This is a genomic window from Domibacillus sp. F004 (genome assembly GCF_057814295.1).
The window spans coordinates 115343-172589 of the sequence record NZ_JBVATB010000006.1; the positions used below are offsets into that span (position 1 = coordinate 115343).

A 57247-nucleotide genomic window follows, 5' to 3' on the forward strand; every position below is an offset into this window, starting at 1 on the left:
AAAGTCTGCCGCCCGTTCATAATTCAATTCAGGATTACCGAATGCGATGTCTATCTGTAAACAAGCTATTTTCATTTCCCCAGCCTCCGCTTCTTTTTTGGAAATTGTATCATGGTTGACAGAGAAAATGAAACGTGCCATAATCCTTCTTATCATAAAATAAATAATTGAATACATCTTATCAAGAGCAGGTGGAGGGACAAGCCCGATGATACCCGGCAACCGACCTATTTTAGGCACGGTGCTAAATCTTGCAGTTGCGGCTGAGAGATAAGAGGATTAAATAGAAACATAACCCTCTTCCATATTCTCAGGAAGAGGGATTTTTATATTAAAAGGGAGGGCTGGCCATGGCAGTCGCAGAAAAAACAAAACAGAAAAAAGAGTTGAAAATTACAGCAGGAAATTTATATGAAACCATCCAACCGCAACAAGGAGAGCGAATTATGGTCGTCGGCGGCTCAGAAACATTAGCAGCGTGCTGTTCGGATGCTGGCGCGATTGTACTGCCCGTGGTAGTTTTTTCACAAATAAAGAAAGATAAGTTTGATACAGTTGCAGCTCCGCTGTCGATTCATAAATATGCAGAAGGAGCCCGGTGGACAGCACAAGCATACGATGTGCTTAGGGAAGGCGGCCGTTTCGTCGTTGATTTCGCTGAAGCATCGTCACTTTCACATACTTCCGAGTTTCCTTATATGGAGACACTCTCAGGTTACTGGGAACGATTAAAAGAAGCTGGCTTCACAACGATTTTATTCCAGCAGCTGACGGCTCAGAATGCACGTGAAGCTATTTTAAAAGGCTGGACAGAACTCGTATCATCGGAATTCCCGGTTACCGTTAATCGTTTCATTGCTGTAAAATGATGATTTCCAAACAAGCGCTGCCTGTATTATGATGAAGATAGAACATTGTGAAAGGTGGCACCACGTGAATATTTTTTACCGTAAAACAAACTACAATAAAAATCAGTTTTTTACTCAATATACAGCATTAACGAAAAATGAAATGTATCATGCCTTGCTCGAAAGCGGGCGAGGGGGGCGCTATAGCTTTGCGGGAATGAAACCAACAGCTATTGCGACGTCAACAGCTGAAGGACTGCTTGTGCAGGAAAAAGGGCAAGAAAAGCTGTTGAAGGGGAACCCGCTTCATAGGTTGACCCAGCTTTTAAATGAGCGAAGCATATCGAAACGGGACGATCTACCAGACTTTCAAGGCGGTGCGATTGGCTGGATCAGTTACGATTATGTCCGGTTCATTGAGACACTTCCTCGAATAGCGAAGCAAGACATTGATCTTCCAGAGATCCAGTTTTTACTGTTTGATGAATGGGCGGCGTTTGATCATGAAACGAATGAATTATTCGTCATGAAAATGGGTCAAACGGAAGAGGGCCTGGATGAATTGTTCGCTAGTTGGCTAGACTTGGCTGAACCTGTCCATTGGCCGCCTGCCAAATCGCAAAGCCATACGGACGTATCGTTCCCAGAAGAGCTGTTTAAACAGGCTGTCGAGCAAGTGCGTGAATACATTGCAGCAGGAGATGTATTCCAAGTCAATTTATCGGTACGTCGGTCGAAAACACTCGATGTGCCTCCGCTTGCGGTTTATGCGAAATTGCGTGAATTGAATCCATCGCCGTATATGGCGTACGTTCAAACACCTGATTTTCAAATTGTATCCGGGTCCCCGGAACTGCTTGTGAAGAAAAATGGTACCAGCCTTTCGACACGTCCGATTGCCGGAACGCGTTCTCGCGGAAAAGACGATAGGGAAGACGAGCAGCTTGCAGCAGAATTAATCAACAATGAAAAAGAGCGGGCGGAACATGTGATGCTTGTCGATTTAGAACGCAATGATCTTGGCCGCGTGTCCCGATATGGAACGGTTGAAGTCAATGAATTCATGGTCATTGAAAAATATTCACATGTGATGCACATCGTGTCAAACGTACGCGGGGAACTCGTTGAAGGGAAAACGAATGCGGATGTTATCGATGCAGTATTTCCTGGAGGCACAATTACTGGTGCGCCTAAAGTAAGAACGATGGAAATTATTGAAGAGCTTGAACCCGTACAGCGAGGCATTTATACAGGATCGATTGGCTGGATTAGCTACAACGGCGACATGGAGCTGAATATTGTCATCCGGACGATGCTTGCAGCCAAAGGATATGGCTATGTGCAGGCTGGAGCCGGCATTGTCATTGATTCTAAACCAGAATATGAGTATAAAGAGTCGCTTAAAAAAGCAGCTGCAATGTTAAAAGCGATGGAAATGGCGGAGGATACGCAATGATTTTTATGATCGATAACTACGACTCATTTACATACAATCTTGTACAATATTTAGGTGAACTTGGCCATGAACTTGTTGTGCGCCGCAATGATCAAGTGACAACCGATCAAATTGCCGAGATGAGTCCCGATTTTGTGATGATATCCCCCGGCCCATGCACGCCAGACGAGGCGGGCATTAGCATGGAAGCGGTCGTGAAATTCGCCGGAAAGATTCCATTATTTGGCGTATGTCTTGGTCAGCAGTCGATTGCGCAGGCGCTCGGCGGTGATGTCATTCGTGCGGAACGGCTTATGCATGGGAAAACGTCTCTTGTTTTCCATGATGGAAAAACTATATTCGAAAATTTACCAAACCCCTTTAGGGCGACACGTTATCATTCGCTTATTGTCAAAAAAGAAACGCTGCCTGACTGCTTCGAGGTATCTGCTTGGACAGAAGAAGGAGAAATCATGGCGCTCCGTCATAAAGAATTTGCCATCGAATCGGTTCAATTTCATCCTGAATCAATCATGACCGAATACGGGAAAGAGATGCTGCAAAATTTTATAGCTACCTATGGAGGCATGCTATGTACACGTACGTAAATGGGGAAATCATCAAAAATGAAGAGGTCCGTATTTCCCCATTTGATCATGGATTTTTATACGGAATTGGCGTTTTTGAAACGTTTCGCATATATAATGGCAGGCCATTTTTATTAGATGAGCATCTTTTCCGTCTAAATGAAAGTTTGATAGAATTAAATATTGACCTGCAATTAAATCGAAGTGATATTGAAAAAATGTTAAGAAGACTTTTTGAAGCTAATGGATGGGAAAATGCCTATATTCGTTTAAACGTTTCGGCTGGGAATGGTGAAATTGGATTGCAAACAGCATTGTATCAAAATCCGAATGTGATCGTCTTTCAAAAACCACTCCATAATGTAGAAACACTCACGGAAAAAAAAGGGGAATGGTTAACGCTGCGTCGGAACAGCCCAGAAGGCCATTATCGGCTAAAATCGCACCATTATTTAAATAATGTCTTTGGCAAACGTGAAGTTGGAAATGATCCTAAAGTTGAAGGGATATTTTTGACAGGGAATGGTCATGTGGCAGAAGGCATTGTTTCTAATATTTTTTGGACACAACAAAATACGCTTTATACGCCCGCACTTGAAACCGGTATTTTAGCAGGAATAACGCGGCAGTTCATCATGAAAATCGCACAAGAAGCCGGAATGAATATAGAAGAAGGATTGTATCGTCCGGAAGAGGTGTATGCAGCAGATGAAGCATTTGTCACAAATTCTATTCAAGAAATTGTGCCGCTTTCTTCACTGGGAAACAGGGTGTTTCCAGGTGCAGAAGGAGCGGCAGCAAATGCCTTGTTTATACAGTACCGGGAGGCTGTTCGTCTGTGACGAGCAGCACTTTTTCTTTTGCAAGCCCTTCGTGATATTTCTCTGCGTCTTCTTCGGATAAACCAAATTCGATTAATGAATCTTTCACCGGTTTTTCTCGTGAAAACATCGATTTTATCTTCTCTGCCAATGAAGGGCCAGCTGTTTCAACGCTTGCTTCTGTCCAATTTTGGATCGTTAAATAAAAATCCGCATCTTTTGTAAGAGCGGTTATTTTCGCCGGATTGAAACCTTTCACTTTCAAATCTTCTATTTTTCGAATGACATCAATTTCGCTTTCGAATAACCCAATGACCCGTTTCATTTTGTTTCCTCCTGTAAAAAAGTCATGTTCTCTTCTTTTTCCACAACAGAGCCTCTAAATAAAAACCCTGTCTATAACAGACAGGGAGTCACATTACAATTTTTGTTCAGGTGATGATGAATGATGGCCGATCAAATAGCTATCATTATCATTGCCCGGAAACTTATCAATTCGGTTCGAGTCACTGGTATCAAATGAGCCACGGAGAAAATAAACGAAAAAGAAACCAACGACCATAATAATAAGAAAAAGGATAATGACTGTTAAGGGTCCCATTATAAATGCCTCCATCCTTTGCAATATATTAGCCTATACCACTATTCCCTACAGACTAAACATATACTTCCTTTTAAAACAGAATTTTCTGAAATTATGACCGATCTCTTTTTTCGTGTATAATGAGCTTTAATAGAAAACATACATATAAACGTATCCAGGTGAACCCGCAAATAGCGGTTTCTTAAAAGGGAAGCTGGTGAAATTCCAGCGCGGTCCCGCCACTGTAAATGGGAGCAAAAAACAAGATGCCACTGTGAAACACACGGGAAGGCGTTTTTTGCGATGAACATAAGCCAGGAGACCTGCCATGGAACGATGCACCGACAACCTGCGCGGATAGGTGGTGTGAAAGACAGGTCTACCTGTCTTTCACGCGCCTCTACCAAGTAGAGGCGTTTTTATTTTCCAAAAAGGAGGAAATTATGATGAATAAAACATGGATGACACTTGGATTGTCAGCGGCTTTACTAGCAGGATGCGGATCCGAGGAAGCAGAAACGCTAGAAACAACAAACGACCAGGAATCACAGGTAGAATCAGACGCTTTTCCGCTGACTGTAACAGGAGCGGACGATCAGGAGGTTGAAATTGAAGCAGCTCCAGAACGCATTGTCACATTAACACCAAGCAATACGGAGATCGTATATGAATTAGGTCTTGGTGAAGAAATCGTCGGTGTATCCGATAATGATACATATCCGGAAGATGTAAAAACGAAAGAAAAAGTCGGCGGTATGGAGTTTAACGTTGAAAAAATTATCAGTCTTGATCCCGATCTTGTTTTGGCACATGATTCTGCGGGTGCCGCTGCTGAAACAGGTATTCAGCAGCTTCGCGATGCAGGTATCGATGTCCTTGTCATTAATAACGCAGACACGATCGATGAAATGTACAATTCGTTTGAAATGATTGGAGAAGCAACTGGGACAACCGCAGAAGCAGAAACGGCAGTAAAAGAATTAAAAGCGAATTTTGCAGCACTTGAAGAAAAAGCAGCCGCTATTAAAGAAGAAGACGTGAAAAGTGTCTTTTTTGAAGTTGATCCATCACTTTACACAACAGGAAGTGGCACTTATTTAAATGAAATTTTTGAGCTGATCAACGTTGAAAATACGATGGCAGATCAAGAAGGATGGCCGCAAGTAACGGAAGAAGCGGTAATTGAAAAAAATCCGGATGTTATTTTACTGAATTACGGCTCTTATGTGGAAAAAGCGGTTGATGGCGTGTTGACTCGTGAAGGCTGGGATAACGTGAATGCAGTGAAAAATAAAGAAGTCATTGAAGTGAATGCGGATATTACGAGCCGGACAGGCCCTCGTCTTGCAGAAGGAGCTGAATCAATTGCGGAAGCGGTCTACCCGGACGTTTTTGCAGAGTAAAAAAACGGCGTACACTTTTTCATTGTTGTTTCTTATGGCGGCTATCTTTCTAGGAACGGCAGTTGGAACGATACATGTCCCCTTTCGGCATATTGCTGCGATTTTAGCGCATCATTTATTCGGAACGGGGCTGTCGATAGACGCCTCTATTGACAATATTGTCTGGAAAATCCGGTTTCCTCGTGTAGTGCTTGCTGGTTTAATTGGGGCTTCATTGGCGATTGCGGGAGCTGCTTTTCAAGGACTGCTCCGTAATCCGCTGGCTGATCCATATACACTTGGCATTTCTTCCGGGGCATCAGTCGGTGCAGTATTTGTGCTGTTTTTTCACGTCTCGATTCCGTTTCTCGGCGAATTTACGCTGCCGGTTGTCAGTGTGGCAGCAGCCATTTTAACGATCTTTTGTGTGCTTTTGTTTGCACAGACGATTGAACGGTCAATGAAGCTTGAAACGATTATTTTAACAGGCATTATTTTCAGCGCGTTTCTTGGTTCATTTATTTCATTGATGATTGCACTCACTGGAGAAGAACTGCGGCAGATTATTAACTGGCTGCTTGGCAGCGTTTCAATGCGCGGATGGCCATATGTGAAGCTTATGACACCATTTTTTATCGCCGGTGCACTGCTTTTGATATATATGGCACCAGAATTAAATGCAATGTCATTTGGCGAAGAAAAAGCGAAACATCTCGGTGTGAATGTTCAACGGAAAAAAATAATGGTTCTTATTGCGGGTTCGGTTTTAACCGGTGCGGCAGTTGCAGTATCAGGAACAATTGGTTTTGTCGGTCTTGTTATTCCACATCTTGTCCGTCTTCTTATTGGACCTGATCATCGGCATCTGCTGCCGCTTTCCATGATTATTGGTGCCGGATTTTTAATGATGGCTGATTTAACCGCTCGTACGATTATTTCACCGACTGAGCTGCCGATTGGTGTCATTACGTCGCTGATTGGGGCACCGGTATTTGCACTAATTTTATTAAACAAAAAACGAAAAGGGGGCGTCGCGTGATGCTGCAAGTAAACGAGCTTTCAGGAGGATACGGAAGCGGGCTAATTGTCCGCGGCGTATCCTTTTCTGTTAAACAGGGAGAACTATTCGGCATTCTCGGGCCAAACGGGAGTGGGAAAACGACTTTACTGAATATGATCAGCGGGTTAACAAAGCCGGCATCCGGCACGATTGTTGTGAAAGAAAAGCCGCTTTCAACTTATGCACCGAAAGAATTAGCACGCGTCGTTGCAGTGCTTCCACAAATGACATCGAGCCAGTTTGCCTATACAGTCAAAGAAACAGTATCGCTCGGCCGATATGCGCATCAAACCGGATTTTTTAAATCATGGACTGATAAAGATGAAACGGCTGTGCAGGAAGCGATGAATCAAACGGGAACCTCTTTATTTGCAGACAAACCATTGTCTGATCTGTCCGGGGGGGAGAGGCAGCGTGTATTCCTTGCCCAGGCATTGGCGCAGGAGCCAGAAATTTTATTATTGGATGAACCAACGAATCATTTGGATTTATCTTTTCAAAAAGAACTGCTTGATTTATTGAAAAGAATGACGGCAGACGGTTTAACAGTTATTTCGATTTTTCACGATTTAAATTTATCTTCTTTATATTGTGATCGGCTTTTGCTTATGAATGAAGGGTGTATTCATATCATTGGAAAGCCTACTGATATTATGATTGAGCAGCACATCCATGACGTATACGATACGGATGTGCAGCAACAGCCCCATCCAGAAGTGCCAAAGCCGCAAATGAGTTTGCTGCCTGAACAAGGAGACGTGCAGCCGATTGAAATTGGAGAAGAATTACTGGAATGGCACAGTGACTATATTTCGATTCGCCCCCCTGTTCCATTAAAAACATTATCATCTGGTGTCATTGGAGCTGGTTGGGGATGGCGCCGTGCGTTCGTCAACCGGCACGTCGATAAAAACTACAATCTGGATAACTTTGAAGAAGAAGCAGCGAATTACTTTCGGGAACGGGGGTTTGACTTGAATGAAACTGTTGGCATGATGACAGCGGTAAAAATGGACGATGCAGCGTACCGTCGTGAAATTCAGGATGGTGTATCCGTGTTCGTCGTCGCTACAGCAGGTGTTGGCAACGCCATCGATGTAGCGAGGCCGCGTGCTAGCTGGAAAGAATGGAATAAACCCGGCACAATCAACATTTGGGTATTTGCCAATGGCAAGTTATCCGAAGAAGCTTTTGTTCAAGGGCTCATGACCGCGACAGAAGCGAAAGCGAAAGCACTCGCTGATGCGTGCGTGCGTGATCCTGAAACTGGCACCATTGCGACCGGCACATCAACTGACAGCATACTGATTGCGGCTACACAGCGAGGTGCATACCAGCAATTTGCCGGCTCGATTACACCGCTAGGCATTGCTATTGGCCGAGCCGTGTACGAAAGTGTGAAAGAAGCACTTGAAAAAAGCAGCCGTAGAAAGGCAATGCAATGATTTCTCATGCTATCGCTATTATTGCGGCACTCATTCTTGATCGTTTAATTGGTGATCCCAAAAGTGCCCCCCACCCGGTTAAATGGTTTGGACATTTCATTGCAATGCTGGACATAAAATGGAACAAAGGCACCTATCGTTTTGAAAAAGGGATTGCGCTGCTCATCGCTATTCTCGCCGTCACAGCGGCCGTTTCAATTGTTGTTTTGTCTATCGCATCACGAATACATCCAAGCATCCAGATTCTGATCGAAGCGATCATGATCTGGGCCTCGATTGCACCGCGCAGTTTGGAAGAAGCGGGCATGGACGTTTATCAGCCGCTTATAGATGGGGATGTGAACGAAGCACGCCGCAAACTATCATGGATTGTTGGACGTGATACAGATACCCTTGATGAAGGTGAGATCACACGCGGTGCGGTGGAAACGATCGCTGAAAATACGTCAGATGGTGTCATCGCTCCATTATTTTGGGCAATGATTGGCGGGGGGCCGGCAGCGCTTTTATATAGAGCAGTCAACACGTGCGACTCCATGGTCGGCTACCGGAACGATACATATGAACAATTCGGTAAAGCATCAGCACGTTTTGATGATATCATTAATTATGTTCCAGCCCGGGTAACGGCTTTCCTACTTGTGGCCGCGGCAGACAAACAGGTAGCTATTCGCCGGCAGGCTTGGCACATAGTCATACGTGATGCGAAAAAACATCCATCACCAAACAGCGGCTGGTGTGAAGCGGCAGTGGCTGGCCTTTTACAAATTGAACTGGGTGGTTTAAATACGTATAAAGGCATTGTCTCAAATCGTCCCTGCATAGGTGACCCGATTAAGGAGCGCCGTGCTGAACACATTTTGGAAGCCGCCATATTAATGAAACGGGCCACGTACTTATTCGTGGTTATGTTTCTAGCAGGAGTGTGCGTTTATGAAATTGCCATCACATGGGGCGAACCCGTCCCATTTATATAAAGCATCGGGTGTTACCGAACCAAAGAATGTTCTTGACTTTAGTGTGAATACAAACCCATTCGGTCCGCCAAGCTGGCTAAAAGAAAAATGGCCGGTTCTTTTGCATACCATTGAAGACTATCCGGACCCGACCGGTCACAAAGCTGTCGCATCTATTGCCGAACAATTTACCGTCGCACATGACCAGGTTTTACTCGGAAATGGCGCGGCAGAAATTATTCACTTTATAGCCCGATATGCCGCAGGTCAAAAAGCGGTGATCTGTACACCGTCATTCTCTGAATATGAAGACGCGTGTAAGGCTTACAACTGCCTGATTGAATTTGTACCCGTATCGATTGACAGCTGGCAACTGCCAATCAATGAACTCGTTGAAAAAGCGGCCGAAGCTGCTGTGCTCTTTTTATGCACACCGAATAATCCGACAGGCCAGTCTTTTCAAGAAAAGGAGCTCCTTTTGCTGCTTGAAAAAACGAGACAATTAAATGCTTTAATCGTAATCGATGAAGCGTTTTATGATTTTGCAAGTGACGATTCGCTTGTGAAATACGTGAATGAATTTCCGCATCTTGCTGTTATGCATTCGCTGACAAAAATGTACGCAGTCGCGGGTCTGCGTATTGGCTATGTCATTGCTTCTGAAACGATTATCCGTCAATTGAAAAACTACCGCCCGCCCTGGAATATGAATGCGATCGCACTGCAAGTCGCAGAAGAAATTGCTTGTGATAATGAGCATGCGGCAAAAACGAGGCCCTGGATTGATAATGAACGAACGAGAATGAAAGCTCAATTGGAACGGCTAGGCTTTCATATACTGCCGTCATCCGTTAACTTTTATTTATTGAAAGACCCGGCACTGGATGATCAAAAACCGCTTCTTCACTTTTTAATGGAACGGGGGATCGTTCTTCGTCACACGGAAAACTTCCGCGGGCTGAATGGACGATGGCTTAGAACTGCTGTAAAAAAAGAGCAGGATAACAACCAGCTGATTGAAGCGCTCATAGAATGGAGAAATAAATGCTGATCTTTATTTCCGGAGGTGTCCGGAGCGGAAAAAGTGATATTTCTGAACAAATTGCGATGCAGCACGTTCATCCGGAAGGGCGTCTTATATACGTCGCCTGTGGATCGAGGTCCGATGCAGAAATGAATGAGCGTATTTTTTATCACCGCGAGCGCCGAGCAAATTCCGGTTACATGTGGTTAACAATTGAACAGTCTGTTGATATTGCGGACATTTCTATTGAACCAAATGATACGGTGCTTATTGACTGCGTAACGACGCTTCTTGCCGGTGAATATTTTCGTGAAGATAAATCAGTATTTGAAGCAGGTGCTAGGATTACGAATGGCATTCTTGACGTTCATAAAAGGGCAAAAACGGTTATCGTTGTTTCAAATGAGCTGTCGTTTGAGGTGCCGGTGACTGATTTAACGGCTGATTATATGAAAACACTCGGATGGATTCATCAGAAGATTGTAAAAGAAAGTGATTTAGCAGTGCTTGTGGAACATGGTATCAAGGTTGTGAAGAAAGGAGTGGGAACTTGCGTGGTGTGATGATTCAAGGGACATCGTCGGATGCAGGAAAAAGTTTTATCGCAACAGCGCTTTGCCGCCTTCTTAGAGAAAAAGGTTATCGGCCGGTGCCATTTAAACCACAAAATGTATCGAATAATTCATACGTAACGGTGGACGGAAAAGAAATAGGCAGAGCACAAGGACTTCAGGCAGAAGCAGCAGGTTTGGAAGCAAGGCCTTGCATGAATCCGCTTTTGCTAAAGCCGTCGGGAAATGGATCATCTGAAATTGTCTTGTTTGGGGAGCGGCTTGAAGTTATGTCGGGAATGGCGTATCGGACAGATTATTACGAACGGGCAATTGCGGCGATCAAGCAGGGGCTGCAAGAAGTAAGTAAACTTGGCGATGTAATAATTATTGAAGGAGCAGGCAGCCCGGTAGAAATGAATTTAAAAAAACGGGAAGTTGTAAATATGAAAACGGCGGAAATAGCTGATGTACCGGTCATACTGACCGCGGATATTGATCGGGGCGGACTGTTTGCGTCAATCGTCGGTACGCTTACGCTGTTAGAAGACCATGAGCGGGCACGTATAAAAGGGATTATCGTTAACCGGTTTCATGGGGAAGCAAGCTTCTTTGAAGAAGGGAAGGTGTGGCTGGAAAAGTATACCGGAATACCTGTGCTGGCGGTACTGCCGTTTTTACCAGACCATGCACTTGAAGGGGAAGATTCGTTATCAATTTGCGATCTTAGGCGGAATAACGCGGCAATTGATATCGCTGTCATCCGCCTCCCGTATATTTCAAATGGAAGCGACATTGAACCGTTTGCACGTGAAGAAGATGTGAATGTGCGCTGGGTACAGTCTGTTGCTTCATTCGGATCACCGGATGCCGTCATTATCCCTGGAACGAAAAGCACGCTCGCTGATCTTGTTTTTCTAAAAGATACCGGTCTTGATAAGCAAATTGTCTCCTTTGCAAAAGGGGGCGGTGTCGTTGCCGGGCTGTGCGGCGGATTTCAATTGATGGGCCAAACTCTTTCTGATCCAGAAGGCACTGATACAGGGAAAATGAATTCAGTAGCAATAGGCTTAGGAATTATTCCGGCTGATACGATTTTTAAAAGAGAAAAAACGGTTGTTCGCACAGAAGGTATCGCTCAGGGTATTTGGCTATCCGGCTATGAAATTCATTTTGGCGAAACGAAGGTATACGGCAAACCGTTTATGCGGGGTACAAATTATGAAGAAGGCTATAGATCAACGGACGGAAAAGTGATTGGCACGTATTTGCACCATTTATTTTATAATGATTTATTCCGGACAGAGTGGCTAAATCAGATCCGCAGGGCAAAAGGATTGACAGAACGTGCGCCGGTGATTTCGAATAGAGATCAAATGTATGATGCAATTGCAGAACATCTCGGTCGTCATCTTGACTGGCCGGTGTTTGAGGCCATTTTGGAAGGCCGTCCCGTATGAAAGCCTATTTATATGCAGCGGGTATTATTATTCAATTTTTTACAGTAGTGCCTCTTCATAAAACGCTGCCGATGGAGAAAGCGGAACTGCGAGCAGTGCTTCACTTGTTTCCGCTGTTAGGCCTTGCAAAGGGGGGGCTTTATGCCGGCGTCTTCTGGATTCTTCTAGAAGGGAATCTCCCGTTTTCAGCGCTGGCTGCCGCATTTATCGTCTGGCTTTTGCCAATTGCCTTTACAGGAGGCCTTCATCTTGATGGTTGGATGGACTGGGCGGATGCGCATTTTTCATTTCGTGATAAAGAGCGCCGACTTACTATTTTAAGCGATCCACGCGCTGGTGCCTTCGGTGTTCTTGCACTTGTTTTGCTATTATCAGCAAAGTTTTTATTCATTTATGAAACGGTTGCAGCAGGAAGCAGCAATACAATGTTCATACTGCTCATCCCGTTTTTGGCACAAATCTTAACAGGTTTGTTTTTGCAATACGTGCCACCGGCAAAAGAAGAGGGACTGGCGTATTTTTTTCAAAAAGGTCACTCAAAGTCGCTTCCATATATATATGCGGTTTTTATAATAACCGTGGGAAGCATGTATAGTATGTATCCCTTATTCTGGATGATGCTAGGCTGTTCGGGATTGTATTTTGTCTTGATTAAGAAAGGCATGCAAAAAGAATTTGGCGGTGTAACGGGTGATTTACTCGGCGCCGCGCAGGAAGGGGCAGAACTTTTTTTATGGATGATCGTGTGGTTGTTGGTCTCTTTCGTCACGGTGTAACATATGCAAATGTAAATAAACAATTTTGCGGATGGACCGATGTGGATGTGACAGAAGAAGGATTAATGGCATTGCGTGGAATGCAGGTACCTGACTATGAATGGATCGTATCCAGTGATTTGACCAGATGTGTGCAGACCGCCAATGCTTTTTGGAATCGAATGCCGCATCAAAAAAATGAATTTAGGGAGTTCCATTTCGGGGAATGGGAGAACAAGACACACGCGGAACTGAAACACCTTTCCATTTATCGGGACTGGCTCAATGATTATACGATTCAAGTACCAGGCGGAGATTCATATGCTGCATTTGCGGAGCGGATAGAAGAAGCATTTCATACGGTTCTTACGGAAATGGAAGAGCAGAACATTCAGCGGACGGCGATTGTAACGCATGGCGGTGTTATTCGTCATTTATTGTCGGTGTTTGCACCGGAAGAAAAGTCATTTTCAGATTGGACGTCGGATAACGGACAGGGCTATGAATTATCAGGTTCTCTTTCCGCAATGAGGAGGGGTGAGCGATGCATCTCGTTACAGGTGGTGCCTTCAATGGAAAAAAGCAATGGGTAAAAGAGTATTACAGACTAGATAAAGTAGATCATCAATGGCATTCATTTTATCAAGAAAAGCAAGTACCTCAATTTACAGAAGATATTATTGTGTTAGAAGGCCTTGAAAGACATGTCAGAATCCTTCTTGAAAAAGCAGAAAGTGCATTTGAAGCACGTGTTTTGTTTAAAAAGGACCTTGACCAATGGAAAAAAGAAGAACGAGATGTCGTGTTAATCGGGACGGATATGATGAAAGGCATTGTGCCGATGAATGCATTTGATCGACACTGGCGTGATGCGGCAGGATGGTGTTTTCAGGATGCAGCAGCGGCTTCAAGCCGGGTAGATACGATCTGGTACGGCATTGCCGAAATGATAAAGGGGGAAGAACGATGAGATTGTATACGAGAACAGGGGATAAAGGTGAAACGAGTATTATTGGCGGTCGCGTTGGAAAAGATCATTTGCGCGTGGAAGCATACGGGACTGTTGATGAACTGAATTCAGTTGTCGGCATGGTGGCAACTGAACTTGATCCGGCGAAATTTAAAGATATTCTAGCAGATTTGGAAACGATACAGCATGAGCTGTTTGACTGTGGCGGTGACCTTGCGACAGTAAATGGAAAGCGCGGATTTAAGCTGCAACAGGAATCGATTGATGAGATGGAAAAGAAAATTGATGTGTATATTACGGAGGCTCCGGAATTAGAACGGTTTATTTTACCAGGCGGTTCAAAAGGATCAGCAGTGACTCATCTGGCACGTACGGTTACACGTCGAGCAGAACGACTTGTTGTCGCGTTAATGCGTCAGGAAGACGATATTCATCCAGTGACGCTTAAATATTTGAATCGTTTGTCTGATTATTTCTTTGCGATTGCACGTGTCATTAACTTTCGTGAAGGTGTGAAAGATGTGGAGTATGTGCGAAGTGCAAAAGTGTTTCGCGGCGGCAAGAGGAAAGAAGAAAAAGAATGAGTGTGAAAAAAATAAGCTGGCTCGGTCTGTTTGTTGCTTTATCAGTTGTAGGGGGAATGATCAAAATACCAGCACCGATTTCAAGCGTGGCGCTTGATTCGTTTCCAGCATTAATTGCTGCGGTTTTACTTGGCCCGGCTGCTGGCGCTTTAGTCGGAGCATTTGGTCATCTTGTCTCGGCCCTCATTGGTGGACTTCCGATGGGTCCGCTGCATGTTTTAGTAGCACTTGAAATGGCAGCCGTTGTATGGATATTTGGTAAATTATACGTATCCAGGCATAAATGGATGGCATTGCCTGTGTTTATCCTCTTTAATGGATTTATTTCCCCGGCTCCGTTTATCTTACTTATGGGGATTCCATTTTATATCGGGGCAGTGCCAGGGATTACAGTGGCGGCGATTTTTAATGGTGTCATTGCTGTTATTTTAATACCGCGTCTCAAACAGGCTATTGAAAAACGGTATGGTCGTCTACATGCGTGACGTTATTCGAACGAATGGACTCATTATCGCCACAGACAATAGTGGGGCTGTTGGCAATAAGCAGGATGATATCATTCGTGTTCCATATGAGACTGTTGGTTATTTTTCTGCACGTGTTGCACTAATGGAGTGCGTTGCAGCAGGCGGTGAACCGTTTGCGGCGATCGTTCACAATTTTTCTGGAGACGCTGCATGGCTATTATTATGTGAAGGCATTAAAAAAGCGGCAGCAGAAATTGGCTGTACGCTTGAATTGACCGGCAGCACTGAGTCGAATTTTGTTATGAATCAGTCCGCCGCAGGCGTCGTTATCATAGGAAGGGCTGTACGTACTATTAATCAATTTGATCAGAATGCAGTACGGTACGGTGTTATTGGCAAGCCGCTTGTCGGTTTGGAAGTCTTAGAAAACCCGGAGGACGTGGCTTCTTTAGCTGTTTTTAAAAAAATTTATTCGATGCCAGGTGTTGAGTCGGTTGTACCAGTTGGATCAAAAGGAATTCGTTATGAGCTAGAACAGCTTACCGGGAAGTCTTTTGAATGTGAACTGAACATAGAAAAATCATCCGGGCCAGCGACGTGTTTTATTATCGCCGTACAGGAACCGGCAATGGAAGCGGTAGAACAGACAGCAGGTATTGTTCACTGGTGTAAGACGTAAAATGGAGCCTTCGACCGAATGCGGTCGAAGGCTTTTAATGTACGGTTATAAAGGGTAAGGAGAAGGGGAATGGATCAAAAAAGTGTTCCCCTTTTTGATATACGGTAGTACTATGATAATAGTACTATTTACTGAAAATGTCGCATATTGTCTAGCGGTGTAAAGACAGGTTTGTACTATTCAGCCTATCCTATATTACATTTATTTCTTGATTATGTAGGGAGCATTGCAGCTGTTAATAAAGCGTGGAAAGTCTTTGCAAAAGGAGTGAATGAGGTGGAACCATCCATTCAAACTAAAGGAGAAACAGTTGAGGACGCAGTGAATACGGCACTGACCCTTCTTGGTGCTACGATCAATGAGGTGAATGTAACAGTGTTGTCAAGGCCAGCTAAAGGCTTATTCGGGTTGAGAAAGCGTCCGGCAGAAGTGCTTGTAATCAAAAAGGCTGTCCCTGCAATGGAGCTAGAACAGAAGAAACCATTTAATATAAATGAATCAACTGATTTGTCTCCCGATGATAGGGAGGATGAACAAGTCCCTTCGAAAAAAGAAGAGCCTTGTGTATTTATACAAAATGGGTCTGTCTTTGTGCAGGCAGCGGGAGAGCATTATCCGTTTATTGAACCAGCAGATAACGTAAAGGTTATTGTGAATGGAAAACAAATTGAAAAGCGGACAGCTGTGACACCGCTTGATACTATTTTAGTGCATCTCACTGATGAAGTGTTTGCGTCAAAGATGGACATTCAACTTATTGAACAGAATATGCTGGCGGTTCTCTCATATGAGCCGGGCAAGCGGATTAATCGATATTTGAATGATCAGAAGCCAGCGTTGGCGCTGCGGATTGAAGCGGAAGAGGAAGTGCTGGAATCAAATGATCTAGCAGTGAAGAAAGTGATGGAGCGGCTACAGGAGTTGAGTGTAACGCATGGCATATTAAAGCATGCAATTGTCGATATGTGCCGAAACCCGAGCAAGAAAGATTATATTATTGCAAAAGGAACCTATCCGACAGAGGGATTAAATGGGGATGTTCATGTGCTCGTTCGTGAGCCTGATGATAGATCATGGAATGAAACAGAAAAAGTGGATTACCGTGAAAAAAAACCATTTGTTAATGTAGAAGAAGGAGAAACAATTGCAGAAGTCATTCCATCGGTGCCAGGAATGGCGGGAACCAATTTGTTAGGGGAACCCCTTTCACCAAAAACGGTGAAAGATGTAACGGTTCATCCTGGGAAAAATGTGATATTGATTAATAAGAAGATCATCGCTTTAAAAGGCGGAAGGCCGCAATTAGAGTGGAGAGGAATGATGTTAAAGGCAGATGTTATGGAAGAACTTATTCATTCGAAAGATATAGATCTTGATTCGGGCAACATTCATTTTCAAGGTGATGTGCGTGTACTCGGGAATGTGCAGGAATCGATGACGGTTGAATCCGGTGGAAACCTTATTGTAAAAGGAACAGTATCGAAAGCTCATCTTGAATCTGGACAGTCTGTAACCGTTAAAAACAATGTGTTTTCTTCGACAATCAGCGCAGGTAAATCAAATATCGTCATCGATGAACTGGTCGCACAGGCGAAAGAAATTTTATACTATTTGGATCATATGATGCTGGCGATTAAACAGCTAATGATGGCACGTCGTGAAAATGAAAAAGAGCTTCAAGTAGGGGAGCTTCATTCTTTGATCCGTTTATTGCTTGAGCGTAAATATACAGATTTCCGTGGGGTTTTAATCCAGTTTTTGAAGAATATCAATGATCATCAGTCCATTCTTGAAAAAGAATGGACGATAAGTTCAGCGCGGCTGCATAGCATGTTTATTACGCTTTCAAAAGAGCAGATTAATAAAGTAGCAGCGATTGAAGATCTAACAAAAGTGTTGCGCCAGTTATATGAACTGTATAGCGTTCCAGTTGAACCTAACTGTCAGTTGACTGTTCCTTACGCTATTAATAGTTCTCTTTATTCAAGCGGCGATTTAGTTGTAAATGGGCAAGGAATTTACCATTGCCATGTCCGCGCAGGTAATGATGTATTTATTCGCGGGGTATGCAGAGGTGGTGAAATTGTCGCGGGACGTAATGTGATGATTAATGAAGCAGGCTCGGAAGCGGGATCAAAAACGCGTATACAGGTGCCGGAAAATGGTGTCATTAAAATAAATGCAGTATTTGAAGATACGACCATCCAGATTGGGAGACGTGTACACATATTTGCTGTTGCGGCGAATCATGTAAATGCACAATTAGAAAAAAACGGGAATATATCCCTTTTTAAATCTGCTAAATAAGCAGTTTTTTTATTATGAAATAGAGCAGCTAACAATAAAAACGAATCTATTTTATTCATTTAGACGTATATCAAGTATAAAACTCAATGGAGGAAACCAATGATGATGAAATGGTTCACAGCATTCGGATTATCTGCTGTTATTCTAAGTGGATGCAGTCTACTCGAGGAAGCAAACAATACATTGACGTACGCAACCGATATAACTGACTTTTTAAATGAAACACAGCAATTTGCAAGTGAGGTACCGGCATTGCTGGAAAATGCCGCATCTAACCCGAATATTGTCGAGGATGTACAGCAACAGTTGGAAAATATGCAGCAGGACATTAATATGATGCAGGAAATCGAAGCGCCTGCTGTTGCAGAAGGTATTCATAGCAAAGTGCTTGATTATAGTGCTCAGCTTGAGACGGATATAAGTGATGCGCTAGTCAAACTTGAGAATGGTGTTGTAGACCCAGCTGCTTTAATTGAAAATACGGAGTTGCTGCAAACGATCCAAAAGCTGCAAGAACTTCGTACGAACATTGAGCAGCTTGGACAATAAAAAAGACCGTTCATTCCTAAATAAATAGCGCAGGATATTCTGCTGTTTTTGTCGAATTATTATACTATTAAGAGAAATCAGAAAGAGGAGATAGACATGGATAAGTTAATACAAGACGCAAATCGATTTGTGTCGGATATAGTAGAAGGCCTTGTACTAGCTCACCCAAATCAGTACGAAAAGGTAGATGGCTTGAACATTGTTAAACGAAAAGGAGGAGCCATCGCTGGTAAAGTAGGTCTCGTTTCCGGCGGAGGAAGCGGGCATGAACCTGCACACGCGGGCTATATTGGGGATGGAATGCTCGATGCGGCTGTTTGCGGGGAAGTATTCACCTCTCCAACACCGGATATGGTGCTTGAGGGAATCAAAGCAGCAGATGGAGGTGCGGGCGTACTTTTAGTTGTTAAAAATTACTCGGGCGACGTTATGAATTTTGACATGGCGAAAGACTTGGCAGAACTAGAAGGAATCCAAGTTGATACCGTGATAGTAAATGACGATATTTCAATTAAGAATAAAGAAGATCGTCGCGGTGTCGCGGGCACGGTTTTCGTCCATAAGATTGCTGGAGCTGCTGCCGCTTCTGGAAAATCGCTGGATGAGGTGAAGCAAGTAGCCGAGAAAGTTATCAGCCGAGTCCGTTCAATGGGCATGGCACTGTCTCCTTGCTACATGCCGGAAAGTGGAAAGCCGGGCTTTGAACTGTCTGAGGATGAGATGTGGATCGGGATTGGCATCCATGGAGAGAAAGGCACCGAACGAAAAGCGGTTGCTCCAGTCAAAGACATCGCAGCGCAGCTAGTCGAGCATTTGACAGCTGAGGTGGCGGATAAGCGCGTTGCGGTTATGGTAAACGGCATGGGCGGAACGCCAGTTTCTGAGCTATACTTGACCTATAAATATGTAAGTGAATTACTTGAACAAAAAGGGTATGAAATTGTCCGTCCTTATGTAGGAAATTACATGACGGCCCTTGAAATGCACGGGTTCTCTATCACGTTACTCCCTGTTGATGAAGAATTACTTCAATATTTAGATGCCTCGTCGAAGGCAATCGGATTTTTAGTGTGAGGTGGAATAGATGAAGTTAACAGTAGAAGCATTACGAACAGCTTTGCTTGCAACAGCAGATGCAATTGAACAGCAAAAGGATGAACTGACTGATCTAGACCGGGAAATCGGAGACGGCGATCATGGGATCAATATGTCTCGCGGTTTTCAAGGGGTTAAAAAGGAGCTTGAGGAACAGCATTCTTTTGCGGATCTTGGCGAGTTGTCAAAACTAGTTGGAATGACGCTTATTAAGACGGTCGGCGGCGCTTCGGGCCCTTTATACGGAACAGCATTCGTAAAGTTTGCGACAAAATGGAAAGACAAACAGTCGGTAGAGGGAGAAGATCTGTTTGCTGGTTTTAAAGAAGCAACGGAAGGCCTCAAGAGCCGGGGGAAATCACAAGCTGGTCAGAAAACGATGGTTGATATTTGGGAACCTTTTACTGCCGCCCTTCAAACCGATGCGAATTTACAGAAAGTCATTGATCAGGCATTAGCTGATACGAAGGCAATCGTGGCGACAAAGGGGCGCGCTTCCTACTTTGGTGAAGCGACAAAGACTATTCAAGATCCAGGAGCCCTATCGAGTTCGATCCTTTTAAAGAAAATCGTGGAGGTGCTGCTGTATGATTAATCTAATTCTTGTTTCGCATAGTGAAAAACTTGCAACAGGTTTAAAGGAACTGCTGGCTGAAATGGCACCATCTGTTGAGATTCTGGTTGCAGCCGGATTAGAAGATGGAAAAATCGGGACAGAAGTCTCGCGAATCGAGCAAGCTTTTTCTCAAATTTCTGATGATGCATTGATTTTGACCGATATCGGATCAGCAACGATGAACGCAGAAATGGCTCTCGAACTATATGCGGGAAAGCGTACCATTCGCTTCGTTGATGTTCCTCTCGTGGAAGGCTCTTTTTTAGCAGCCGTCTTAAGTGGACAAGGGCAGCAGATCGATCAGATTGTGGCCGCGCTTGAAGAGGAGTATCTGTCAAAAGAAAAAACGAATTAACCAAAAAGGCTTACCATCCAGTCAATCATTTGGAGGTAAGCTTTTTTATTGCTTGGAAGTGCCGTTCACTAGTTTTTAACTTGGATAAATCTATTTTATTAAAATGGGAATCGCCATCATATAATAAGAAAAACAATGAAGGAGTGGATGAGGTGGGATTTTTAGACGGGCTGATGGGGAATGCTTCAGAAGTTGATAATAAAGATATCAAGAAGGAATTCGGAGATGTTCTGGCTACAAATGAAGAAATAGAAAAATCGTATAAACTGATTCGTGATCTGTTCATTTTCACGAACCGGCGGTTAATCCTGGTAGATAAACAAGGCATGACAGGCAAGAAAGTAGAAATTCAGTCTTTGCCCTATAAGAGTATTACCCGTTTTAGTATTGAAACAGCAGGAAGTTTTGATCTGGATGCAGAATTGCAAATATGGATTACAGGTGCTGCCGCACCAATTAAGAAACAATTTAATAAAAATTTAAACATTTATGAAGTGCAAAGAGTACTGGCTGATTATGTCTTAACATAATTTTGGCGTACCAAATATAAATGAAAGATCAGTCTCCCTAAAAACGAGAAGACTGATCTTTTTACTTATCTAATAAAGATGCACCAGATATACCCGGATTGGTCATATCATAAGGATCTAAAATTTGATTTAAATCTTCATCAGATAAAACACTATATTGTTTGCAAAGTTCTCGGACAGATTTCCCAGAGATAATCGCTTCACGAGCAATTTTTGTTGCTGTTTCATAGCCGATATGCGGATTAATAGCAGTAATCGTTCCGACACTGGTTTCTACATAATGTCTCATTTGATCTTCATTTGCTTTTATACCTGAAACGCAGTAATTCGTGAAAACGTTAAATCCATTGTTCATAATACTAATTGACTGAAGCAGGTTGAAAACGAGGACAGGCTCCATGACATTTAATTCAAGCTGACCAGCTTCTGATGCAAGGCAGATGGTATTGTCGTTCCCGATTACTTGAAAGGCAATTTGATTAATAACTTCAGCCATTACAGGGTTCACTTTTCCTGGCATTATCGAAGAACCTGGCTGCCGTGCCGGCAAGTCAATTTCATTTAACCCGGCACGCGGACCGGAAGCCATTAGTCTTAGATCGGTTGCGATTTTGGACATATTCATCATACATACTTTTAAAGAAGCGGATACTTCTGTGTAGACATCTGTGTTTTGCGTTGCATCTACTAAATTTTCCGCTGCAAGGAGTGGAAAACCACTGATCTTCTCTAATTGTTTGACAACGGATAAAATATATTGAGGGTCCGCATTTAAGCCTGTGCCAACAGCTGTTGCGCCCATATTTACTTCATATAAGTGCTGCCGCGATTGAGTAATGCGTTTGATGTCCCGCTCGATCACACGGCAGTATGCTTCAAACTCTTGGCCGAGCCGGATTGGAACAGCATCCTGTAAATGAGTGCGGCCCATTTTGATAATAGGATCAAATTCCTTCGCTTTATCTTTAAACGCTTGATGCATGTATGCCATGGTCGATAGCAGCTTTTCCAAAAGAGCCAGTGTTGCGATATGAATAGCAGTTGGAAATGCATCGTTTGTTGACTGTGCCATGTTGACATGTGTATTGGGGCTTAAAAAAGCATAGTCTCCTTTTTGTCTGCCGAGTATTTCTAATGCGCGATTTGCAATAACTTCATTTGCATTCATATTAATGGACGTGCCAGCTCCGCCCTGTATAGGATCTACAATGAATTGCTCGTGCCACTGACCGTCAATAATTTCTTCAGCGGCTTGGACGATGGCTTTTTCCAAATGAGAAGGGAGACGGTCAATTTCTTTGTTGGCAATGGCAGCAGCTTTTTTGACAATGGCCATCGCTTTAATTAACTCTTCGTGGATACGATAGCCTGTAATCGGAAAGTTTTCAACGGCACGCAATGTTTGAATGCCGTAGTAGACATTAACAGGTACTTCTTTTTCCCCTAAAAAATCTTTTTCAATTCGTCTATTCACGTTAGTCATTTAGATTCTCCCCATCGCCTTTTAATAAGTTTTTTCGAAATCACTATTATGTACCAATGAAAAAAAGAAGACAGCTAATCCCACTTATCGTTATTGTACACAATTGGATATTATAATAAAACTGAAGTGAAGAGAAAAGGATGGATGTTAGGCAAAAAACAAATGAAACAGACCAGAAGATGGTGAGAAAAATAAAAAAATACACCTTGAAAGCAAGAGCTTTTAAGGTGTATTCTTTCTTTATCCTATTTATTTTACACTGGAAGAGCCTACTAATGATTCAGGCGTGTGACCGAGGGCGAGCAGGCTGATTTTTGCATACCCCGTCTCTTTAAAGGTTGTAAACATTTGTTTTAATGCATGTGCATCTGCATCCATTTTTAATGTATCCATTTCTTTTTTATATAAACGAAGGACAGATCCTTCTGATAGGTTAGGCGGGCAGGTTGGTAAGTCTTCATCCATAAGAAGGCAGCCCATATACTGATATTTCAATTGCAAAGCACGCGTTAAATTAATGACATGCACCATTCTTTCAAAGAGTATCGGATAAGTACGTTCTAGCTGATCCAATGCTTTTTTTGCCTTGTTTAACTCGCCAAGGCTGCATAAAGTAGCAATCATTTTCTCATCCCCCTTTATCGATCCCACGGTTTTTTCAATGTCATATATTCCGCAAGTTCTTTACTTTTTGTTCTTCTCAGCTTACGCATTTCGGCACGGTCTTTTGCCGAATTATATAGAAATATTTCTTCATCTGTTTCGGGGATAACCCCAGGAACTTCAACAGGGCGTTTATTTTCATCGAGTGCAACAAATGTTAAAAAAGCAGTTGCAGCGATGCGGCGGTTCCCTGTAATGAAGTCTTCCGCAATCACTTTACAAAAAATCTCCATTGATGTACGGCCTGTATAAGTGACGAATGATTCCAGGCAAAGCGAATCACTTTCATGAATCGCATCCAGAAAATCGATGGAATCTGTTGATGCAGTCACGCATTCTTTTACACGTGCGTGGCGTCGTGCGGACAGACTCGCAACACTGTCGATTTTTTTCATGAGGACGCCGCCAAATAGTGTTTGATAGTTATTTAAATCGCACGACAATACTTGGTCTGCATGTACAATGCGGCTTTCTCTCGTTTTAATGGCCTGTTTTGTGGCATTCATGTGTGTCGCTTCCTTCTGTAATGGAATCTGCTACAAGTGTACGCCGTCATTAAAAGGAAGTAAAATGGTTCTTTTTCATTAATAGCATAGCTTTTTTCAATGTAAATGCTTCCAAACAGAAAAAAATTTTATCCATGTGTATTGAGTTTTGAAAATTGTGCTTTCATAAACTGTAGCCATTCTTTGGCAGCATACGAAAGATATTGGTTTTTCCGCCAAATAATCGCCAAGTTCCAATTAATCGAAGGATTTACTACTTTAACAGCCCGAACATGATCATTAAGATGACGGCAGATGCTTTCCGGTAATAAAGAAATGCCTAGTTCAGAGGCGACCATTTCTTCAATGAAGGACCACTGGGAGCTTTCCGAAATAACGTATGGATGAAAGCCCGCGAGATTGCAGGAAGAAACAATCCGATCATTTAAAACAAAGTCTTTATTAAATAAAATAAAGGATTCGGCTGCTAGTTCAGATAAATGGATTTCTGTTTTATTTGCTAATCGATGAGAACGAGGAAGAACGAGCATTAAATCTTCTTGCATAAAGGAAAAATGATCAAATACTTCATTTTTTGTCGGCAGCACAATAACTCCTATATCGAGATCATTGTTTTCAACATCTTCTTCAATTTTTTTAGAACCATCTTCTAAAAATTGGAAGGTGATAGATGGATACAATTTATGGAAGTCGCCGGTGATTTTCAAGAAAAAATGCGCATCAAAAACAGGCGGAAGGCCGATTCGAATATGTCCTTTTTTTAGTGCCAGTAAATTGTCCAGCTCTATTTCTAAATTGTGAAATGCCTGGTCTACTAATTTTGCCTGTTCAAGTAAAACCCGCCCTGCATCCGTCAATACAATTTTTTTACGGGACCGGTCAAACAGTTCAACACCAAGCTCCGTCTCTAAATTTTTAATCATTTTGCTGATCGTCGGCTGCGTAATAAATAAATGATCCGCTGCTTTTGAAAAGCTGTTAAAGTTTGTTACTTCAATAAAATATTGCAAATGCTTAATGTCCATACATGTACACCTGCTAAATGTGATTTATATTTATTATAGTATAAACGCGTCAAATCATAAATGAAGTCCTTTTGTTTGAATCGAAACTTTTGAAAATATTTGATAGAATAGATCATGTATGAATACATGATATGGAGGAGAACAAATGGCTTATTATGCTGCGTTGTTACATATGTTAGATCCAGAGAAAAATAAAGAAGTGCGCCCGCTTCATATTGAGTATTTAGAGAAATTAGAGGAAGAAGGAAAGGTGTATGCACGAGGCCCGTTTGGCGATAATTCGGGGGGGCTTGTCATATATGTGGCAGATTCTTATGAGGAAGCACAAACACTTGCCGAGAATGATCCCGTTGTTGCTCAGAAAATACGTCGTCTTGAATTAAAAGAATGGAAAAAAAATTAACAATAGAGCCCGAAGCCTGACAGTGAAGTCAGGCTTTTTTTGAAAAGAAGAATACAAAGTGGAAAAAACGGGTATAGAAAAGGTAAAGGAGGGGTTATCATGAAAGCGGCCACTGTTCGTCGCAAGCCTGAAGACGTGCTTATGGAAAAGCTGGATAAGGCTCGTATGTTAGATGAAGGCGGATCATTGTCTATCGAAAACTATGATGTGTGCGACATGGATGCGGAAAGAGACTCCAATTGTGAGGTAGAGGAGGAAGTTGTTGTTGATGAACTTAATAAACCAGCTTAACGAAAATGCCTGACTTACGTGCTTAACAAGTCAGGCATTTTTATATTTGACGCATTTCTAGCTGTCGTTGGTTTTTTATCTGCTGTCCTCGTTTATTATCGTTATGGAAAAATTGTCAGCAAGCCAGCCAAATGAAAAATCAAGTCTGCTACATTAGTAGACTTGATTTTTTTTGACTCTGATTTGTTAGGAGAAAAAATGACGATTGAAGAATTCCGTCAGTTTTTGCTGACGAATATTTTTGATGGAGAAGAAAATATTAAAGAATACAAATTGACCGATAAGGACTGGCAGGCGGTCCAATCCATTTCAAACGAACGGTATCAAAACTGGGGTTGGAATTATGGAAAACCACCCGCATTCAATATTCAGCGTTCGCACCGCTTCCCGGTTGGCCTAATTGATTTCCGTTTAAATGTGAAAAAAGGCTTGATTGAGCATGCACACATTTACGGTGACTTTTTCGGAGCAGGTGATGTTCATGAAGTCGAAACAGTGCTTAAAGGGGTTAAACATGAAAAAGAAGCGATTAGGAAGGCACTGCAGCCACTTGAAATGAAACACTATTTTGGTCAGATAACACTGGATGAAATGGTGAAGTTGATTTATTAACTATTAAAACAGTTCCGAAAGCGATGCTTCCGGAACTGTTTTTTTAGCTGGAGAAATAAGAAAGCAATCCATTATAAATGCCGTTTGTGGCAAGCTGCTGATAGGACTCCGTTCCAATCGATGATTCTTCATATGTGTTTGTTAGATAGCCAAGTTCAAGCAAAATGGCAGCCTGATTGTTTTCACGCAAGACAAAATAGTCGCCCTTCCGTATGCCGCGGTTTTTAGAAGAAATAGAGTTAGCTAATCCATTATTAATACTGCTTGCGAGCTTTTGCTGATTTTGATGGTAGTAATATGTTGTAAAGCCAGCTGCACTTTTTTCGTGAGACCCGTCGTAATGAATGCTAATAAACGCATCAGCATCGTGGTAATGGGCATGATTTGTACGAGTAGGAAGCGGAACGTATGTATCATTGGATCTTGTCATCACAACAGTGGCCCCGTCTTGTTGAAGTTTTTTGGCCAAACGATTAGCCGTCTGTAACGTCATTTTTTTTTCGATTGTTCCTTGCGCGCCCGTTGTCCCACCGTCTATTCCGCCATGTCCAGGGTCGAGAACGATTACTTTTCCATTCAAACTGTTCGAATCCCTTGTTTCCGAATTCGTATCATTGGAAGAAGAAACTACCCAGTTGGCGACATACGCCTCGTTTCCGTTTACTAAGCTGATTTTATACCATTCACCTTCTTGTCCTATAATCGGATAACGCTCTCCAGGTGATCCTTTAACAAGAACGGGTGAAGATGTAGACGGGCTTGTTCGAATATTTGTTCCTTCATTCCTGATAATAACAAAATTATCTGTTAATTTTGTGCTTTGCGCTGATTGCGTACGAACGAATTGGCCGCTTACCCATGCCGTTTCATTTTGATAAAGAATCTGAACCCACCCATTCGTTGCGGATGTGATCCTGACTTGATCACCGTTGTTTACTTTTCCAATAATAGAGGCCGATAAGGAAGGGGTATCCCTTATATTTACATGATCCGCTGTAATGGTACCAGTTTGACTGGATGATGCTAGACTATCAGATGCTGGTGAATCGCCGGTACCTTTTGTGACGATATAACTTGCTACCCACCCTTTTTTTCCATCAGAGAGTTGAATTTGATACCAATCATATTTTTCCTTCAGCACTTGGAATTGCTCATTTCGTTTTGCACTGCTGATGACACTCGCTGTCATGGCAGGTTCACTGCGTACATTTGCACTGTCTACGCCAATTTGAATAATGTCTGATTCTGCAGAAGAATGTCTCTCCTCCCAAAAAATAAAAATGAGTAAAGTCGTAAGAAAAAGTATTAATCTCTTTTTTTCCATAATCCACCTTCCTAGGATAAATTCAACTTTATTTTAGCATTATAAAATTTTCTGTACATCCGCATAAATGATGATTCGACAAAGTGAGAAAATGGTCTGAATTAATCGAAAATTTAGGTTTTTTTCTAAAAGGAAGAGTGGATTTAAGTAAATAAATTCCATAAACTAAGGTTTATTTGTGTATATGAGAATAAAGCTGAATTGGTTCGAAAGAAGGTGTTTCACTTCTTTGAATAAGAGGTAAAGGTCATAAAGTGTTCCAATCTTTTCACTTTAAAAGGAGAGAAGTAAAACAATGGCTAACAATGAAAACAGCAAATATAAACAATTAGAACAGTTTCGAGTGAGTAATAAAGGAGAAAAAATGACAACAAACCAAGGTCTTCGTGTGTCTGAAGACGAGCATTCTCTTAAAGCAGGTGACCGTGGTCCCACGTTAATGGAAGACTTCCATTTTAGAGAAAAAATGACACATTTCGACCATGAACGTATTCCGGAGCGTGTCGTTCATGCACGTGGGTACGCAGCGCATGGTTACTTTGAATTATATGAATCGATGAAAGAATATACAAAGGCAGGGTTCTTACAGGATCCATCTGTCAAAACACCCGTTTTTGTGCGTTTTTCGACAGTGGCCGGATCACGCGGTTCCGCTGAAACGGTACGTGATGTCCGCGGTTTCTCGACGAAATTTTATACTGAGGAAGGAAACTATGACTTAGTTGGAAACAATATGCCCGTCTTCTTCATCCAGGACGCGATTAAGTTTCCGGATCTTATTCATGCGGTTAAGCCCGAGCCGCATAATGAAATGCCACAGGCAGCGAGCGCGCACGATACATTCTGGGATTTTGTCGCTAACAACCAGGAATCAGCGCATATGATTATGTGGCACATGTCTGACCGGGCCATTCCACGCAGCTTCCGGATGATGGAAGGATTTGGCGTTCATACATTCCGTTTTGTTAATGAGCAGGGCAAAGCGCAATTTGTGAAGTTTCATTGGAAACCGGTACTTGGTATTAAATCGCTTGTCTGGGATGAAGCACAAAAAATTGCTGGAAAGGATCCGGATTTTAATCGGCGTGACTTGTGGGAAGCCATTGACATGGGGGATTACCCCGAATTTGAATTTGGTGTCCAAATGATCGATGAAGAAGATGAGTTCAAATTTGATTTTGATATATTAGATCCGACAAAAGTATGGCCGGAGGAAGAAGTACCGGTTAAGATTATTGGGAAAATGACGCTGAATCGCAACGTTGATAATGTATTTGCGGAAACAGAGCAAGTTGCTTTTCATCCTGGGCACGTTGTACCAGGAATCGATTTTTCAAATGATCCGCTTTTACAAGGCAGGTTGTTTTCTTATACGGACACACAGCTCATCCGCCTAGGCGGTCCTAACTTCCACGAGATCCCAATTAACCGCCCAGTATGTCCGTTTCACAACAATCAGCGAGATGGCTACAGCCGTATGACCATTAATCCAGGTCCTGTCAGCTATCATAAAAACTCAATTGATCAAAATACACCGTCAACAGCAACAGAAGAAGAGGGTGGATACGTTCATTATCAAGAAAAAGTGGAAGGCCGCAAAGTACAGCGCCGAAGTGATAGCTTTAAAGATCATTTTTCTCAGGCAAGACTGTTTTGGAACAGCATGACTGAGGTGGAAAGAGAGCATATTAAAGAAGCGTTTAGCTTTGAACTTGGCAAAGTGCAAAGCAAAGATATTAAGCAGCAAGTGGTGAATATGTTTGCCAATGTCAGTGGTCAGCTGGCGATGGCAATAGCAGATGCGATTGGTGTTGAGGCTCCGAAAGGCGTAAAAGAATCAAACGTTACGAAATCATCGCAGGCGCTTAGTCAAGAAGCAAATCCGATTAAAGGTGTTGTAACACGTAAAATCGCTGTCCTTGCAGGTAATGGTTTTAATGGAAAAGAGGTCAGCAAGATCATAAAGGAATTTGAAAAAGCGGGCACACGCGTGGAAATTGTCAGCAATAAGCAAGGGTTCATCAAAGGGGATGATGGCACGGAAATGGAAGTATCACATACCTTTCTGACGGCCGATTCTGTATTATTCGATGCAGTGTATGCAGCTGGGGGATTAAGTGCAGACACGAAAGCGAAAAAACAGGCCGTTTATTTTATTAATGAAGCATTCGGTCATTTTAAAACAGTCGGCGCTTCACATGATGGAGTAGATTTGATTGCAAGTTTGCCTGCCGATCCGGGTGTTGTAACAGAAGCGAGTCCGTCAAAAGATTTTGCGGATACATTTTTGAACGCGCTCGCTGAACATCGCCACTGGAATCGACAAGTGTAAAAGTTAAAGAGCTGCAGGACAAGCCCTGCAGCTTTTTTTTAATCCTTGGCCAATACAACATACAAAGTGGTGTCCGCCTCGCTATCGTTTATAAAAGAAAAAACTTGAGAACCGCAGCAGTGAAGAAAGCTTCCGCATGTTGCAGATGATTTTTCTTCATCTAATGAAAAAGTGCCCTGTCCTTCCCATACAGTTACATACACATCAGCGTGAGGATGTGGATGCGGAGGAAGAGACTGACCAGGTTTGAAATTTAAAACAAAAGCTTGTGATTTTTCCCCGTTTTTAATAACGTTACGGCTGAATTGTTGATCGGAAAACTGAATGTAATCAGAAAGCGAATGCATTTTCATTTAAACTTCCTCCTTTTCTTTATTCTCGTATAAGGCGGGAATGAAATCCAATCTGAAAGGTATGCTTGGATTAGAAGAGGAATGAAAAAAAGCGGCCTTTAGAGGACCGCTTCTTTTTCATATCCATCGACAACGAGGTCGAGTTTGCCCGTAGCTGGATCAATGACAAGGCCATGTACAGGAATGTCTGCAACCATAAGCGGATGAGATTTTACCATGTTTACGCTATGGGTTACACTTTCTTCTACGCTACTGAAGCCTTCGAGCCAGTGATCGACATCAATACCGGCATGACGAAGCGTATCTATTACTTCCTGCTGAACACCACGCTCTTTCATTGCCCCTAACATCGCACTGCTTGAAAGAGAACTCATGCCGCAGTCATAGTGGCCAATGATTAACACTTCATCTGCCTGCAACTGGTACACGGCAACGAGCAGGCTGCGCATAATAGAACCAAATGGGTGATTGACGATGGCCCCGGCGTTACGGACAATTTTCACATCCCCGTTTTTAAAATTCATTGCTTCTGTGACAAGCTCAACAAGGCGTGTATCCATGCACGTTAAAACAACGACACGTTTATTAGGAAATTTTGTTGTAGTGAATTTTTCAAACTCCTTGTTTTCTACAAATGTTTTGTTAAACGATAAAATGTCTTTTAATAATGTCATGAAGGTTCTCTCCTTTCAACCTATTATTATTGTGAATCATTTCATAATTTCTTGTCAAATCATTTTTAGTGCATTTGAGATATTTTCTTTAAGTTTATCCATCGGGACAAAACGCGCCATACGAAATGATTCTTTCCCACGGATAAAGAAAATGACAGCGGGTGCGGAGAAAACCGTCAATTGACCGGCTATCTCAGGTGCTGCTGCTGTGTCTACATGAATTGCTATAACAGCTGAGAATTCAGTCATTAATGATTCAACTTGAGGCAGAAGAGCATGGCATACCGAACAGCTGGGACTGGATATATATAGTAAAACCGCTTCGTTTGATGAAAGAACATCTGAAAATTCTGTGTATGATGCCATCATGTACATTATTGCCGCTCCTTTATCTCATTGTAAATGATGTCTGCTATAATGAAAAGAAATGGGCTTTTTTGAAGGAGGATTCTGGCATGGCTGGACGAAGAGAAGACGAATTGAAAGACATTACACTGCTTGGCAACCAGGGCACAAAATATGTATTTGACTATGATCCATCTGTCCTTGAGACATTTGATAATAAGCACCAAAACCGTGATTATTTCGTGAAGTTTAACTGTCCGGAATTTACATCGCTTTGTCCAATGACAGGGCAGCCTGATTTCGCCACGATTTACATTAGCTATATTCCTGATGTGAAAATGGTCGAGAGCAAAGCATTAAAGCTCTATTTATTTAGTTTCCGTAACCATGGTGATTTTCATGAGGACTGCATGAACATTATTTTAAATGACCTCATTGAACTGATGGACCCGAGATACATTGAAGTATGGGGCAAATTTACGCCGCGTGGCGGGATTTCGATCGATCCGTACACAAACTACGGCAAGCCTGGCACGAAATATGAGAAGATGGCGGAGTACCGCATGATGAACCATGATCTGTATCCGGAGACGGTGGATAATCGGTAATTGGCAGGAAAACAAGCCTGGTCACACGAAATTGGCTGAAATGTGACCACGCATTATACGTAAAAAAAAGATATCTCCATTTGGAGGTATCTTTTTTTATTAACAACAAATATGTTTGTGATGAAATTGCTGGTCCTTTCCGTTATACGTCCTCTTATCGGCTGGCAATGACCGGGCATGAGTGCCAAAAGCTTATGAGACATAAAAACATCAATGTAACGATGCGATATGTTGCGATGTGGGGGAATGAATTGAGGGAGCAAAGTGATAAATACAATCCGCTCAATTGGTTAGACATTTAATTAACATAACTTTTAAAAAAGACTATAGATAAAAAATCCCTTAGGTTACCTGTGTCAAAAGGTAACCTGAGGTGCTATTTAGAAATAATAAAGTCATCCTTGCCGCTCGGGCTTGTACAGTAATCCTTTTTTATCTACTTGTTTTCTCAATTCTTCAGCGTAAGGAATATGAGGATCAATGGTAAATCGAACTGATTTTTGTCCTAATTTCATTATTCCATCTAACGAGGACAACTCTAAAAGTTCTTGTTTATATCCTTCTGTTTGTAATGCTTTAGCTATAATTATATCGAAATCATCCACAATTTCAGCAGAACATCTATTTACTCTTATGAAATGTTGCATTAAATCTTTCCATTGTTCCTTTGTCGAAACTAATTCAGTCCGTATGATATGTTGGAATGAATGACACTTTCTACAAATGAGTTGTATGTCTATCAAGTGGCACACCTTATTTACAAAATCGTATTCCTCTATTTCATGCAAATGAAGGTGCTTCATTTCTGTCTTGTGTTCAGGTTTCCAGCCGCAAACAGTACACTTTTCACCTTGCTGCTCTAATACAAAAGGACGCAATTTCTTTCCCCAGAAGTAACTGCTAACAGTGTTTCTTACTGTGTATCCATGAAACAGCGGAGGTTTAGCAGAAGGGAGCAATCTGAAGCCCGTTATGTCCAACTCCTCTAATTTTTTCTTTCTACTTGTTTTTGCCGCTCCTCTAATTTCCATAAAATCACCTATCTTATTAGCGTTACTGTACTAGAATTTTTCACTTGTTAGTAGTTCTTGTTCGTTTATGACTACTCATTGATTGAACAAGAATAAATACTTATATTATCGTCACTCATTATAAAAGGAATCCCATTTCATTTCCATTCGTTTATGAGGTGTATTTAAAAAGAGTGATTACATATTGTTCAAGGATTGATAGTAAGGTCAATCAAGAATTTAGTTTCAGAATTGTAAATGATAAAAGAGAACTTTCTGCTACTTGTACCGGAATAAGAGAAAGCTGCCATGATTGTTTTATCGTTTAAAATGGTTGCAGTAAGATATATTGCTAAGACTGAATTATCCTCAAAGTGATAATTCTTTTTTTATTTAGGAAACTTTTTTATAGGAACTATTACTAGCAAAAACCATTACACACTAGCTTTGGATAAGGTTCGAACATTGGAAGAATACAGTTTATATAAAACCAAAAAGGGTATATTCTACTTATATAAAGAGGGGGCCAAATAATGGAAGAGGATACTGAGTATGATTCTCTGCCACTGAATGTATTAGTTGGATTTTACTATTATATAAACAAAAATATTAAAAAAGGTATTTTGTCTAATGCTATGTATTATGAAATAAGATTGATACAACAAACAGCCCATAGAAGGGGCTTCTCTTTAGATTACTGTTATAAAAGAGGTACTTTGATGATTAAAATTGAAAAAAATAAAATAAGCCATTTTACAATAAATCATAGATGATCCACCATCCGACTTAATGGGGGTGGTTTTTTTATGTCCATTTGACTTATCCAATACTCTTCATTTTTGTAATCAAAACTAAATTCTTCTCCCCAGCCTACACGTTCTTGGAGTTCTATAAATGTTCTTCATCCAATTCGTCTTGTTAGCTTGATAAGAAAAGGAGTTTTTGCATTCACTCTCATTAGCCAGTCAATAATCTTACCATGATTCTATTTTCGATAAGTTCAAAACCAAAGTCAAGGGCATAAATGGAGTTTTCACACACATCTTATTCCGTTCGATTAGGTTTTGCTCTACCTTAATATAATATGATTTAAATGCCCATTCCCAACATAGAGGGGCTTTTAAAAATAGCTTTGTTAAATAACCCAGTTGATATTTGTATCTCGAGATGTAAAAAAATCCAAGGAATCTGCTATAATTCTTTCATGTAAATTTGCGGAGAGTGATGGCTAAAATGAAAGCTAACGAAATCCTTCAAATATATGAGAAGATGGCGGAGTACCGGATGATGAGCCATGATCTATATTCTAAAATGAAAGATAACCGGTAACAGGATCCAATCACAAGAAAATAGGATGAAATGTGACCAAAGCATTTAAAACGGGTTCTAGCAGGAGAAATCAATGAAGGATTTATGCATTGGGGGATTTGATTTACAAAAGAAAAAATAAAATGGATAAGTAGCCATACACGCACTGATTATCTAAAATCAGACTGTCTTTTCTTAAAGTATCAATCCACCAATAGCAATGAGGAGCGGCACAGATTATTAGTCCCTACATAGGCTAGGCGTATGTTAATGATTCCCCATCATAAATATCCTTTTAAACCAAGGCTCTTTCTTTTTTTCTTTTTCACTTCCTCGAGCAGAAAGCGATAATTTTTTTGCTTCTTGACTTACACGTAAGGATTCCATGAGTTGTTCGTCTCTACGTTTTACATTATCTTCAATGTATTTCTTTTTAGCATCGAATTTTTTAGATTGTGTTTCAAGCAGATTTAAAAGAATATCATTTAAAACCTTTTGTTTGGCAGATGCTTGCTTCTGTTCCCGAAGCACCATTTTAATATCTGAAACAATTTCGCCCATGTCGGCACTTACTATCTCACCTGATTCGCTCACAACATCAATGGGCATCGGGATAACAGACAAAGTGAGCAGCTTGTCTACTTCTTTATTCGTTTTGCCCTCCTTATACAACTCGTTAATTTTAGTGAATACATCTACGCAATCTTCATGCAGTTGAAGGGTTCCGTGTTCTTTTTTTATTTTCAGTAAATGTTTATGCATTAACATATATCCATCTAATATTTCGCTGGAAATATTTGTCTTTTTGCTAATTTCAGCTACTGTAAACCATCCGCCAACGTCCATAGGCTCACCTCCACATTATTGCCGCTCACCTATCATAATAAAACCAAGTGGGAGTAGTCAATTTCCTTTGTTGAGGGGTTTTGCCATAAAACCAACATTTTCCTTGTATAAACTCTTCTAACTAAATCAAAATATAAATAGCAAATGGAAAGGAGCTTGGATGAATTATGAAGAAATACTTGCTCCTCATGATTCTAACATTGTCAATAGTTAGTATACTGATCTCTGGCTGTGCACCTAAAGAGGAATCCGCAGGTCAAATGGATTATGAGGAAACAAAGAAAATGGTCGTTGATATATTAAAAACAGATGATGGGAAAACAGCCCTCCAGGAAGCAATGAAAGATGAAAAAATGAAGCAGGTTCTTGTCATGGATCAGAAGATAGTAACGGATACGATTCAAACTACCTTAACATCGGATAAAGGGATAGAGTTTTGGCAAAAGGTCTTTGAGGATCCTAAATTTGCTGAAAGCTTTGCAAAAAGCATACAAAAAGAACATGAAAAAGTAATAAAAGGTTTAATGAAAGATCCTGACTATCGGAAAATGCTTATAGAAGTTTTCCAAGATCCTGAAATGCAAAAAACGCTGCAAACTTCAATGAAAAGCCAAGAATTCAGGAAACACCTTCAAGAAGTGATAACGGAGACATTATCAAGTCCTCTATATAAAACAAAAATAGAGGAAGCCTTATTAAAAGCTGCTGAAGAGACTGGAAAGCAAGGCGGACAATCTTCTGATCAAGAGAGCAGTGGTGGTGGTCAAGGGTCAGGTGGTGATCAAGGGTCAGGTGGCGGAAGCTAAAACTACCTTGTCAATAACTTAAAGACCTGCATGGAATTGATAAAAAGAGAAAAGACATATTTACAACATTATTGGCTGAACATATATTTCGGTCAAGCTGGATAAAGCTACAAAGAAAAAGTCATTATTTAAGAAATGAAAGAGCCACGAATGATATGAGTATTTCCGGATATTGATAAATGGATCAGCATACTAAAAAGCACAATTATGACACGTCAGCTACTGGCGTGTTTTTTATCGTTGTAATAATTAATGCCTAGGAATAATGAATAAATTGTTAATTATACCTTGAGAAAATATGATGAAATAGTCCTTTTTACAGATTTTCCGAACGGGAAAGCCCGTCGTCTTTAGACGGGGGATGAGAGTGAGGTCGAACGAGGCGTGTTTTTGGCACGTCAATCGTTCGAATTTTTTGTTTTTTTGACGCTTATCTCTTGTTTAAGGAACGTATATTCTGTTGTGATGAACGTATCGAGTGAGGAAGGGGGCACCCATATGTTTGTCACACATACCTTTCGAATTCCTTATGATTCAAACGTATACGATGAATTAAGGATGATGCAGCGGGAAGCCGCATCCGTATGGAATGATATCGTTTGAGAAGCAACTTCTTATTATTTCACGTGTAAAAAGTGGCTGAGTAAAACAGAAATCCAATCTATTCGAAAACAAACCTACGATCTTCATTCTCAAACGGTTCAAGCGATTGCGGATAAGTATGTGGCGAACCGTGAAACGATTCGGCAGCTACGAAAAACGGACAAAAAAGCCAACTATCCCTGGCGGAGAAAGTACTATTATTGTATCCCGTTAAAATCGGTCGATCTTGTCATTATAACGGTGGCCACGTCTTGTTGAAGTTTTTTGGCCAAATGTTCAGCTGTTTGTAACGTTATATTTTTTTCGATTGTTCCTTGCGCGCCCGTTGTCCCACCGTCTATTCCACCATGTCCAGGGTCAAGAATGATTACTTTTCCATTTAAACTGTTCGAATCCCTTGTTGCCGGCTTCGTCTCATTAGAAGAAGAAACTACCCAGCTGGCGACATATGCCTCGTTTCCATTTACTAAGCTGATTTTGTACCATTCGCCTTCTCGTCCTGTAATCGGATAACGTTCTCCCGGTGATCCTTGTGTAATAACAGATGAAGACAATGAAAAGAAATTAACTTTTTGAAGGAGGGTTCTGGCATGACTGGAAGAAGGGAAGACGAATTGAAAGACATTACATTGCTCGGCAACCAGGGCACAAACTATGTATTTGACTATGACCCATCTGTCCTTGAGACATTTGATAATAAGCATCAAAACCGTGATTATTTCGTAAAGTTCAACTGTCCGGAATTTACATCGCTTTGCCCAATGACAGGGCGGCCTGATTTCGCGACAATTTACATTAGCTACATTCCTGATGTGAAAATGGTCGAAAGCAAAGCATTAAAGCTCTATTTATTTAGTTTCCGCAATCATGGTGATTTCCATGAGGACTATATGAACATCATCATGAATGACCTCATCGAACTAATGAATCCCCGCTATATTGAAGTATGGGGGAAATTCACACCGCGTGGCGGCTATGCATTGACCCGTATACGAATTACGGGCGTCCAGGGACAAAGTATGAGAAGATGGCGGATTACCGGATGATGAATCATGATCTGTATCCGGAGACGGTAGATAACAGGTAATGGAGTGGTGGTCACACAAAATCGGCTCGGAATGTGACCACGGCAATCATGTGTAAGAAAGAGGTGTCTTAATAGGACATCTCTTTTTTTATCCTAATTACTACACACATCTATCATCAAACCCTCGTAAAGTGAACGTTTATGAGACTGTTCTTGTTCAACTAAAGGGGCAGGGAGATTTCGCTTTCTATATTGAGAGAGGTTAGTTGAACAAAAAATGAGGTGAATTATGACTCAAGCATCGACAGAATACCATGCTTTTATAAAAGAAATATTAGAACATATAAAGTTTTGACAGAAAAAAATGAACAAGGTTTTACAAGCACAATAAATACATATGCAGAAAAAGGAATGCCCTTCTTATCATAAGGAACAAATGCAGAGAAAGTAATCAAAAATGCACCTATGTATAGTGAGTTCAAATAAAAAGATACTACAATAAATGGCTAACTGGTCTCGAGTAGATAGATTATTTGTTGGGCTGAAAAAAACAACACGTTATGGTTAAAAACCAAATGAAATAATTGAACGAATAAAATACGAATTGTACCTACATACCTATATCTGTCGTAGCCTTGTTTAAGGATGTTGAATGGAAACCAATTTCTCACACAGTAGTGGAATCACTTGATGATGTACGATAATGGCATGATTTGAAATCCCCAGTGTAGCTTTTTATCATTAAGGATGAACCATATAGCAAGAACGATCTATAAATTATATACAATAATCGTTAAATAGAGGCTGGATCAGAACCAGCCTCTATTTATCAACTGTATAATAAGGATTTATTAAGTTGTGTATATAACTGATGCCGCTCCAAAAAAGATATCAGAGCCATACGTATCTGTAGCTCCTGTACGATCTATAGTAAAGTATGCCCAGTCTCCTGGTTGTGCTTGAGTTGTAGGCATTAAATTAATATCGATTCGGAAATGTCTAACCGTTGAAGCATTGGGTGGTGCGGTTACTACACCAGAATTTTGTGCTGATACTTCATACATTCCAAGGTCTTGTCCGTTCGATTTGAAGTCGGCTCTTACTCTAAGGTTTACTGTACCTCCAGTACCGTTTTGTCGCATGAGGAAGAAGTGTACCTGTACTAACATTGGCGTACCTGCAGTATATGAGTTGGGAACCTTAAATTGAATGTCAATGACATCCTCAGAATTTCTTTTTATAGGATATCCCACCACTCTTCCATGATCGTTAGTAGCAGGATATTTATAGAGTTCGTTAGTTGGGTCGAAACTACCTTTATTAAAAACATCTTGTATCGTGAACACGAGTTCAACTTCACCTATTCCAGGAGGTCCTTGCTCACCTTGGATCCCTTGCTCGCCTTGAATCCCTTGCTCACCTTGGATCCCTTGCTCGCCTTGAATCCCTTGTTCGCCTTGAATCCCTTGCTCGCCTTGAATCCCTTGCTCGCCTTGCTCACCTTGAATCCCTTGCTCGCCTTGGATCCCTTGCTCGCCTTGGATCCCTTGCTCACCTTGAATCCCTTGCTCGCCTTGGATCCCTTGCTCACCTTGCTCGCCTTGAATCCCTTGCTCACCTTGCTCGCCTTGAATCCCTTGCTCACCTTGCTCGCCTTGAATCCCTTGCTCACCTTGCTCGCCTTGAATCCCTTGCTCACCTTGCTCGCCTTGAATCCCTTGCTCACCTTGAATCCCTTGCTCGCCTTGCTCGCCTTGAATCCCTTGCTCACCTTGAATCCCTTGCTCGCCGCGCAGTCCTCGAGGTCCTTGCTCACCTTGTTCCCCCTGAGGTCCTTGCTTACCCCTCGGTCCAGGGGGACCAGGGGGACAAACACACTCACAACACTCACAATACTCACAGCACTCACAACTATGATATCGATGATGTCCCATATATATATTCACCTCCTTTATTATTCTCTTTAGTATATGTATAGATTAAGATACGGATTGGACTATAATAATAGGCCTGTTTGTGAAATGAAAAAATAGTTTACCAAATACACCGAGTGGGCAAACCGTTGATACATCAATGTTTATAGAGGGAGTTTAGTTAAGCAATAATTCAACATAGACACAGGATAAAGAAATTAATTTTCTTATACCTTTCTTTAAAGTAATGTATAGGTAAAGGAGGGCAAGGCTTGAAAGTTGATAAGGAAATATTACGAGGATATATCGATACAATTATATTAAGCTTGCTTTACCATAATGATATGTATGGTTATGATTTGATCAGAGAAGTTAAGAAACAAAGTCAGAATTCATTCGAAATAAAAGAAGGGACGTTATATCTCTCATTTAAACGTCTTGAGAAAAATGGGTATGTTACAAGCTATTGGCAAGAAGGGAGTGCAGCTGCAAGGAGGAAATATTATCATCTTACGAATGCTGGACGAGCGTACCTTAGCCATAAAAAAGAGGAATGGCTATTTATGAAACAATTAATAGATCAATTTTTAGATGGAGTTGAATAACGTGACTTTAAATAAAGATACAGAAAAAAAGATCAACCAATTTGTTAAGATAAATACAGAGTTAAACGCAACAGATAATGAGGAACTAACGTACTTTGAAAAACTTGTCCTACATGCTAATAAAACATTAGGAGAAGCGAAGAAGACTGCAGCTAAATTTAAATGGACATCGCAAAAAAACCAAGAAGCACAGGAAGATTTAATAAGCTATATGACCGATTATATTCAGGATTTGGTTGTAGAGGATGGTATATCCGAGACCGATGCTTTTGAAAAGGCAAAAAGGACTTTTGCCGTTGAAAACCCGGAAAATCCATTGTTAGATAGCAATGCCAAATGGTTGCATCATTTCGAACCAAATGTTGAGGAAGCAATCGGTTTATATTATGCTGCGTTCATGTTTATTGGTTTAACATTGGGTACATTGCTGGGTGCTATTTTGCAGATGGTTGTTTTAAAAGAAGAGATCGGTTTATTGTTCTTTATTGTTACTGGATTTGGATTGATGTTAGGTCTTGCAGTTGGAATGTTGAAAAATGCAAAAATTAGCCTGAATCGAAACTGTTTATGATAATTAAAAAAGTCAGTGACAATTGAACTGGCTAGGGACACCCCCGTCTTTTTTCTTAAAGTTCACTTACTTCTTTAGAGTTGAGCGGGGGATTTCCTATATGTTTTAAGTAAAAAGTGTAAACATAATAAACATTCAATAAGAAATAGAATGAGAATGATCCATATTCCAATCATCATGACCATGTTCTGAATCAGTGAAATCAATAATGAGTTTGGCTCTATTAAAAAAGTAAATGTATAAAACATGCCAAAAGTAAAGAGACGGCTCCATTGTGTGACATCGTAAATGAAGATACCTTGTTTAAGTCCATAGCATTTAATACGTTTCAAAAGTCGATAAACCTCAAGTGATTCAACGATAAAGAAAGCAGACGCTGCAAAAATCCAAAGAATGATAACACTTTGGTTACTCACCGCATGTGAAACGATGCTTGCGAGACCAGTAATGGACAATGCCCCATGTAAAATACAGTTTGTATTATTCCAATCTGCTTCCATTGACCAGGAGACCGTACGGGAACTGTAACGTTTTAATATGAAAAAGCTGCTAAGGAAATAAAAGCATAATCCTAATGTTAAAAGGAAGAGATTCATAGTTGTTGGGATTCCAAGGTAGACGGTATTCAATAAGATCACGATGGACTGTGTGCTGACTGTTGTTAAAAGAAGAATCCCATGGATACGTTCGGATAGCTGATTGTGATATATATCGTAAAACCCTCTTATACATATACTAATATAAATGATCCATAGACCAAAATTAACATAAGAAATGAATTGGGCGATAAAAGTCCATTCTATAAGCTGTTGATAGAGGATGGTTCCGCAAATGGAAGTGCCGGCTATCCATGTTCCTATTCCAAATCTATTGATCGGATGGATGTAATGAATGTTTATAAACTTTTTATGGAAAAACGTCAGGATCAAGGAAAATGAAAAAGAAATCCACAAACCGATGACTAGAACGCTAAGTAATTTTCCATAAACCCCATAAAAAAATGAAGGGCCAAAAAAATTCAAAACGACACCTTCAGTAATAATGCCTAAAGTCATGACAGCGGCCATTGTCGATGTTTTAATATATACTTTATTTAAAATGAAAGAAGAGATCGTACAGCTGCAAAAGGCGAGAAGAAGAAAAAAGTAAAACACTGTTATCACCGCACAAAAGAATTTTAAGTCATTTATTTTTAAAAAGGTTAATGCTATTATCAAGGCTTATGTAAAAAACGCCGCAGTAAGACTTCCTCAGAAGGGAAGTCTTATTTCGCTTGTATCATATAGAAACGATACATGCCAAAAGCGGCGATGGATAAAATGATGCCGAGTATATACGGCAAACCGATAGCGAGGGAGAAGAGCCAGCCGCCTAAAGGGGGGCCGATAATTCTTCCGAGTGAATCAAAAGATGAAAGCATCCCAGTTGCACTGCCGTGCCCAGCCGTTGATACTTTTGTCATTAACGCAGAGACACTTGGACGGATGAAACCGTTTCCGATGCCAAAGACTGTAAGGAAAAAGGCGGCGGTCGTAAAGCTATTGACGAATAAAATAAGTCCGAATCCAATTGCTGAAATAAGGATACCAAGCTGAATCGTCATTCCTTCACCGTATTTCTTCGTCAGTCTGCCGACAAGCCCCCCTTGCACGATTGCACCAGCGAGACCCATAATCATGAAAATGTAACCGAGTTCAACGATCCCTATCTCCGCTTTTTGTGCTGCATAATACGCAAATGTTGCTTCTAATCCGGCTAGAGAGAGGGAGACAAACAATTGAAGGAACAAAAGAATCGAGATAGGTCCATTAAATACCTGCTTCAGTGATGTTTTTTTTGCACTATGCTGCCCTCTTTGTTCAATAGGCAATGATTCCTTTAGAAAAAATAAAACGATTAAAAATGTTAAAAGGGAGGAACCACCCGCAAGGTAAAAAGGAAGAGCTAAACTTGATTCTGAAAAAATTCCGCCGATTGCTGGTCCGAAAATAAAGCCGAGCCCGATTGCTGCGCCAATGATGCCCATTCCTTTTCCACGGTCTTCTGGCAAGGTGATGTCCGCCACATATGCCATAACGGCCGGCATATTTGCAGAAGATAAAAAGCCTCCGATTATTCTTGCTGCAAATAGCATCCAAAGTGCAGAAGAAGCCGCCATTAAGAAAAAGGAAATAGCAAGCCCAAAAATACCAATTAGAATAACTCGTTTTCGTCCGATACGATCGGACAGACGCCCCCACATAGGTGCAAATAAAAGTTGCATAACCGAATATGCTGCCATAAGAAGGCCAAGCTGAGCAGGGGAAGCCCCGATATTCTCAGCGTAAAACGGCAAAACGGGGATAATAATGCCAAAGCCGACCATGACGAGAAACATGACGGCAAATAAAATGGACAATGATTTCTTCGTTTCCAATGTAATGTTCACTCCAATACTCGAAAAGAATATATACTACTAGAAGTGTACCATATCAAAATCATATAAGTGCAGCGATGGTGAATCATGATTTGAAGATGGAAACCGTCGATAATCATTGTTATACTGTACTCATCAAATATGCTAAGGAGGATTTTATTATGACTGAATCGAATATGAAAAATGAAACAGAAGCACCGAAGAAGAAAATGACGCTGCAAGAAGCAATGAAACAAAAACTTGAAGAGAAAAAAGCACAGGCAGCAGGCGGCAGACAATTAGGACACGCTGCACAAACAACAAAAAAAATGAAAAGCCAGCAAACAAAAAAGGTAAGTAATTCACGCAGAAAAATGGGTGTATAAAAAGTGAGGAAACGCGGGCCTTAGGAAGAAGGTAGGCTATACCGAACATATCATTTTGTAATGCACTTTCATATGAATCCCTTATTCAATTATTGAGCAGGGGATTCTTACTGTATTAAAGAAATAAAAAACAGACTCTCATAAGAGAATCTGTGAATATATATTAGTTTAAATTATGCTTTTTGTACGTTAGTTGCTTGCGGTCCGCGTTGGCCGTCTTCAACTTCGAAAGTTACTGCTTGGCCTTCGTCTAGTGATTTGTAGCCTTCACCTTGAATAGCAGAGAAATGAACGAATACGTCGTCTCCTGCTTCGCGTTCGATAAAACCAAAACCTTTTTCTGCATTAAACCATTTTACTTTACCTTGTTCCATTTGTATATCCTCCTCGTGCGTTATGCACATATCGTATTACTATCCTTGCTCAAATCATTCAAACGGAAAGTTATCGTACCGAACAAAAATAATTCTTTTTTAGAATAACAGAAATTGTAACGTATTGCAAGAGTAGGTAAAATAAAAGTTCGAAAAAGAAGAATGGATAGTCAAATATGAAAGGGGGAGCCCGCCGTGGGAAGAAAAAGGATATACACAGAAGAGGAACTGCTCGATAAGGCCGAAATGCTTATTGTTCAAAATGGTTATAGCGGTTTCCATTTAAAGATGCTAGCCAGTCATTTGCCAGGCACGCGCAGCACCATTTATCAATATTATGCCAATAAAGAAGAAATAGCCGCGGCATGCATGAAGAGAGCCATGGTAAGAGCACTTATTAAAACGGGAACAGTAGATGAAACAGATCCGATTGAAGCGCTTAAACAGTTGCTTCGAGTATACATGGAAGAGGCTGATCTTCATTATTTTCTAGGTGATGCGCGTAAAATAGATGTGTCACAGTCAAAAAAAGCGGCGCAAAACGTCGGGGAAGTATTAGCTATGCTCAAACATTTGCGCGGGCAGCTGGATTTATTGTTTGATCGAGCACAGAAACAAGGGACAATTCGATCTGATGTGCCGGTTTCGCTTATGGCAGGCCTTTTTTTTCAGCTGATTAACACGCCAAATACATTACATCTGCCTTCTCATGAGTGGGCTGACTATTTATTTACAGTATGGTATGAAGGAAGCGGGGCATAATACTGCCTCTTTTTTACACGTTTAATTTGACATAAGTGTCAAAAATAAATTTAAATGAACGTAGTACTTATTTTTTAGGAGGAGACTGCGGTGAAAAAAGTATTCTGGCCATTAACAGATTGGGTCGCTACAAAAAAAGGAATGTGGAGTGTTCTAGCAGTTTGGGTTCTGGCTATTGGACTGCTAAGCATATTAGCCCCGAGTTCGAATGAATACAAGTCCAATTCATTTGATTCTTTGCCGGAAGATGCGGCATCGATTGAAGCAGCAAAAAAAGCAGAAGAGTATTTCCCTGATGATGGCGGCGTTCCTGCAATCATTGTCTTTAATAGTGAAAAAGGAAAGGTAGAGGCGAAAGGCGTTTCAAAGGCGCTCGCTGCGATTGAAAAAGAAGTGGATGGACTGACAAGTGCGGTGCCATTTACTCAGCTTCCGCCGCCTGCACAAGCTGAATTTTTCTCGAAAGATCGTTCTGCAGCAGCTATTCCGGTTGTTTTTCAAGAAGGATTCGACAGCAGTGATTTTGAACCGCGCATTGAGGCTATGACATCGATTGCGATTCAAGAATCCGGTCAAGAGGTGTATATTACAGGACCTGCAGCTATCGCGACGGATACCACTGCTTTATTTTCACGTGCGGATGTTGTACTAATATTGTCAACGGTTGGTCTTATTTTAGTCCTTTTAATCATCATTTACCGTTCGCCGCTATTAGCAGTTATTCCTCTTTTAGCTTCTGGTTTCGTCTATGCGGTGACCGACCGGATTCTAGGTCTTTACGGAGCAGCAGGACTTGAAATGAGCAGCCAGTCTTTATCGATTATGACCATTTTGTTATTTGCGGCCGTCACAGATTACTCCTTATTTGTACTAGCCCGTTTTAGAGAAGAGCTGAAACATCAAGAAAGCAAATACGATGCGATGAAATATGCAATGCGTGAAACAGGAGAGCCCGTCTTTTTCTCAGGTGGTACTGTACTTGCAGCTATGCTAATGCTCTTTTTTGCGGTGATCCGTGATTATCAAAGTTTCGCGCCGTTATTTGCCACTGCAATGGGTGTCATTATGATTGCCTCTATTACACTTGTGCCTGCCTTATTCACATTGTTTGGGAGAAGATCATTCTGGCCGAAAGTACCAAAAGCTGGAGTGGAAACGGAAAAAGAAAATGGTCTTTGGCACCGTATTGGCCAATTTGTCACGAATAAGCCGGCATTGTCAGGTGGGATTGTCTTATTATTTTTAATCATTTCATCATTGAATGTATTCAACCTCCAATATGAATTTGATACGTTAAAATCATTCCCAGACGATATGCCATCACTTATAGGATATAACATAATTGATGAGAAATTTTCAGCAGGAGATTTGTCGCCGACAACGGTTATTGTAGAAGGAACCGATAATGCGGCTGCCGTCACAGATGTTTTAGCCCGGCAGGATGGGGTGCTTTCAGCAAGGCTTTTGGCCTCGAATGGAGCAGAAGACGCGCATGAAATAACCATTGCGTTTGAAACGAGTCCGTATGATGCAGCATCACTCGATACGCTCGCCAATTTACGTGAGAATGAAGCAAAGATAATGGAAGCAGCTAATGTAGAGGGGAAATTGTATTTTGCGGGCGAAACAGCAGAAAAGCTAGATGATCGTGAATTGAATAACCGTGATTTACTAGTTATTGTGTTAATTGAAATTATGCTGCTGTTCGTGATGCTTATTGTACTCACGCGCTCATGGAAAATGCCTCTTTATATGGTTGGAACCATTGTGCTTTCGTTTTTATCGGCACTCGGCCTTGGATTGTTTTTAATTGATCTTCTATTCAACATTGAGGCGATCAGTACGCGTGTTCCTCTTTATTCATTTGTATTTTTAGTGGCACTAGGAATTGACTACAATATCATTCTCGTTTCACGTTACATGGAAGAACGCGAGAAACATCCATTGAAGAAAGCAGTCGAAATTGCGGTGACGAAAACAGGCGGTGTTATTTCATCCGCTGGTGTTATATTAGCCGCGACGTTCGCTGTATTAATGACACAGCCGATAGAAATATTATTCGTTTTCGGATTTATTGTGGCCGTAGGAATTTTGATTGATACTTTTTTTGTGCGAGGACTCTTACTGCCAGCGTTAATATTGTTTTTTGAAAAGAAAAAGGAACAGGTGTCTGTGAGAAATCGCTAATCTGTTTTCAGGATGCTGTCAATAACAAAAAAGAATCCCGCCACGTCGGCGGGATTCTTTTTATTAAACGTTGAAATAACGTGCATCTGGATGAGCAAAGACAATCGCTGATACCGATGCTTCTGGTTCCATCATGTAGCCTTCTGTTAAAAGGACACCGATTTCTTCAGGTTTCAACAAGCTGAATAATTTTTCTTGATCTTCAAGGTTGGGACAGGCAGGGTAGCCGAATGAGAAACGCTGACCCTGATATTTGGCTGCGAATCGATCCCGCATAGTAAAATCGATTGGATCGGGGAAGCCCCACTGATCCCGCATTTCCTGATGGATGCGCTCCGCAAAACCTTCAGCCAGCTCCAGTGCAGTTGATTGGAGTGCATGGCTATCAAGAAATTTACCTTCATCGCGAAGTTTCATTGCTTTATTACGAACACCAAATCCAGCAGTTACAACGAAGAATCCAACGTAATCCATTTCACCGCTTTCAACTGATTTTAAATAGTCAGAGAGGCAGAGAAATGGTTCTTTCATTTGACGCGGGAATGTAAACCGCTCAATTTCCGTTTTTGAATCGGCTGGATCGTAAATGATAACATCATCTCCATGAGACTGGGCAGGGAAGAATTGATAGACGGCAGCTGTTTTTAAACCGCCGTCGTTTAAGAAGCCGGTTACTGTTTCGTGAAGATGGACAGCTTTTTCATTTTGCTCGGCTAATAAATTTTTCACGTTGCCTTTCATACCAAGATGATGCCCGATTAACGTCTGCATATTCACATACGGCTTTAAATGAGAGATGGAGTAATTCGGTAAAACACGGCGGCGTGTATCACGCGGCACAAGAACCGGAACATCTTCACGAACGGTTTTGACCGGTTTCGGTGCTACAGCGATAGCCTGTTCTTTCCTTTCATCACGGTATGCTTCAATTTCTTTCCGTTTTTCTTTTTTATCTTCCAGATCCTGCAGAAGCCCCACTTTTTGTTCAGCGTTTTGCAGCCGGTTTGCAAGATCAAGACCATCCATCGCATCTTTTGCGTAAAGAACGGGACCTTCATACTGAGGCGAAATTTTCGTTTCAGTGAATCGCCGTGACAATGCGGCACCGCCAACAAGAATGGGCACGTTAATATCAGCATCTTTAAAGTCTTGTGCGGTGATGACCATTTGCTGGGCTGATTTAACGAGCAATCCAGATAATCCGATTATGTCCGGTTTTTCTTTTCGAATGACCTCAATTAATTTTGCCGGCGTTACTTTAATTCCGACATCAATGACTTTGAAACCGTTGTTACTTAAAATAATATCGACAAGGTTTTTCCCGATATCATGCACGTCGCCTTTTACAGTAGCAAGAATGACTTTTCCTTTACCGGAATCATCTTCTTTTTTCTCCATAAACTGCTCAAGGTAGGAAACTGACGCTTTCATTACTTCAGCGCTTTGGAGTACTTCGGCAACGATTAGCTGATTGTCATTGAAAAGACGACCAACTTCGGCCATCCCTTTCATGAGCGGTCCATTAATAATATCGAGTGGTTCGTCGTACAGATCACGTGCTGCTTCAAGATCGGGAAGAAGGCCCTCTTTTGTACCTTCGACAACATAGTAGCTTAATCGCTCGGGTACCGTTTTAGGAATATCATCTTCTTTTTTTTCCTTTTTCTTGCCACGATAAAAGTTAGTAAAGTCTGCAAGTGTGTCATCTGTCGTTGTAAACAACAAGTCGTTCGCCATTTTAATTTCCGCTTCCGGAATGGAGGCGTAACGCTCCAGTTTTTCCGTGTTGACGATCGCATAGTCAAGTCCAGCCTGTGTACAGTGATACAAATACACAGCATTCAACACTTCACGGCCGACAGGAGGAAGGCCGAATGAGACGTTACTGACACCGAGAACAGTTAAACATTTCGGCAATTTTTCTTTAATAAGACGAATGCCTTCAATTGTTTCAACAGCAGAACCGATATATTGTTCATCACCGGTGCCGACAGGGAAGACGAGTGGATCGAAAATGATATCTTCCGGTGCAAGTCCCCATTTATGAACGAGCAAGTCATGTGAACGAATGGCAATTTCGAGTTTCCGTTCTCGTGTAACCGCCATCCCTGTTTCATCGATTGTACCGACAACAACAGCTGCTCCATACTGTTTTACAAGCGGCATAACAGCATCAAACCGTTCCTCGCCATCTTCTAAGTTAATGGAGTTAATAATGGCTTTCCCTTGTGAAAATTTCAATGCTTCTTCAATGACTTTTTCGTCTGTTGAGTCAATGACAAGCGGCACTTTCACTTTTTTTACGACTTCTTTCATGAATTCGGTCATGTCTTCTAGTTCTTCACGATCAGGGTTTGCGAGACAAATATCAATAACGTGTGCGCCGCCTTTTACTTGTGCACGGGCAATTTCAGCTGCTTCTTCAAATTTGCCCTCTACAATCAACCGTTTAAATTTACGTGAACCGATCACATTTGTACGCTCACCGATAAAAAGAGGACGCATGGAATCATCATATAAAAGCGGCTCAATACCGGAAACGGCGTGGCCATGAGGATTCTCAGGAGTTGTACGCGGCGCTTTATCTTTTACTACTTCGCGCATGACACGAATATGTTCCGGTGTCGTGCCGCAGCAGCCGCCCACAATATTTAACCAGCCTTTATCGGCAAATGCTCCAAGCTTTTTGGATAATGATTCAGGTGACTCGTGATAATTCCCTTCTTCATCCGGAAGACCGGCGTTCGGATAACAACTCACATAGCTTGTTGCCAAATCGGAAAGAGAACGGATGTGGTCGGTCATAAACTCTGGACCTGTCGCGCAGTTCAATCCGACCGACAATGGTTTAATATGTTCAATTGAAATGTAGAATGCCTCAATATTTTGTCCGGCAAGGGTAGTGCCCATCGGCTCAATTGTGCCAGAAATCATGACTGGTAATTCTTTTCCTGTTGCCTCAAACGCCTGTCTAATTCCAAGAGTGCCGGCTTTCACATTCAGCATGTCTTGGCTTGTTTCCATTAAAATTAAGTCGGAACCGCCTTCAATAAGTGCTTTTGCTTGTAATTCAAAGTTATCGACGAGTTCGTCAAAGGTAATGCCTCCTGTAACCGATAACGTTTTTGTTGTTGGTCCAATGGCGCCCGCAACGAATCGCGGCCATTCTGGAGTCGAAAATTCATTAGCCACTTTGCGGGCAATTTCAACAGCACGCAAGTTAATTTCATATGCTTTATGGCCAAGATCATATTCGTTTAGTACGACAGGAGTCCCGCCAAATGTATTGGTCGCAATAATATCTGCACCCGCATCTAAATATTCACGGTGAATACGTTCAATGACGTCGGGTTTTGTTAAATTCAAGTTTTCGTTACAGCCGTCGTAATCTTCTCCTCCGAAATCTTCCGGTGTTAAATCGGCGTTTTGAAGCATTGTCCCCATTGCTCCATCAATTAGGAGTATTCTCTTTTGAAGTTCTTTCTCAATTTGATGAGTCTGCATGAACAATCCCTCTCTCTTTTAATGCATCCAGTTCATTTATATAATGAATTAATTCTGTAGACATATCATAGCGTAAAAACGGTGTAATAATGTATATTCCGTTAAAAATTTGTGTTGCTGTATCAAGCAGTTCTTTCGCAATCTGTATACCTTCTCTAGCAGCACGCTCTTGATCATCGCCGCATGCACGCATTCTCTCCAGTGTCTCATCTGATAATTTAATACCGGGCACTTCATGGTGTAAAAATTCTGCATTGCGAATACTAGTTAATGGCATAATTCCGATGAATATAGGCGTTGATAAATGTTTTGTCGCTTCATATACGTCGACAATTTTTTCTTTCGTAAATACAGGCTGTGTAATAAAATAATCCGCACCGCATTCAATTTTTTTCTCCAATCTTTTCACGGCTCGTTCAAGAACACGGACGTTTGGATTGAATGCTGCCGCGACAGAAAAATTAGCTTTCTTTTTAAGCGGCTTACCCGAAAATGAAATTCCTTTATTCAACTGTTTAATAAGCTGAATAAGTTCAGGGCTTGATACGTCATAGACATCTGCTGCACCCGGGAAGTCCCCTATCTTTGTTGGATCACCTGTAATGGCAAGCACGTCATGAAGGCCGAGTGCGTCAAGTCCCATTAGATGAGACTGCAGCCCGATTAAATTGCGGTCACGACACGTAATATGGACAAGTGAGCGGACGTCATGCTGAAATTTTAATGTTGCACCCATCGCCATATTGCTGATGCGTGGGGAAGCAAGGGAGTTGTCCGCCATTGTGACGGCATCGACACCTGCGTCATACAATTTATTTGCACCTTCAATGAATTTTTCTGTGAGCAATGTTTTAGGTGTATCAAGTTCAACGATCACAGTCCGCTCCGTTTTCGCCTTGTCACAAATCGATACGTCTGTACTAGGTTTTGCTTCTTGAATGACAATCGGTTTTTTCGTTTTCACCTTTTTCTCCATTAAAGGAGGAAGGCCGGTCAGCCGTTTTTTGGCTGCTTCTATATGTTTCGGCGTCGTACCGCAGCATCCGCCAATCAACCGGACGCCTTCATTTCTCAAAAGGACAGCAGCACGGCCAAAATAATCCGCTTCTGATTCATAAACGATCCGGCCATCTTCCACATCGAGAAGACTTGCATTGGGATACGCGGATAGGAAGGCTTTTTCAGGCAGTGTTACGCCTTCAAACGCTTGAATCGTATGGAAAGGGCCGAGACGACAGTTAACTCCGACAACATCAGCGCCAATTCCTTCAAGACGGTGCAATGCCTCATTTAAGGATAATCCATTTTGCAAAACACCAGGCTCATGCATGGAAACTTGAGCAATAATCGGAACATCGCTCATTTCGCGTAAAACCTTTACGGATTCAGACAATTCTTCAAAATCGTAATATGTTTCAAATAAAATACCATCAGGGTCGCCAGAGAGGAGACTTTCTGCTTGTTCACGAACGGAGGCAATAATTTCCGCATTTGTTGCGGTGCTTTTGCGGATCCCGCGAATACCTCCGATTGTACCGAGAACGAACTGTCCACCGGGTGCAGCAGCCTTTTTTGCAATCTCGATTGCCGCGGCATTTAATTCCCGCGATCGGTTTTCAATGCCGTAACGAGCAAGCTTAATCGCATTGGCTCCATACGTATTCGTTTGAATCACATCAGCACCTGCTGCAATGTAATCTTTATGAATTTTTTCAATGATTTCAGGTTTTTCAGTATTTAATTCTTCATAGCAAAAGTCGATCCCATATGAATATAAAAGCGTGCCCATCGCCCCGTCAGCGGTAAGCACGTCTGTCTTGAGCTTATCGAGTAATGTCATTTTGTAAACGTCCCCTCTATATTTGAACTGAAAAAAGCCTTCCTAAATGCAAGAAGGCTTTTCAACGTGTATGTGTTGTCTGTTCCTTCTCATCTTCCAGACTTAAGTTTAGCAGTCTGCTGGATTTAGCACCTGACCTGTTTCGGCTGGTTGCTGAAGCGTCCGTGGGCCAGTACCCTCAGCTTCTCTTGATAAGAATAGGCTATTAAGTTATATGAATAATTAAAATTATCATATCGTGTCGAATCGGTTCAGTCAAGAACAAATTTCACTGTGTAGACGGGTGAATCGACGTTTTTCGAATGAACGGCCACGTAATGAAAAAACAAATAACACCAATGAAAAACAAAATAACAAAATCCATCAAGACGGCATTGCTGGAATTGCTAAAAAGAAATGATCCGATTTTTGTTTGAATAGAAGGAATCATCAGCATTAAACCGGAAAAAGCTAAAAACGAAAGGCCAATCGTTTTGCCGAATCGAAAGAAGATCACTCCAATTAAAAATGCTGTGGCGAGAAAAAAGAAAGAAAGCAATATGTCCACAACAGTGGCAGTTAAAAGAGAAGGAGACGTGGACAGTAAATCGGATAATCTGAAAAAATGAACAGTTTTCAAATTTAAAACGTTTCCTGCTAAAATGGCCAGTTCCACTAAAATGGTGTGAATAACGCCCATTAAAATTGAAGTAATGAGAAACGAAAGCCCAATGCCCGCTAAAAACTGGTTGCGAGTGGCACCACGCCGAATACAGTACGGCAAGCTATCTTTTACGGCAATAAACCCGGTAATTGCCAAATAAACGAATACGGCAATCGATGTGCCGCCCATATACACTTCGCCCTCCGTAAACGAATAAGCAAAGATAATGGAAAGCAGCACCGTGCTGGCAAGAATGATCCAGAACCCACTGGCTGCTTTTTTCGTTCCGGTCCATTCGTAGTGAATAACCGCTTTTACGTTGTTCATCATTATTTACCCCCTGTATGAGAATCGGTTAAGTGAACCATTAGTTCTTGAATCGGAATAGAATCTGTGTCAAGACGGTACAGTTCCGCTTCATCACGGTTCCATTTAGCGCCGTATACGTAAGCTGTCGCGCGTCCGGCAAATTCTTTATGGTGTAGAGGTGCTTTTCCACTCAAATATTCTGTCACATCTTTTTTCGTCCCAGTAATCGAAAAGCTCATCGCACGTAATGTTTCCACATCTTCATGAAGAAGAAGTGATCCATCGTGAACGATAAACACCTCTTCAAATAATTTTGCCGCTTCATCAATGAGGTGGGTGGAAAGGATAAACAGTCGCGGCCCGCGTTCATATTCTTCTATGAGTAAATCATAAAAACGGCTGCGCGCAGCGGCATCGAGTCCGATGTATGGTTCATCGAAAATTGTCACGGGTGAATAACTGGCCAGTCCAACTGTAATGCCAAGCCCCGATTCCATTCCTTTGGACAGGCTTTTTACTTTTTTTGCTTTTTTTAAATGAAAGAGGTCAAGAAGTTCCTCTGCCCGTTCTTGATTCCAATTTGGATAAAAGAGAGAGGCGGACTTCAATGTTTCTTTAATTGTAAAATCTTTTTTGAAATTGCCGCTTTCATTGATCAAACAGACATTGTTTGGCTGTACAAACGGTGAGGCTCCGTTTACAATAATTGACCCATTATCCGGAAAAATGCAGCCGGCCATCATATTAAGAGCTGTTGTTTTGCCGGCTCCGTTTCGGCCGAGCAGTCCGACAATTTTTGGGCCATTCATTGTGAAAGACAGACTGCTTAACGCTGTCTGTGATCCGAATTTTTTCCTCACGTTATCGAAATGAACATTCATGACGGAAGTCCTCCTTTTTTAATCATCGATTCCAGTTCTTCTTGAGAAATATCTAATTTAATTGCTTCATTAATAAGCGGTACGATGTAGGTCTCATAAAACTGTTTCTTTCGTTTTCTAGCTACTTGCTCTTTCGCTCCGTCTGATACAAACATGCCAATCCCCCTTTTTTTAAATAAAATGCCTTCATCGACAAGCCGATTAATGCCTTTGGCAGCGGTTGCCGGATTGATTTGATAATGCGCTGCAAATTCATTTGTGGATGGAACGCGGCTGCCTTCGGGAAATGTATTGTTTAAAATCCCGCTTTCCAGCTCTTCAGCAATTTGAATGAAAATCGGTTTTGAATCGTCCAGTTTTGCGCTCAATGGATAACCTCCTTCTCTTGTTAATTGGTTATTTACTTATGTAATTAACTATATTGGTGATGGTTGTTTTTGTCAACTGTAAAAGAAAAATATATTTGCGGGGCAGCAAACTCAGACGTATACTTGCCTATAGAAAACTTGTGATAGAGGAGAGAGAGAAGTGGGAATAAAAAGATTTGGTTATTCCTTTTTAGTATTGTTAGGTGCCTGCAGTTATGGGGTGCACGGACCGATTATAAAAATGGCTTCCAACGCCGGTTACAGTTCTTCTGATATTGTTAGTGCACAGTATTTAATAGGTGTTCTTTTTTTAGCGGCAGCATGGCTGTTTATGCCAAAAAGAAACATGTCAATTAAGCTGTGGGGAGAATTGCTTGGTACCGGAGTTCTTTTAAGTGTAACGGGCTTATTGTATGCGATTTCGATTGCACAACTGTCTGCATCGGCTGCGGTCATTTTGCTTTTTCAATTTGTTTGGATGGGCATTGCAATTGAATCTATTCAGTTGCGCACATTACCGGAAAGAGGGAAAGCGGTATCAGTTGTTTTAATTTGGATAGGCACTTTTTTAGCTGCCCGGTCAAGTGAGGCAATCGATTGGTTTTCCCATCCACTTGGCGTTTTGTGCGGGTTATTAAGCGGATTAACATTTGCCCTTTTTATATTTTTCAGTGGCCGTTCTGGAAAAGGAGTACCGGCTGTGCAACGGAGTCTAATTATGTCAATCGGGGGCTTATTGGTGATTTTGATAATGAATTCTCCCGCTTTTTTGCTTGATGGGACATTTACAGGCGGACTATGGCAATATGGACTGCTGAGTGGGCTTTTTGGAGCCGTTCTTCCCGTGTTATTTTTCGCAGCAGGCACACCGAAAATTGGTTCAGGAACAGCAACGATTTGTGGAGCAGCCGAACTTCCTGCTGCTATTGTCGCCGCTTGGCTGTTTGTTGGAGAGCAAGCAACAAACGTTCAAACTGCTGGCGTATTGATTATATTAGCGGCCATTATTCTCCCGCAGTGGAAGCTGAAGCGAACGGCGTATAGCTGAAAAAAGCAGCCCGGCATGTTGATGAAATCCTACAACATGCCGGGCTGCTTTTATGATTTTCTGTCAAAATCTTAAGACGTGACCTTTTGCAATTTTTTTAATACGTGAAGAGAGCGACCGGTGCCGATTGCAACACATTCGAGCGGATTCGGTGCAAGGTGAACGGGGACGATAATTTCTTGTGAAAGCCATTCTTGAATACCATTTAGCAGGGAACCGCCACCGCTAAGGATAACTCCGCGATCAACAATATCTCCACTTAATTCAGGCGGTGAGGATTCAAGAGTGACACGGATTATTTCTAAAATAGCCAGCAGCGATTCGCGGAGTGCCTGTTGAATTTCATAGGAGCTGACGACAACTGTTTTTGGCAGTCCCGTAACGAGGTCGCGTCCACGCACATCCATTTTTACTTCTTTATGTTCAATCGGTGCATAGCCAATTTCCATTTTGACCTTTTCAGCTGTTCTTTCACCAATTAACAAATTGTATGCTTTACGAATATATTGAATGATGTCTTCATCTAATTTGTCACCGGCAAGACGAAGTGAATTACACGAGACAACGCCGCCGTATGAAATGATGGCAACTTCTGTTGTACCGCCGCCAATATCCACGATTAAGTTGGCAATCGGCTCTTCTACAGGCAGATCGGCTCCGATGGCAGCTGCTACCGGTTCTTCAATCAAATGAACGGTTCTCGCGCCGCTTGATTTAATCGCATCTTGAATGGCACGCCGTTCTACACTCGTAGCGCCCGACGGTGTACAGACAACCACGGTCGGCTTACGAATAGCAAAGCCAGCTGCCTTGCTGGCTTTTTTCATCAGTTCTTTTAACATTTGAGCTGTAATATCAAAGTCAGCAATGACCCCATCTTTCATCGGACGTACAGCGGTAATTCGTCCCGGCGTTTTGCCAATCATTTCTTTTGCTTCTGTGCCGACTGCAAGCACTTTTTTCGTATGTACATCAATGGCAACAACAGACGGCTCATTTAAAATAATCCCTTTATCTTTACTGTAAACGAGCAAATTTGCTGTTCCCAGGTCGATTCCAATTTCTGCTTGACCTAACATATCATTCATTCCTCCAAACGGCATTTTTTTGCCTTTGCTTATTATAAATAAGAAAAAGAAAGGGTGTACATGGGACGAAAAGAGGAACCTTGTTATGTTACAGGTATGACAAAGAAAAAAGTTGTCCTTTCAATAAGAGAGGAGACTTCTGTTACCGAAACTTAAATTTTGTCATGATCCAGATCGGACTATTGACTTATGTGTAAGGTGCACGATTAATTGCTGAAAAATTATTAAGAAAAGGTTGTATTTTAATTCTTTATAGTGTATAAATATAAGTATAGATAAAAGGTGACGACACGTCGGGGTGACTTTTATGATGACGATAGAACAAATAAAGAAGCAGAATATGCAAGGCAGGGATATGCTTAAACTGCTTGACTTTAGTATTGAAGAAGTGCAGGCGCTCGTTTTGCTTGCTGACGATATGAAGAAAAAGAAAGAAAAATATATGGATGCCCTAAAAGGACAAATTTTGGGGATGATTTTCGAGAAACACTCAACAAGAACGCGTGTTTCATTCGAAGCTGCAATGCTTCAATTAGGCGGACATGGAATGTTTTTAAGTTCAGACAACTTACAAGTTGGACGTGGGGAAACGATTGAAGATACAGGAAAAGTGCTTTCTGGTTATCTTGATGGCATTATGATTCGTACACACGGACATGACCGTATTGAAATGCTCGCAGATGCTGCTTCAATCCCGGTTATTAACGGACTGACAGACTTATATCATCCGTGCCAGGCACTTGCTGACTTACTTACTGTATATGAATATAAAGGCGGATTTAAAGGCTATAAAATGGTCTATATCGGCGATGGCAACAACGTAGCGCATTCATTGATGATTGGTGCGGTTATGATGGGAATGGACTTTACGTTATCGGCTCCGAAAGGGTACGAAGCAGATGCGGATATCATTCAAAAGTCAAAAGAAATTGCAGCGCAAACAGGTGCAGTACTTGAATTTACAGAAGATCCGGTTCTCGCTGTCAAAGGTGCTGATTTCATCTATACGGACGTCTGGACAAGTATGGGACAGGAAGAAGAGACTGCACTGCGTTTGAAAGCATTTGGACCGTACCAAGTAAATGAAACATTGTT

Annotated in this window: 61 protein-coding genes, 1 pseudogene and 3 riboswitches (2 of these 65 cut by a window edge); of the genes and pseudogenes, 38 read left to right on the forward strand and 24 right to left on the reverse strand. The window is 41.5% G+C overall.

The features are described 5' to 3' along the window. Positions 1-75 carry the 5' end (the start) of a carbon-nitrogen family hydrolase gene (locus ACZYRN_RS15010; RefSeq protein ID WP_488912432.1) on the reverse strand. It extends 702 nt beyond the left edge of the window, so the window shows 75 of its 777 coding nt (coding positions 1-75); it begins with the start codon at positions 73-75; its stop codon lies off the left edge, out of view. Between the two features lie 100 nt (positions 76-175). Next, a riboswitch (SAM riboswitch) is annotated at positions 176-277 on the forward strand. A gap of 73 nt (positions 278-350) precedes the next feature. Here ACZYRN_RS15010 and ACZYRN_RS15015 point away from each other — a divergent pair. The 4 genes from ACZYRN_RS15015 to pabC all read left to right on the forward strand — a co-directional run bounded on the left by ACZYRN_RS15015 (position 351) and on the right by pabC (position 3712). Continuing rightward, positions 351-869: a class I SAM-dependent methyltransferase gene (locus ACZYRN_RS15015; protein WP_488912433.1), complete on the forward strand. Its 519-nt coding sequence runs from the start codon at positions 351-353 to the stop codon at positions 867-869. A 64-nt stretch (positions 870-933) separates the two neighbouring features. After that, a complete protein-coding gene (locus ACZYRN_RS15020; protein WP_488912434.1) occupies positions 934-2304 on the forward strand; it encodes an anthranilate synthase component I family protein in 1371 nt (456 codons plus the stop codon). Further along, the gene (pabA, locus tag ACZYRN_RS15025; RefSeq protein ID WP_488912435.1) at positions 2301-2891 is read left to right on the forward strand and encodes an aminodeoxychorismate/anthranilate synthase component II; all 591 of its coding nucleotides are present in this window, start codon (positions 2301-2303) and stop codon (positions 2889-2891) included. Before ACZYRN_RS15020 ends, pabA begins: the two co-directional genes overlap by 4 nt. After that, positions 2876-3712, forward strand: a complete 837-nt coding sequence (gene pabC / locus ACZYRN_RS15030; RefSeq protein WP_488912436.1) for an aminodeoxychorismate lyase — start codon at positions 2876-2878, stop codon at positions 3710-3712. The genes pabA and pabC overlap by 16 nt, the downstream gene beginning before the upstream one ends. Here pabC and ACZYRN_RS15035 read toward each other — a convergent pair. Then, entirely contained in the window at positions 3681-4016 is a 336-nt protein-coding gene (locus ACZYRN_RS15035; protein ID WP_488912437.1) for a general stress protein, read from the reverse strand. The two genes, pabC and ACZYRN_RS15035, sit on opposite strands and share 32 nt — an antisense overlap. A gap of 93 nt (positions 4017-4109) precedes the next feature. Then, the gene (locus ACZYRN_RS15040) at positions 4110-4292 is read right to left on the reverse strand and encodes a hypothetical protein (RefSeq protein ID WP_488912438.1); all 183 of its coding nucleotides are present in this window, start codon (positions 4290-4292) and stop codon (positions 4110-4112) included. A 142-nt stretch (positions 4293-4434) separates the two neighbouring features. Then, positions 4435-4619, forward strand: a riboswitch (cobalamin riboswitch). 101 nt (positions 4620-4720) lie between these two features. On the opposite strand from ACZYRN_RS15040, the gene ACZYRN_RS15045 reads away from it, so the two are divergent. The 19 genes from ACZYRN_RS15045 (at position 4721) to ACZYRN_RS15135 (ending at position 21059) form a co-directional block, all read left to right on the forward strand. Continuing rightward, positions 4721-5677, forward strand: coding sequence for an ABC transporter substrate-binding protein (locus tag ACZYRN_RS15045; protein WP_488912439.1), 957 nt, complete (start codon positions 4721-4723; stop codon positions 5675-5677). Continuing rightward, positions 5640-6695 carry a FecCD family ABC transporter permease gene (locus ACZYRN_RS15050; RefSeq protein WP_488912440.1) on the forward strand — a complete coding sequence of 352 codons (1056 nt, stop codon included), beginning with the start codon at positions 5640-5642 and terminating at the stop codon, positions 6693-6695. Before ACZYRN_RS15045 ends, ACZYRN_RS15050 begins: the two co-directional genes overlap by 38 nt. After that, entirely contained in the window at positions 6695-8161 is a 1467-nt protein-coding gene (locus ACZYRN_RS15055; RefSeq protein ID WP_488912442.1) for an adenosylcobinamide amidohydrolase, read from the forward strand. The genes ACZYRN_RS15050 and ACZYRN_RS15055 overlap by 1 nt, the downstream gene beginning before the upstream one ends. After that, positions 8158-9138, forward strand: coding sequence for an adenosylcobinamide-phosphate synthase CbiB (gene cbiB / locus ACZYRN_RS15060; RefSeq protein ID WP_488912444.1), 981 nt, complete (start codon positions 8158-8160; stop codon positions 9136-9138). Before ACZYRN_RS15055 ends, cbiB begins: the two co-directional genes overlap by 4 nt. Next, entirely contained in the window at positions 9095-10168 is a 1074-nt protein-coding gene (gene cobD, locus ACZYRN_RS15065; RefSeq protein WP_488912445.1) for a threonine-phosphate decarboxylase CobD, read from the forward strand. The genes cbiB and cobD overlap by 44 nt, the downstream gene beginning before the upstream one ends. Then, positions 10162-10704 (forward strand): bifunctional adenosylcobinamide kinase/adenosylcobinamide-phosphate guanylyltransferase, encoded by a 543-nt coding sequence (locus ACZYRN_RS15070; RefSeq protein WP_488912446.1) that lies wholly within the window; start codon positions 10162-10164, stop codon positions 10702-10704. The genes cobD and ACZYRN_RS15070 overlap by 7 nt, the downstream gene beginning before the upstream one ends. Next, positions 10692-12152 carry a cobyric acid synthase gene (locus tag ACZYRN_RS15075; RefSeq protein WP_488912447.1) on the forward strand — a complete coding sequence of 487 codons (1461 nt, stop codon included), beginning with the start codon at positions 10692-10694 and terminating at the stop codon, positions 12150-12152. Before ACZYRN_RS15070 ends, ACZYRN_RS15075 begins: the two co-directional genes overlap by 13 nt. Continuing rightward, positions 12149-12928: an adenosylcobinamide-GDP ribazoletransferase gene (locus ACZYRN_RS15080; protein ID WP_488912449.1), complete on the forward strand. Its 780-nt coding sequence runs from the start codon at positions 12149-12151 to the stop codon at positions 12926-12928. Before ACZYRN_RS15075 ends, ACZYRN_RS15080 begins: the two co-directional genes overlap by 4 nt. Next, a complete protein-coding gene (locus ACZYRN_RS15085) occupies positions 12886-13500 on the forward strand; it encodes a histidine phosphatase family protein (RefSeq protein ID WP_488912450.1) in 615 nt (204 codons plus the stop codon). Before ACZYRN_RS15080 ends, ACZYRN_RS15085 begins: the two co-directional genes overlap by 43 nt. Continuing rightward, positions 13452-13877: a bifunctional adenosylcobinamide kinase/adenosylcobinamide-phosphate guanylyltransferase gene (locus tag ACZYRN_RS15090; RefSeq protein WP_488912451.1), complete on the forward strand. Its 426-nt coding sequence runs from the start codon at positions 13452-13454 to the stop codon at positions 13875-13877. The genes ACZYRN_RS15085 and ACZYRN_RS15090 overlap by 49 nt, the downstream gene beginning before the upstream one ends. Next, entirely contained in the window at positions 13874-14461 is a 588-nt protein-coding gene (locus ACZYRN_RS15095; RefSeq protein WP_488912452.1) for a cob(I)yrinic acid a,c-diamide adenosyltransferase, read from the forward strand. The genes ACZYRN_RS15090 and ACZYRN_RS15095 overlap by 4 nt, the downstream gene beginning before the upstream one ends. Next, a complete protein-coding gene (locus ACZYRN_RS15100) occupies positions 14458-14946 on the forward strand; it encodes an ECF transporter S component (protein ID WP_488912453.1) in 489 nt (162 codons plus the stop codon). Before ACZYRN_RS15095 ends, ACZYRN_RS15100 begins: the two co-directional genes overlap by 4 nt. Then, a complete protein-coding gene (locus tag ACZYRN_RS15105) occupies positions 14939-15607 on the forward strand; it encodes an ATP-binding protein (RefSeq protein ID WP_488912454.1) in 669 nt (222 codons plus the stop codon). Before ACZYRN_RS15100 ends, ACZYRN_RS15105 begins: the two co-directional genes overlap by 8 nt. A 276-nt stretch (positions 15608-15883) precedes the next feature. Further along, positions 15884-17914: a flagellar assembly protein A gene (locus ACZYRN_RS15110; RefSeq protein WP_488912455.1), complete on the forward strand. Its 2031-nt coding sequence runs from the start codon at positions 15884-15886 to the stop codon at positions 17912-17914. Between the two features lie 99 nt (positions 17915-18013). After that, positions 18014-18463, forward strand: a complete 450-nt coding sequence (locus ACZYRN_RS15115) for a DUF6376 family protein (RefSeq protein WP_488912456.1) — start codon at positions 18014-18016, stop codon at positions 18461-18463. 96 nt (positions 18464-18559) lie between these two features. Continuing rightward, entirely contained in the window at positions 18560-19537 is a 978-nt protein-coding gene (gene dhaK / locus ACZYRN_RS15120; protein ID WP_488912457.1) for a dihydroxyacetone kinase subunit DhaK, read from the forward strand. A gap of 10 nt (positions 19538-19547) precedes the next feature. Next, positions 19548-20153 carry a dihydroxyacetone kinase subunit DhaL gene (gene dhaL / locus ACZYRN_RS15125; RefSeq protein ID WP_488912458.1) on the forward strand — a complete coding sequence of 202 codons (606 nt, stop codon included), beginning with the start codon at positions 19548-19550 and terminating at the stop codon, positions 20151-20153. After that, entirely contained in the window at positions 20146-20529 is a 384-nt protein-coding gene (gene dhaM / locus ACZYRN_RS15130; RefSeq protein WP_488912459.1) for a dihydroxyacetone kinase phosphoryl donor subunit DhaM, read from the forward strand. Before dhaL ends, dhaM begins: the two co-directional genes overlap by 8 nt. 152 nt (positions 20530-20681) lie before the next feature. Beyond that, positions 20682-21059 (forward strand): PH domain-containing protein, encoded by a 378-nt coding sequence (locus tag ACZYRN_RS15135; RefSeq protein ID WP_488912460.1) that lies wholly within the window; start codon positions 20682-20684, stop codon positions 21057-21059. 61 nt (positions 21060-21120) lie between these two features. Here the strand turns inward: ACZYRN_RS15135 and aspA are convergent, their stop codons facing one another. The 4 genes from aspA to cidR all read right to left on the reverse strand — a co-directional run bounded on the left by aspA (position 21121) and on the right by cidR (position 24736). Beyond that, a complete protein-coding gene (aspA, locus tag ACZYRN_RS15140) occupies positions 21121-22542 on the reverse strand; it encodes an aspartate ammonia-lyase (RefSeq protein ID WP_488912461.1) in 1422 nt (473 codons plus the stop codon). Between the two features lie 249 nt (positions 22543-22791). Beyond that, the gene (locus ACZYRN_RS15145) at positions 22792-23166 is read right to left on the reverse strand and encodes a hypothetical protein (protein ID WP_488912462.1); all 375 of its coding nucleotides are present in this window, start codon (positions 23164-23166) and stop codon (positions 22792-22794) included. Between the two features lie 14 nt (positions 23167-23180). Then, positions 23181-23711 carry an acyl-CoA thioesterase gene (locus ACZYRN_RS15150; protein ID WP_488912463.1) on the reverse strand — a complete coding sequence of 177 codons (531 nt, stop codon included), beginning with the start codon at positions 23709-23711 and terminating at the stop codon, positions 23181-23183. 128 nt (positions 23712-23839) lie between these two features. After that, on the reverse strand, positions 23840-24736 hold the full coding sequence (cidR, locus tag ACZYRN_RS15155) for a cidABC operon transcriptional activator CidR (RefSeq protein ID WP_488912464.1): 897 nt from the start codon (positions 24734-24736) through the stop codon (positions 23840-23842). A 145-nt stretch (positions 24737-24881) separates the two neighbouring features. On the opposite strand from cidR, the gene ACZYRN_RS15160 reads away from it, so the two are divergent. The 3 genes from ACZYRN_RS15160 to ACZYRN_RS15170 all read left to right on the forward strand — a co-directional run bounded on the left by ACZYRN_RS15160 (position 24882) and on the right by ACZYRN_RS15170 (position 26042). Continuing rightward, positions 24882-25139: a YciI family protein gene (locus ACZYRN_RS15160; protein ID WP_488912465.1), complete on the forward strand. Its 258-nt coding sequence runs from the start codon at positions 24882-24884 to the stop codon at positions 25137-25139. 99 nt (positions 25140-25238) lie between these two features. After that, entirely contained in the window at positions 25239-25430 is a 192-nt protein-coding gene (locus ACZYRN_RS15165; protein ID WP_488912466.1) for a hypothetical protein, read from the forward strand. A 198-nt stretch (positions 25431-25628) separates the two neighbouring features. Next, positions 25629-26042, forward strand: a complete 414-nt coding sequence (locus tag ACZYRN_RS15170) for a lipoate protein ligase C-terminal domain-containing protein (protein WP_488912467.1) — start codon at positions 25629-25631, stop codon at positions 26040-26042. A gap of 43 nt (positions 26043-26085) precedes the next feature. Here the strand turns inward: ACZYRN_RS15170 and ACZYRN_RS15175 are convergent, their stop codons facing one another. Next, a complete protein-coding gene (locus ACZYRN_RS15175) occupies positions 26086-27366 on the reverse strand; it encodes an N-acetylmuramoyl-L-alanine amidase family protein (RefSeq protein ID WP_488912468.1) in 1281 nt (426 codons plus the stop codon). A gap of 295 nt (positions 27367-27661) precedes the next feature. On the opposite strand from ACZYRN_RS15175, the gene ACZYRN_RS15180 reads away from it, so the two are divergent. Then, on the forward strand, positions 27662-29698 hold the full coding sequence (locus tag ACZYRN_RS15180) for a catalase (RefSeq protein ID WP_488912469.1): 2037 nt from the start codon (positions 27662-27664) through the stop codon (positions 29696-29698). Positions 29699-29736: 38 nt separating this feature from the next. On the opposite strand, the gene ACZYRN_RS15185 is transcribed toward ACZYRN_RS15180, so the two are convergent. The 3 genes from ACZYRN_RS15185 to ACZYRN_RS15195 all read right to left on the reverse strand — a co-directional run bounded on the left by ACZYRN_RS15185 (position 29737) and on the right by ACZYRN_RS15195 (position 31100). After that, positions 29737-30051 (reverse strand): cupin domain-containing protein, encoded by a 315-nt coding sequence (locus ACZYRN_RS15185; protein WP_488912470.1) that lies wholly within the window; start codon positions 30049-30051, stop codon positions 29737-29739. 98 nt (positions 30052-30149) lie between these two features. Continuing rightward, entirely contained in the window at positions 30150-30725 is a 576-nt protein-coding gene (locus ACZYRN_RS15190) for a beta-class carbonic anhydrase (protein ID WP_488912471.1), read from the reverse strand. A gap of 54 nt (positions 30726-30779) precedes the next feature. Beyond that, entirely contained in the window at positions 30780-31100 is a 321-nt protein-coding gene (locus ACZYRN_RS15195; protein WP_488912472.1) for a thioredoxin family protein, read from the reverse strand. Positions 31101-31180: 80 nt separating this feature from the next. Here ACZYRN_RS15195 and queF (ACZYRN_RS15200) point away from each other — a divergent pair, with 80 nt between their 5' ends. Beyond that, a complete protein-coding gene (gene queF, locus ACZYRN_RS15200; protein WP_488912473.1) occupies positions 31181-31678 on the forward strand; it encodes a preQ(1) synthase in 498 nt (165 codons plus the stop codon). Positions 31679-32073: 395 nt separating this feature from the next. On the opposite strand, the gene ACZYRN_RS15205 is transcribed toward queF (ACZYRN_RS15200), so the two are convergent. Next, on the reverse strand, positions 32074-32709 hold the full coding sequence (locus ACZYRN_RS15205) for a hypothetical protein (protein ID WP_488912474.1): 636 nt from the start codon (positions 32707-32709) through the stop codon (positions 32074-32076). Positions 32710-33221: 512 nt separating this feature from the next. Between ACZYRN_RS15205 and ACZYRN_RS15210 the strand changes: the two genes are divergently transcribed. Further along, positions 33222-33461: a hypothetical protein gene (locus ACZYRN_RS15210; protein ID WP_488912475.1), complete on the forward strand. Its 240-nt coding sequence runs from the start codon at positions 33222-33224 to the stop codon at positions 33459-33461. Positions 33462-34263: 802 nt separating this feature from the next. Here the strand turns inward: ACZYRN_RS15210 and ACZYRN_RS15215 are convergent. Continuing rightward, on the reverse strand, positions 34264-34842 hold the full coding sequence (locus tag ACZYRN_RS15215) for a DUF3967 domain-containing protein (protein WP_488912476.1): 579 nt from the start codon (positions 34840-34842) through the stop codon (positions 34264-34266). Positions 34843-35009: 167 nt separating this feature from the next. On the opposite strand from ACZYRN_RS15215, the gene gerD reads away from it, so the two are divergent. After that, positions 35010-35648: a spore germination lipoprotein GerD gene (gene gerD, locus ACZYRN_RS15220; protein ID WP_488912477.1), complete on the forward strand. Its 639-nt coding sequence runs from the start codon at positions 35010-35012 to the stop codon at positions 35646-35648. An 800-nt stretch (positions 35649-36448) separates the two neighbouring features. Here gerD and ACZYRN_RS15225 read toward each other — a convergent pair. Then, a complete protein-coding gene (locus ACZYRN_RS15225; protein WP_488912478.1) occupies positions 36449-36805 on the reverse strand; it encodes an N-acetylmuramoyl-L-alanine amidase in 357 nt (118 codons plus the stop codon). A 36-nt stretch (positions 36806-36841) separates the two neighbouring features. Here ACZYRN_RS15225 and queF (ACZYRN_RS15230) point away from each other — a divergent pair. Beyond that, positions 36842-37338: pseudogene (gene queF, locus ACZYRN_RS15230) on the forward strand (preQ(1) synthase). A 791-nt stretch (positions 37339-38129) separates the two neighbouring features. Here the strand turns inward: queF (ACZYRN_RS15230) and ACZYRN_RS15235 are convergent. After that, the gene (locus ACZYRN_RS15235; RefSeq protein ID WP_488912479.1) at positions 38130-39212 is read right to left on the reverse strand and encodes a hypothetical protein; all 1083 of its coding nucleotides are present in this window, start codon (positions 39210-39212) and stop codon (positions 38130-38132) included. 251 nt (positions 39213-39463) lie between these two features. Here ACZYRN_RS15235 and ACZYRN_RS15240 point away from each other — a divergent pair, with 251 nt between their 5' ends. Both ACZYRN_RS15240 and ACZYRN_RS15245 read left to right on the forward strand, forming a co-directional pair. After that, entirely contained in the window at positions 39464-39796 is a 333-nt protein-coding gene (locus ACZYRN_RS15240; RefSeq protein WP_488912480.1) for a PadR family transcriptional regulator, read from the forward strand. 1 nt (position 39797) lies between these two features. Next, positions 39798-40367 (forward strand): hypothetical protein, encoded by a 570-nt coding sequence (locus ACZYRN_RS15245; protein WP_488912481.1) that lies wholly within the window; start codon positions 39798-39800, stop codon positions 40365-40367. Positions 40368-40441: 74 nt separating this feature from the next. On the opposite strand, the gene ACZYRN_RS15250 is transcribed toward ACZYRN_RS15245, so the two are convergent. Beyond that, entirely contained in the window at positions 40442-41521 is a 1080-nt protein-coding gene (locus ACZYRN_RS15250) for a TDT family transporter (protein WP_488912482.1), read from the reverse strand. Between the two features lie 110 nt (positions 41522-41631). Beyond that, positions 41632-42783, reverse strand: a complete 1152-nt coding sequence (locus tag ACZYRN_RS15255; protein ID WP_488912483.1) for an MFS transporter — start codon at positions 42781-42783, stop codon at positions 41632-41634. Between the two features lie 161 nt (positions 42784-42944). On the opposite strand from ACZYRN_RS15255, the gene ACZYRN_RS15260 reads away from it, so the two are divergent. Next, positions 42945-43148, forward strand: coding sequence for a hypothetical protein (locus tag ACZYRN_RS15260; protein ID WP_488912484.1), 204 nt, complete (start codon positions 42945-42947; stop codon positions 43146-43148). A gap of 173 nt (positions 43149-43321) precedes the next feature. On the opposite strand, the gene ACZYRN_RS15265 is transcribed toward ACZYRN_RS15260, so the two are convergent. After that, positions 43322-43522: a cold-shock protein gene (locus ACZYRN_RS15265; protein WP_018395637.1), complete on the reverse strand. Its 201-nt coding sequence runs from the start codon at positions 43520-43522 to the stop codon at positions 43322-43324. A 195-nt stretch (positions 43523-43717) separates the two neighbouring features. Here ACZYRN_RS15265 and ACZYRN_RS15270 point away from each other — a divergent pair, with 195 nt between their 5' ends. Continuing rightward, entirely contained in the window at positions 43718-44284 is a 567-nt protein-coding gene (locus ACZYRN_RS15270; RefSeq protein ID WP_488912485.1) for a TetR/AcrR family transcriptional regulator, read from the forward strand. Positions 44285-44374: 90 nt separating this feature from the next. Further along, a complete protein-coding gene (locus ACZYRN_RS15275) occupies positions 44375-46471 on the forward strand; it encodes an MMPL family transporter (protein WP_488912486.1) in 2097 nt (698 codons plus the stop codon). 63 nt (positions 46472-46534) lie between these two features. On the opposite strand, the gene metH is transcribed toward ACZYRN_RS15275, so the two are convergent. From metH to ACZYRN_RS15300, 5 genes are all read right to left on the reverse strand, one after another. Continuing rightward, complete coding sequence (metH, locus tag ACZYRN_RS15280; RefSeq protein WP_488912488.1) at positions 46535-49975, reverse strand: methionine synthase; 3441 nt, start codon at positions 49973-49975, stop codon at positions 46535-46537. Then, positions 49956-51815 (reverse strand): bifunctional homocysteine S-methyltransferase/methylenetetrahydrofolate reductase, encoded by a 1860-nt coding sequence (locus ACZYRN_RS15285; protein ID WP_488912490.1) that lies wholly within the window; start codon positions 51813-51815, stop codon positions 49956-49958. Before ACZYRN_RS15285 ends, metH begins: the two co-directional genes overlap by 20 nt. Positions 51816-51901: 86 nt before the next feature. After that, positions 51902-52013: riboswitch (SAM riboswitch) on the reverse strand. 70 nt (positions 52014-52083) lie between these two features. Then, positions 52084-52785: a hypothetical protein gene (locus ACZYRN_RS15290; RefSeq protein WP_488912492.1), complete on the reverse strand. Its 702-nt coding sequence runs from the start codon at positions 52783-52785 to the stop codon at positions 52084-52086. 2 nt (positions 52786-52787) lie between these two features. Continuing rightward, positions 52788-53648: an ABC transporter ATP-binding protein gene (locus ACZYRN_RS15295; RefSeq protein WP_488912493.1), complete on the reverse strand. Its 861-nt coding sequence runs from the start codon at positions 53646-53648 to the stop codon at positions 52788-52790. Beyond that, a complete protein-coding gene (locus ACZYRN_RS15300; RefSeq protein WP_488912494.1) occupies positions 53645-54016 on the reverse strand; it encodes a GntR family transcriptional regulator in 372 nt (123 codons plus the stop codon). Before ACZYRN_RS15300 ends, ACZYRN_RS15295 begins: the two co-directional genes overlap by 4 nt. A 160-nt stretch (positions 54017-54176) precedes the next feature. On the opposite strand from ACZYRN_RS15300, the gene ACZYRN_RS15305 reads away from it, so the two are divergent. Further along, on the forward strand, positions 54177-55064 hold the full coding sequence (locus ACZYRN_RS15305; RefSeq protein WP_488912495.1) for an EamA family transporter: 888 nt from the start codon (positions 54177-54179) through the stop codon (positions 55062-55064). 71 nt (positions 55065-55135) lie between these two features. Here ACZYRN_RS15305 and mreBH read toward each other — a convergent pair whose 3' ends face one another. After that, positions 55136-56143 carry a rod-share determining protein MreBH gene (gene mreBH, locus ACZYRN_RS15310; protein ID WP_488912539.1) on the reverse strand — a complete coding sequence of 336 codons (1008 nt, stop codon included), beginning with the start codon at positions 56141-56143 and terminating at the stop codon, positions 55136-55138. A gap of 316 nt (positions 56144-56459) precedes the next feature. Here mreBH and argF point away from each other — a divergent pair, with 316 nt between their 5' ends. Next, positions 56460-57247: the 5' portion of an ornithine carbamoyltransferase gene (gene argF / locus ACZYRN_RS15315; RefSeq protein WP_488912496.1), read on the forward strand. It continues 166 nt past the right edge of the window; the window shows 788 of its 954 coding nt (coding positions 1-788); it begins with the start codon at positions 56460-56462; its stop codon lies off the right edge, out of view.

Excerpts from the sequence above, each read along its gene's own strand:
- ACZYRN_RS15165 (WP_488912466.1), top strand. The coding sequence starts at position 25,239 with ATGAAAGCGGCCACTGTTCGTCGCAAGCCTGAAGACGTGCTTATGGAA.
- ACZYRN_RS15085 (WP_488912450.1), top strand. The coding sequence starts at position 12,886 with ATGGATGATCGTGTGGTTGTTGGTCTCTTTCGTCACGGTGTAACATAT.
- ACZYRN_RS15235 (WP_488912479.1), bottom strand. The coding sequence starts at position 39,212 with ATGGGACATCATCGATATCATAGTTGTGAGTGCTGTGAGTATTGTGAG.
- ACZYRN_RS15265 (WP_018395637.1), bottom strand. The coding sequence starts at position 43,522 with ATGGAACAAGGTAAAGTAAAATGGTTTAATGCAGAAAAAGGTTTTGGT.
- ACZYRN_RS15215 (WP_488912476.1), bottom strand. The coding sequence starts at position 34,842 with ATGGACGTTGGCGGATGGTTTACAGTAGCTGAAATTAGCAAAAAGACA.
- ACZYRN_RS15035 (WP_488912437.1), bottom strand. The coding sequence starts at position 4,016 with ATGAAACGGGTCATTGGGTTATTCGAAAGCGAAATTGATGTCATTCGA.
- ACZYRN_RS15185 (WP_488912470.1), bottom strand. The coding sequence starts at position 30,051 with ATGAAAATGCATTCGCTTTCTGATTACATTCAGTTTTCCGATCAACAA.
- ACZYRN_RS15105 (WP_488912454.1), top strand. The coding sequence starts at position 14,939 with ATGCGTGACGTTATTCGAACGAATGGACTCATTATCGCCACAGACAAT.
- cidR (WP_488912464.1), bottom strand. The coding sequence starts at position 24,736 with ATGGACATTAAGCATTTGCAATATTTTATTGAAGTAACAAACTTTAAC.
- mreBH (WP_488912539.1), bottom strand. The coding sequence starts at position 56,143 with ATGTTAGGTCAAGCAGAAATTGGAATCGACCTGGGAACAGCAAATTTG.
- dhaL (WP_488912458.1), top strand. The coding sequence starts at position 19,548 with ATGAAGTTAACAGTAGAAGCATTACGAACAGCTTTGCTTGCAACAGCA.
- ACZYRN_RS15145 (WP_488912462.1), bottom strand. The coding sequence starts at position 23,166 with ATGATTGCTACTTTATGCAGCCTTGGCGAGTTAAACAAGGCAAAAAAA.
- pabA (WP_488912435.1), top strand. The coding sequence starts at position 2,301 with ATGATTTTTATGATCGATAACTACGACTCATTTACATACAATCTTGTA.
- ACZYRN_RS15095 (WP_488912452.1), top strand. The coding sequence starts at position 13,874 with ATGAGATTGTATACGAGAACAGGGGATAAAGGTGAAACGAGTATTATT.
- dhaK (WP_488912457.1), top strand. The coding sequence starts at position 18,560 with ATGGATAAGTTAATACAAGACGCAAATCGATTTGTGTCGGATATAGTA.
- ACZYRN_RS15205 (WP_488912474.1), bottom strand. The coding sequence starts at position 32,709 with ATGGAAATTAGAGGAGCGGCAAAAACAAGTAGAAAGAAAAAATTAGAG.
- ACZYRN_RS15295 (WP_488912493.1), bottom strand. The coding sequence starts at position 53,648 with ATGAATGTTCATTTCGATAACGTGAGGAAAAAATTCGGATCACAGACA.
- ACZYRN_RS15210 (WP_488912475.1), top strand. The coding sequence starts at position 33,222 with ATGGAAGAGGATACTGAGTATGATTCTCTGCCACTGAATGTATTAGTT.
- ACZYRN_RS15115 (WP_488912456.1), top strand. The coding sequence starts at position 18,014 with ATGATGATGAAATGGTTCACAGCATTCGGATTATCTGCTGTTATTCTA.
- ACZYRN_RS15195 (WP_488912472.1), bottom strand. The coding sequence starts at position 31,100 with ATGTACATGATGGCATCATACACAGAATTTTCAGATGTTCTTTCATCA.
- ACZYRN_RS15045 (WP_488912439.1), top strand. The coding sequence starts at position 4,721 with ATGAATAAAACATGGATGACACTTGGATTGTCAGCGGCTTTACTAGCA.
- aspA (WP_488912461.1), bottom strand. The coding sequence starts at position 22,542 with ATGACTAACGTGAATAGACGAATTGAAAAAGATTTTTTAGGGGAAAAA.
- ACZYRN_RS15015 (WP_488912433.1), top strand. The coding sequence starts at position 351 with ATGGCAGTCGCAGAAAAAACAAAACAGAAAAAAGAGTTGAAAATTACA.
- ACZYRN_RS15290 (WP_488912492.1), bottom strand. The coding sequence starts at position 52,785 with ATGAACAACGTAAAAGCGGTTATTCACTACGAATGGACCGGAACGAAA.
- ACZYRN_RS15160 (WP_488912465.1), top strand. The coding sequence starts at position 24,882 with ATGGCTTATTATGCTGCGTTGTTACATATGTTAGATCCAGAGAAAAAT.
- pabC (WP_488912436.1), top strand. The coding sequence starts at position 2,876 with ATGTACACGTACGTAAATGGGGAAATCATCAAAAATGAAGAGGTCCGT.
- ACZYRN_RS15175 (WP_488912468.1), bottom strand. The coding sequence starts at position 27,366 with ATGGAAAAAAAGAGATTAATACTTTTTCTTACGACTTTACTCATTTTT.
- ACZYRN_RS15260 (WP_488912484.1), top strand. The coding sequence starts at position 42,945 with ATGACTGAATCGAATATGAAAAATGAAACAGAAGCACCGAAGAAGAAA.
- gerD (WP_488912477.1), top strand. The coding sequence starts at position 35,010 with ATGAAGAAATACTTGCTCCTCATGATTCTAACATTGTCAATAGTTAGT.
- queF (WP_488912473.1), top strand. The coding sequence starts at position 31,181 with ATGGCTGGACGAAGAGAAGACGAATTGAAAGACATTACACTGCTTGGC.
- ACZYRN_RS15070 (WP_488912446.1), top strand. The coding sequence starts at position 10,162 with ATGCTGATCTTTATTTCCGGAGGTGTCCGGAGCGGAAAAAGTGATATT.
- ACZYRN_RS15150 (WP_488912463.1), bottom strand. The coding sequence starts at position 23,711 with ATGAATGCCACAAAACAGGCCATTAAAACGAGAGAAAGCCGCATTGTA.
- metH (WP_488912488.1), bottom strand. The coding sequence starts at position 49,975 with ATGCAGACTCATCAAATTGAGAAAGAACTTCAAAAGAGAATACTCCTA.
- ACZYRN_RS15180 (WP_488912469.1), top strand. The coding sequence starts at position 27,662 with ATGGCTAACAATGAAAACAGCAAATATAAACAATTAGAACAGTTTCGA.
- ACZYRN_RS15285 (WP_488912490.1), bottom strand. The coding sequence starts at position 51,815 with ATGACATTACTCGATAAGCTCAAGACAGACGTGCTTACCGCTGACGGG.
- ACZYRN_RS15170 (WP_488912467.1), top strand. The coding sequence starts at position 25,629 with ATGACGATTGAAGAATTCCGTCAGTTTTTGCTGACGAATATTTTTGAT.
- ACZYRN_RS15080 (WP_488912449.1), top strand. The coding sequence starts at position 12,149 with ATGAAAGCCTATTTATATGCAGCGGGTATTATTATTCAATTTTTTACA.
- ACZYRN_RS15090 (WP_488912451.1), top strand. The coding sequence starts at position 13,452 with ATGCATCTCGTTACAGGTGGTGCCTTCAATGGAAAAAAGCAATGGGTA.
- dhaM (WP_488912459.1), top strand. The coding sequence starts at position 20,146 with ATGATTAATCTAATTCTTGTTTCGCATAGTGAAAAACTTGCAACAGGT.
- ACZYRN_RS15190 (WP_488912471.1), bottom strand. The coding sequence starts at position 30,725 with ATGACATTATTAAAAGACATTTTATCGTTTAACAAAACATTTGTAGAA.
- cobD (WP_488912445.1), top strand. The coding sequence starts at position 9,095 with ATGAAATTGCCATCACATGGGGCGAACCCGTCCCATTTATATAAAGCA.
- ACZYRN_RS15100 (WP_488912453.1), top strand. The coding sequence starts at position 14,458 with ATGAGTGTGAAAAAAATAAGCTGGCTCGGTCTGTTTGTTGCTTTATCA.
- ACZYRN_RS15055 (WP_488912442.1), top strand. The coding sequence starts at position 6,695 with ATGCTGCAAGTAAACGAGCTTTCAGGAGGATACGGAAGCGGGCTAATT.
- ACZYRN_RS15040 (WP_488912438.1), bottom strand. The coding sequence starts at position 4,292 with ATGGGACCCTTAACAGTCATTATCCTTTTTCTTATTATTATGGTCGTT.
- cbiB (WP_488912444.1), top strand. The coding sequence starts at position 8,158 with ATGATTTCTCATGCTATCGCTATTATTGCGGCACTCATTCTTGATCGT.